The organism is Gorillibacterium sp. sgz306347 (assembly GCF_059735245.1).
Map to the genome: position 1 here is coordinate 1 of NZ_JCAPET010000029.1, position 57671 is coordinate 57671.

At 50.6% G+C, this 57671-nt stretch carries 54 protein-coding genes and 1 pseudogene (1 of these 55 running past the window's edge); 12 read left to right on the top strand and 43 right to left on the bottom strand.

Going from position 1 to position 57671, the window contains the following annotated elements; genetic code table 11:
* On the bottom strand, nucleotides 1-2277 hold a 2277-nt coding region (locus AC6I6H_RS15455; RefSeq protein WP_497954831.1), incomplete at its 3' end, for a X2-like carbohydrate binding domain-containing protein.
* A gap of 188 nt (nucleotides 2278-2465) precedes the next feature.
* On the opposite strand from AC6I6H_RS15455, the gene AC6I6H_RS15460 reads away from it, so the two are divergent.
* The 3 genes from AC6I6H_RS15460 (at nucleotide 2466) to AC6I6H_RS15470 (ending at nucleotide 6861) form a co-directional block, all read left to right on the top strand.
* Nucleotides 2466-3074, top strand: a complete 609-nt coding sequence (locus AC6I6H_RS15460) for a TetR/AcrR family transcriptional regulator (RefSeq protein WP_497954833.1) — start codon at nucleotides 2466-2468, stop codon at nucleotides 3072-3074.
* 28 nt (nucleotides 3075-3102) lie between these two features.
* On the top strand, nucleotides 3103-5562 hold the full coding sequence (locus tag AC6I6H_RS15465; protein ID WP_497954834.1) for an MMPL family transporter: 2460 nt from the start codon (nucleotides 3103-3105) through the stop codon (nucleotides 5560-5562).
* 240 nt (nucleotides 5563-5802) lie between these two features.
* Nucleotides 5803-6861 carry a copper amine oxidase N-terminal domain-containing protein gene (locus tag AC6I6H_RS15470; RefSeq protein ID WP_497954835.1) on the top strand — a complete coding sequence of 353 codons (1059 nt, stop codon included), beginning with the start codon at nucleotides 5803-5805 and terminating at the stop codon, nucleotides 6859-6861.
* A 104-nt stretch (nucleotides 6862-6965) separates the two neighbouring features.
* On the opposite strand, the gene AC6I6H_RS15475 is transcribed toward AC6I6H_RS15470, so the two are convergent.
* Complete coding sequence (locus AC6I6H_RS15475; RefSeq protein ID WP_497954836.1) at nucleotides 6966-8648, bottom strand: M3 family oligoendopeptidase; 1683 nt, start codon at nucleotides 8646-8648, stop codon at nucleotides 6966-6968.
* Nucleotides 8649-9044: 396 nt separating this feature from the next.
* Nucleotides 9045-10631, bottom strand: a complete 1587-nt coding sequence (locus AC6I6H_RS15480) for an RNA polymerase sigma factor (RefSeq protein WP_497954838.1) — start codon at nucleotides 10629-10631, stop codon at nucleotides 9045-9047.
* Nucleotides 10632-10899: 268 nt separating this feature from the next.
* Between AC6I6H_RS15480 and AC6I6H_RS15485 the strand changes: the two genes are divergently transcribed.
* From AC6I6H_RS15485 to AC6I6H_RS15495, 3 genes are all read left to right on the top strand, one after another.
* On the top strand, nucleotides 10900-11223 hold the full coding sequence (locus tag AC6I6H_RS15485; RefSeq protein WP_497954839.1) for a hypothetical protein: 324 nt from the start codon (nucleotides 10900-10902) through the stop codon (nucleotides 11221-11223).
* A 9-nt stretch (nucleotides 11224-11232) separates the two neighbouring features.
* Nucleotides 11233-12117 carry a C39 family peptidase gene (locus AC6I6H_RS15490; protein WP_497954841.1) on the top strand — a complete coding sequence of 295 codons (885 nt, stop codon included), beginning with the start codon at nucleotides 11233-11235 and terminating at the stop codon, nucleotides 12115-12117.
* 131 nt (nucleotides 12118-12248) lie between these two features.
* Nucleotides 12249-12665 carry a hypothetical protein gene (locus AC6I6H_RS15495; RefSeq protein WP_497954842.1) on the top strand — a complete coding sequence of 139 codons (417 nt, stop codon included), beginning with the start codon at nucleotides 12249-12251 and terminating at the stop codon, nucleotides 12663-12665.
* A gap of 116 nt (nucleotides 12666-12781) precedes the next feature.
* On the opposite strand, the gene AC6I6H_RS15500 is transcribed toward AC6I6H_RS15495, so the two are convergent.
* The 3 genes from AC6I6H_RS15500 to AC6I6H_RS15510 all read right to left on the bottom strand — a co-directional run bounded on the left by AC6I6H_RS15500 (nucleotide 12782) and on the right by AC6I6H_RS15510 (nucleotide 16411).
* Nucleotides 12782-14338 carry a tetratricopeptide repeat protein gene (locus AC6I6H_RS15500; protein ID WP_497954843.1) on the bottom strand — a complete coding sequence of 519 codons (1557 nt, stop codon included), beginning with the start codon at nucleotides 14336-14338 and terminating at the stop codon, nucleotides 12782-12784.
* Between the two features lie 232 nt (nucleotides 14339-14570).
* Nucleotides 14571-15860, bottom strand: coding sequence for an NCS2 family permease (locus tag AC6I6H_RS15505; RefSeq protein ID WP_497954845.1), 1290 nt, complete (start codon nucleotides 15858-15860; stop codon nucleotides 14571-14573).
* A gap of 251 nt (nucleotides 15861-16111) precedes the next feature.
* On the bottom strand, nucleotides 16112-16411 hold the full coding sequence (locus tag AC6I6H_RS15510) for a hypothetical protein (protein WP_497954846.1): 300 nt from the start codon (nucleotides 16409-16411) through the stop codon (nucleotides 16112-16114).
* A gap of 299 nt (nucleotides 16412-16710) precedes the next feature.
* Between AC6I6H_RS15510 and AC6I6H_RS15515 the strand changes: the two genes are divergently transcribed.
* Nucleotides 16711-17082 (top strand): helix-turn-helix domain-containing protein, encoded by a 372-nt coding sequence (locus AC6I6H_RS15515; protein ID WP_497954847.1) that lies wholly within the window; start codon nucleotides 16711-16713, stop codon nucleotides 17080-17082.
* A gap of 215 nt (nucleotides 17083-17297) precedes the next feature.
* Here AC6I6H_RS15515 and AC6I6H_RS15520 read toward each other — a convergent pair whose 3' ends face one another.
* The 21 genes and pseudogenes from AC6I6H_RS15520 to AC6I6H_RS15620 form a co-directional block, all read right to left on the bottom strand.
* Nucleotides 17298-18896 carry a hypothetical protein gene (locus AC6I6H_RS15520; RefSeq protein WP_497954848.1) on the bottom strand — a complete coding sequence of 533 codons (1599 nt, stop codon included), beginning with the start codon at nucleotides 18894-18896 and terminating at the stop codon, nucleotides 17298-17300.
* 343 nt (nucleotides 18897-19239) lie between these two features.
* On the bottom strand, nucleotides 19240-21120 hold the full coding sequence (locus tag AC6I6H_RS15525; RefSeq protein ID WP_497954849.1) for a DNA/RNA helicase domain-containing protein: 1881 nt from the start codon (nucleotides 21118-21120) through the stop codon (nucleotides 19240-19242).
* Between the two features lie 11 nt (nucleotides 21121-21131).
* Nucleotides 21132-21464 carry a nucleotide pyrophosphohydrolase gene (locus AC6I6H_RS15530; protein ID WP_497954850.1) on the bottom strand — a complete coding sequence of 111 codons (333 nt, stop codon included), beginning with the start codon at nucleotides 21462-21464 and terminating at the stop codon, nucleotides 21132-21134.
* Nucleotides 21465-21777: 313 nt separating this feature from the next.
* On the bottom strand, nucleotides 21778-22401 hold the full coding sequence (locus tag AC6I6H_RS15535) for a hypothetical protein (protein WP_497954851.1): 624 nt from the start codon (nucleotides 22399-22401) through the stop codon (nucleotides 21778-21780).
* A gap of 343 nt (nucleotides 22402-22744) precedes the next feature.
* Entirely contained in the window at nucleotides 22745-23572 is an 828-nt protein-coding gene (locus AC6I6H_RS15540; RefSeq protein ID WP_497954853.1) for a nitroreductase family protein, read from the bottom strand.
* Between the two features lie 139 nt (nucleotides 23573-23711).
* Nucleotides 23712-23930: a hypothetical protein gene (locus AC6I6H_RS15545; protein ID WP_497954855.1), complete on the bottom strand. Its 219-nt coding sequence runs from the start codon at nucleotides 23928-23930 to the stop codon at nucleotides 23712-23714.
* 123 nt (nucleotides 23931-24053) lie between these two features.
* Nucleotides 24054-25544: a TIR domain-containing protein gene (locus AC6I6H_RS15550; RefSeq protein ID WP_497954857.1), complete on the bottom strand. Its 1491-nt coding sequence runs from the start codon at nucleotides 25542-25544 to the stop codon at nucleotides 24054-24056.
* A 531-nt stretch (nucleotides 25545-26075) separates the two neighbouring features.
* Nucleotides 26076-26603 (bottom strand): alpha/beta hydrolase-fold protein, encoded by a 528-nt coding sequence (locus AC6I6H_RS15555; RefSeq protein WP_497954898.1) that lies wholly within the window; start codon nucleotides 26601-26603, stop codon nucleotides 26076-26078.
* Between the two features lie 253 nt (nucleotides 26604-26856).
* Nucleotides 26857-27099, bottom strand: a complete 243-nt coding sequence (locus tag AC6I6H_RS15560) for a helix-turn-helix domain-containing protein (protein ID WP_497954859.1) — start codon at nucleotides 27097-27099, stop codon at nucleotides 26857-26859.
* An 812-nt stretch (nucleotides 27100-27911) separates the two neighbouring features.
* On the bottom strand, nucleotides 27912-28301 hold the full coding sequence (locus AC6I6H_RS15565; RefSeq protein ID WP_497954860.1) for a nuclear transport factor 2 family protein: 390 nt from the start codon (nucleotides 28299-28301) through the stop codon (nucleotides 27912-27914).
* A gap of 24 nt (nucleotides 28302-28325) precedes the next feature.
* Nucleotides 28326-29129: an SDR family oxidoreductase gene (locus tag AC6I6H_RS15570; RefSeq protein ID WP_497954862.1), complete on the bottom strand. Its 804-nt coding sequence runs from the start codon at nucleotides 29127-29129 to the stop codon at nucleotides 28326-28328.
* Nucleotides 29130-29205: 76 nt separating this feature from the next.
* Nucleotides 29206-30129, bottom strand: a complete 924-nt coding sequence (locus AC6I6H_RS15575) for a helix-turn-helix transcriptional regulator (protein WP_497954863.1) — start codon at nucleotides 30127-30129, stop codon at nucleotides 29206-29208.
* 303 nt (nucleotides 30130-30432) lie between these two features.
* Nucleotides 30433-32373, bottom strand: coding sequence for an FtsX-like permease family protein (locus AC6I6H_RS15580; RefSeq protein ID WP_497954864.1), 1941 nt, complete (start codon nucleotides 32371-32373; stop codon nucleotides 30433-30435).
* The gene (locus AC6I6H_RS15585) at nucleotides 32348-33118 is read right to left on the bottom strand and encodes an ABC transporter ATP-binding protein (RefSeq protein ID WP_497954867.1); all 771 of its coding nucleotides are present in this window, start codon (nucleotides 33116-33118) and stop codon (nucleotides 32348-32350) included. Before AC6I6H_RS15585 ends, AC6I6H_RS15580 begins: the two co-directional genes overlap by 26 nt.
* 207 nt (nucleotides 33119-33325) lie before the next feature.
* Nucleotides 33326-34333: a sensor histidine kinase gene (locus AC6I6H_RS15590; RefSeq protein ID WP_497954868.1), complete on the bottom strand. Its 1008-nt coding sequence runs from the start codon at nucleotides 34331-34333 to the stop codon at nucleotides 33326-33328.
* Complete coding sequence (locus tag AC6I6H_RS15595; protein WP_497954870.1) at nucleotides 34330-35034, bottom strand: response regulator transcription factor; 705 nt, start codon at nucleotides 35032-35034, stop codon at nucleotides 34330-34332. Before AC6I6H_RS15595 ends, AC6I6H_RS15590 begins: the two co-directional genes overlap by 4 nt.
* 622 nt (nucleotides 35035-35656) lie before the next feature.
* On the bottom strand, nucleotides 35657-35896 hold the full coding sequence (locus AC6I6H_RS15600; RefSeq protein ID WP_497954871.1) for a hypothetical protein: 240 nt from the start codon (nucleotides 35894-35896) through the stop codon (nucleotides 35657-35659).
* 122 nt (nucleotides 35897-36018) lie between these two features.
* On the bottom strand, nucleotides 36019-36441 hold the full coding sequence (locus AC6I6H_RS15605) for a VOC family protein (RefSeq protein ID WP_497954872.1): 423 nt from the start codon (nucleotides 36439-36441) through the stop codon (nucleotides 36019-36021).
* A gap of 134 nt (nucleotides 36442-36575) precedes the next feature.
* The gene (locus AC6I6H_RS15610) at nucleotides 36576-37001 is read right to left on the bottom strand and encodes an SRPBCC family protein (protein WP_497954873.1); all 426 of its coding nucleotides are present in this window, start codon (nucleotides 36999-37001) and stop codon (nucleotides 36576-36578) included.
* A 72-nt stretch (nucleotides 37002-37073) separates the two neighbouring features.
* Nucleotides 37074-38039, bottom strand: a pseudogene (locus tag AC6I6H_RS15615) (sigma-70 family RNA polymerase sigma factor); the annotation flags it as partial.
* Between the two features lie 62 nt (nucleotides 38040-38101).
* The gene (locus tag AC6I6H_RS15620) at nucleotides 38102-38992 is read right to left on the bottom strand and encodes a LysR family transcriptional regulator (RefSeq protein WP_497954874.1); all 891 of its coding nucleotides are present in this window, start codon (nucleotides 38990-38992) and stop codon (nucleotides 38102-38104) included.
* Nucleotides 38993-39118: 126 nt separating this feature from the next.
* Here AC6I6H_RS15620 and AC6I6H_RS15625 point away from each other — a divergent pair, with 126 nt between their 5' ends.
* A complete protein-coding gene (locus AC6I6H_RS15625; RefSeq protein WP_497954876.1) occupies nucleotides 39119-39859 on the top strand; it encodes an SDR family NAD(P)-dependent oxidoreductase in 741 nt (246 codons plus the stop codon).
* Between the two features lies 1 nt (nucleotide 39860).
* On the opposite strand, the gene AC6I6H_RS15630 is transcribed toward AC6I6H_RS15625, so the two are convergent.
* The gene (locus AC6I6H_RS15630; protein ID WP_497954878.1) at nucleotides 39861-40355 is read right to left on the bottom strand and encodes a GNAT family N-acetyltransferase; all 495 of its coding nucleotides are present in this window, start codon (nucleotides 40353-40355) and stop codon (nucleotides 39861-39863) included.
* Between the two features lie 195 nt (nucleotides 40356-40550).
* Between AC6I6H_RS15630 and AC6I6H_RS15635 the strand changes: the two genes are divergently transcribed.
* The gene (locus AC6I6H_RS15635; RefSeq protein ID WP_497954879.1) at nucleotides 40551-41999 is read left to right on the top strand and encodes a serine hydrolase domain-containing protein; all 1449 of its coding nucleotides are present in this window, start codon (nucleotides 40551-40553) and stop codon (nucleotides 41997-41999) included.
* Nucleotides 42000-42183: 184 nt separating this feature from the next.
* Here the strand turns inward: AC6I6H_RS15635 and AC6I6H_RS15640 are convergent, their stop codons facing one another.
* Together AC6I6H_RS15640 and AC6I6H_RS15645 are read right to left on the bottom strand one after the other, a co-directional pair.
* Complete coding sequence (locus AC6I6H_RS15640) at nucleotides 42184-43692, bottom strand: alpha-L-arabinofuranosidase C-terminal domain-containing protein (protein ID WP_497954881.1); 1509 nt, start codon at nucleotides 43690-43692, stop codon at nucleotides 42184-42186.
* Nucleotides 43693-43970: 278 nt separating this feature from the next.
* On the bottom strand, nucleotides 43971-44387 hold the full coding sequence (locus AC6I6H_RS15645; protein ID WP_497954882.1) for a GNAT family N-acetyltransferase: 417 nt from the start codon (nucleotides 44385-44387) through the stop codon (nucleotides 43971-43973).
* Nucleotides 44388-44501: 114 nt separating this feature from the next.
* On the opposite strand from AC6I6H_RS15645, the gene AC6I6H_RS15650 reads away from it, so the two are divergent.
* Nucleotides 44502-45881, top strand: a complete 1380-nt coding sequence (locus AC6I6H_RS15650) for an aminotransferase-like domain-containing protein (protein WP_497954883.1) — start codon at nucleotides 44502-44504, stop codon at nucleotides 45879-45881.
* Nucleotides 45882-45987: 106 nt separating this feature from the next.
* Here AC6I6H_RS15650 and AC6I6H_RS15655 read toward each other — a convergent pair whose 3' ends face one another.
* Nucleotides 45988-46401, bottom strand: a complete 414-nt coding sequence (locus tag AC6I6H_RS15655) for a collagen-like protein (protein ID WP_497954884.1) — start codon at nucleotides 46399-46401, stop codon at nucleotides 45988-45990.
* A gap of 214 nt (nucleotides 46402-46615) precedes the next feature.
* Between AC6I6H_RS15655 and AC6I6H_RS15660 the strand changes: the two genes are divergently transcribed.
* On the top strand, nucleotides 46616-47419 hold the full coding sequence (locus AC6I6H_RS15660; protein ID WP_497954885.1) for an AAC(3) family N-acetyltransferase: 804 nt from the start codon (nucleotides 46616-46618) through the stop codon (nucleotides 47417-47419).
* Nucleotides 47420-47605: 186 nt separating this feature from the next.
* Here the strand turns inward: AC6I6H_RS15660 and AC6I6H_RS15665 are convergent, their stop codons facing one another.
* The 11 genes from AC6I6H_RS15665 to AC6I6H_RS15715 all read right to left on the bottom strand — a co-directional run bounded on the left by AC6I6H_RS15665 (nucleotide 47606) and on the right by AC6I6H_RS15715 (nucleotide 55902).
* Nucleotides 47606-48319, bottom strand: a complete 714-nt coding sequence (locus AC6I6H_RS15665; protein ID WP_497954886.1) for an ABC transporter permease — start codon at nucleotides 48317-48319, stop codon at nucleotides 47606-47608.
* The gene (locus AC6I6H_RS15670) at nucleotides 48316-49161 is read right to left on the bottom strand and encodes an ABC transporter ATP-binding protein (protein ID WP_497954899.1); all 846 of its coding nucleotides are present in this window, start codon (nucleotides 49159-49161) and stop codon (nucleotides 48316-48318) included. Before AC6I6H_RS15670 ends, AC6I6H_RS15665 begins: the two co-directional genes overlap by 4 nt.
* 138 nt (nucleotides 49162-49299) lie before the next feature.
* Nucleotides 49300-50235 carry a LytTR family DNA-binding domain-containing protein gene (locus AC6I6H_RS15675; RefSeq protein ID WP_497954887.1) on the bottom strand — a complete coding sequence of 312 codons (936 nt, stop codon included), beginning with the start codon at nucleotides 50233-50235 and terminating at the stop codon, nucleotides 49300-49302.
* 152 nt (nucleotides 50236-50387) lie between these two features.
* The gene (locus AC6I6H_RS15680) at nucleotides 50388-50747 is read right to left on the bottom strand and encodes a hypothetical protein (protein ID WP_497954888.1); all 360 of its coding nucleotides are present in this window, start codon (nucleotides 50745-50747) and stop codon (nucleotides 50388-50390) included.
* 101 nt (nucleotides 50748-50848) lie between these two features.
* Complete coding sequence (locus tag AC6I6H_RS15685) at nucleotides 50849-51928, bottom strand: ankyrin repeat domain-containing protein (RefSeq protein WP_497954889.1); 1080 nt, start codon at nucleotides 51926-51928, stop codon at nucleotides 50849-50851.
* 35 nt (nucleotides 51929-51963) lie between these two features.
* Nucleotides 51964-52539 (bottom strand): dihydrofolate reductase family protein, encoded by a 576-nt coding sequence (locus AC6I6H_RS15690; RefSeq protein WP_497954890.1) that lies wholly within the window; start codon nucleotides 52537-52539, stop codon nucleotides 51964-51966.
* Between the two features lie 30 nt (nucleotides 52540-52569).
* Nucleotides 52570-53352 carry a formylglycine-generating enzyme family protein gene (locus AC6I6H_RS15695; protein WP_497954891.1) on the bottom strand — a complete coding sequence of 261 codons (783 nt, stop codon included), beginning with the start codon at nucleotides 53350-53352 and terminating at the stop codon, nucleotides 52570-52572.
* 122 nt (nucleotides 53353-53474) lie between these two features.
* Nucleotides 53475-53840 carry a GntR family transcriptional regulator gene (locus AC6I6H_RS15700; protein WP_497954892.1) on the bottom strand — a complete coding sequence of 122 codons (366 nt, stop codon included), beginning with the start codon at nucleotides 53838-53840 and terminating at the stop codon, nucleotides 53475-53477.
* Complete coding sequence (locus AC6I6H_RS15705) at nucleotides 53840-54493, bottom strand: ABC-2 transporter permease (RefSeq protein ID WP_497954893.1); 654 nt, start codon at nucleotides 54491-54493, stop codon at nucleotides 53840-53842. The genes AC6I6H_RS15700 and AC6I6H_RS15705 overlap by 1 nt, the downstream gene beginning before the upstream one ends.
* Nucleotides 54486-55340 carry an ABC transporter ATP-binding protein gene (locus AC6I6H_RS15710; protein WP_497954894.1) on the bottom strand — a complete coding sequence of 285 codons (855 nt, stop codon included), beginning with the start codon at nucleotides 55338-55340 and terminating at the stop codon, nucleotides 54486-54488. Before AC6I6H_RS15710 ends, AC6I6H_RS15705 begins: the two co-directional genes overlap by 8 nt.
* A gap of 112 nt (nucleotides 55341-55452) precedes the next feature.
* Nucleotides 55453-55902: a MerR family transcriptional regulator gene (locus tag AC6I6H_RS15715; RefSeq protein ID WP_497954895.1), complete on the bottom strand. Its 450-nt coding sequence runs from the start codon at nucleotides 55900-55902 to the stop codon at nucleotides 55453-55455.
* A gap of 168 nt (nucleotides 55903-56070) precedes the next feature.
* On the opposite strand from AC6I6H_RS15715, the gene AC6I6H_RS15720 reads away from it, so the two are divergent.
* Nucleotides 56071-56922 (top strand): aldo/keto reductase, encoded by an 852-nt coding sequence (locus AC6I6H_RS15720; RefSeq protein WP_497954896.1) that lies wholly within the window; start codon nucleotides 56071-56073, stop codon nucleotides 56920-56922.
* Nucleotides 56923-57025: 103 nt separating this feature from the next.
* Here AC6I6H_RS15720 and AC6I6H_RS15725 read toward each other — a convergent pair whose 3' ends face one another.
* On the bottom strand, nucleotides 57026-57671 hold the 3' portion of the coding sequence (locus AC6I6H_RS15725; protein WP_497954897.1) for a carboxylesterase family protein. It continues 11 nt past the right edge of the window; 646 of the gene's 657 nt are visible here — the last part of the coding sequence; the start codon falls outside the window, past its right edge — the gene reads right to left on this strand; the stop codon is at nucleotides 57026-57028.

A 57671-nucleotide genomic window follows, 5' to 3' on the forward strand; every position in this document is an offset into this window, starting at 1 on the left:
CGGATTGCCGGGCGTGTAGGCCGTCCAATTTACGCCGCCGTCCGTCGAATACTCCATCGTCGCATCCGCGCCCGTGATCGTATTTGACTCATCATCCGCCGTTACATTTGGCGCAGCGGGGATCGGCTCGGCCGACAGGACAGCTATCGTCGCCCCAAAGCGCGCCACCTTGCCGTCCGCATCCACTTCCGCGACTCCGATTTTGTCGCCGTTTGCGGCCGGGATCAGGCCGTCGCTCGGCAGCTCCGTATAGCCCGTCACCGTAGCGCCTACAAACGGTACAACCACGTCGCCATTCTCAAAATTGTAATAGACCAGCTTCTTGCCTTCTTGCAGCGTCTCCTCTAAGACAATCTTTGTCTTTCCGTCATTGCTTGCGCCGCTCGGATCGCTCGCCGTCACCGTTAACCCCGAGGCCGGCGTTGTGTCGCTGACCGCAATCGTCAGCGTCTGCGGCAAGCCCGCGCTGAAGTTGAACGTCAGCGTCGTTGTACCGGCTGGCTGCGCAGCCAGGTACTCCTTCTTGATCGTCACGGTCGAACCGCTCACCGTGTAGTCGATCTCTAAACGAAGCGGCGCCGCACCATTGACAATGCTGCCGAGCGCATTGCCTTTCAGCGTCAACGTCGTGGTGACATCCTGGTAATGCCCGGCCGACGTGTTGCCCGGGTTCTTATCAAACGTTGCCGTCGTCGGGTCGATCGTGCTGTTCTCCGGCGCGGTAACCGTAATCGTTGCCGTGCCCGTTTTCGTATCGTCAACCGTAGAAGTAGCCGTGATCGTGTAAGCGCCCGTCGCCGCGTCTGCCGCAACCGTTACGTTCCCGGTGCCGTCAACCGCCACTTTATTGCTCCCGTCGCTGCTGGACCATGTCACCGTCTGGGCGGCTCCGCCCGTGACGCTGACCGTTGCCGTCAACTGCCGGCTGCCGCCCTGCATGATGCTTGCCGTGCTGGGGCTTACGCTCACGCCGGTTACCGCCGGAACGGGTGCGTTACCCGTAACGGCTTGTACGGGAGAGTAGATCGCCTTATTTCCGTTCTCATCTTTCACCAATACGGCAAAATAATAAGACGTGCCGGCTGTTAACCCTGTTACCGTGCGGCTGGTTAAATTCGCAGTCCACTCTTGGCTCACGGTCCCGTTTGTTTCTGCATCCGCAATGGTGGCGATGTTGTTGCCCGCGGAATAAACGACTTTATATTTCAAATCGGAGGGTTGAGTAAAATAATCGGAAGCGGCTGTCCAGCTTAAATCCACCGTCGTTTCCGTAATGGTTCCTTTGGTAAGGAGTCCTTCTCCGCCTGCGCTCGGAGCCGTTTTGTCGACTTGATGGATCCCTCTTACCGGGGACGCGGACGCATAAATTTTTGTCGGAGCCCCTGTCGTCAAATCCACCCGGTAAATGGACGGATTGCCCGTATGAAGATCTGTCACAAATGCCGTATTACTCTCCAGATCCACTACGACACCGCTTGGCTGGTAAATCTGATTGCTATCAAAAATCGTCGTGATTCCCGAACCGTCATAATTAATGCTTTTTAGACTGTCTCCTGTCCCTGGCTCGCCTGCGGCACCCGTTGTAAAATAGATTTTTTGATTGATTTTCTCCAAATAAAGCCCTTGCACCGCTGCATTAGGAGACGACGAAAAAATCTTTGTTGGCGTTCCTGTAGCTAAGTCGACCTTGAAAATTCCTGATTTGGTTGTAAAAATGTCGGAAACAAATGCAACGTTATGCTTCAAATCAATGGCTACATTATCGGGCTGAGTAATCTGATTACCATCTAGAATCGTCGTTAGTCCTGTCCCGTCGTAATTCATGCTTTTCAGGCTATCTCCTGCCACTGCCTCGCCTGTAACACCCGTTGTAAAATAAATTTTTTTATGGACGCCATCCACATAGATCCCTTGAACGGTCACATTAGGTGACGCCAGGATCTTGGTTGGTGCTCCTGTAGCCAAATCGACCCGGTAAATTCCTGATGCTGTAGTAAAAAGATCCGTAACGAAGGCACTGTTGCTCTCCAGATCAACGGCCACACTGTCAGGCTGAATAATCTGGTTGTTGTCCAAAATTGTCGCTATATCGGAACCTTCATAATTCAGGCTCCGCAGACTGTCTCCGGGTCCCGGTGCACCTGGAGAAGTCGTTGTAAAATACAGCCCGTTCAGTGAAGCCCCGAACCCTTTTGCAGGCAGGGTAAACCCCGAGGCTAAACTGAACAGCAATAAAAAAGTAAGGGAGATGCCTGCGAACCGCTTTTTGCTCTTCAACGAAATCCCTCCGGTTCCTGTTACGTTTTCCCAAGTATACCAAGCGCCACTGAACAAATTCTGAACAAGCCCAATATGGCAGGAGCCTCAACATTGCCCAACGGGAATTATTGCACATTGGGCAACGAAGTGCTAGAATCAATTCTGCCGGCACCCGGTTTCAAACGGGAAAAGGAAGGAGGAGAAGAATGAAGCAAAGCTTGCGGGCCATGAAAAAAGAAGCGACGGCGCACGCTTTGTCGGAAGCGGCTTTTGAGCTGGCGCTCGAGCGGGGGTTGGACGGCTTTGTTGTCGACGATATCGTGCAGCGGGCCGGCTACTCCCGAAGAACGTTTGCGAATCATTTTTCCTGCAAGGAGGAAGCCGTGGCGATGGCGGCTCGTCCGCAGAGTACCGACGAAGCGGAATCGCTGCTGGATGCCCTGCCGGAAAGCTCCACTCCGCTCGACGTGCTGTACCTTCTTATGAAGGCTCAGTTTACGGCGGAGATGTTTCGAAGAATGCGCAGGCTGCTCTCGCTGGCCGAGCGTCATCCGACGCTCGAGCCGTATATTCTGAGCCTGTTCCGCCGCCTCCAGACGGAAGGCTCCCAGGTCCTCCGGCAGCTGTTTCCGGACCGTTACCCGGAGGGCTACCGCTACCTGCTGATCGGAGCCGTGTACGGAGCGGTCATGCCGGTTATCGACGGCAGCCTCCAGGTTCTGCTGCCCGGCGATTCCGCCGGCGACACGCCCGGCGCCGCAACCTTCGACCAGTATCTGGATATGACGTTCGGCTACTTGCGGAACGGTTTTTAACCCTATAGACAAAGGAGAACCCTACTGTATGTCTACCTTTTTGTACAAATTGGGCAAACGCGCCTACTCCCGCCCCTGGCTTTTCATTGCCGGCTGGGTGGTTATTCTTGCGGCTGTCCTTGCGCTGCTTGGCATCAATGGAGTAAAGGTCAGCTCCGAAATGAAAATAGAGGGCACCGAATCGCAAAAGGTGCTCGACAAGCTGGAGCAAGAGCTTCCCGAAGCTTCCGGCGGGCAAGGCAGCATTGTCTTCACCGTCCCCGAGGGAGAGCGGCTGGATACGCCCGAGCGGATCGCCGGAATGACCGAAGCGATCAACAAGGTTTACCAGTTTGATTACGTCATCAACCCGGCCGAACTGGCTGCCGCCGCAGGCGCGGGAGGAGCCGCTCCCGGGGGCCAGGCTGCCCCGGATAGCCAGGCGGGCCAGCCGAGTGCGGAAGCCGCACCGGGGGCCCAGGCTGCCCCGGATAGCCAGGCAGGCCAGCCGAGTGCGGGAGACGGCCCGGCAAGCGCCGCAGGCGATCCGGCGGCGCAAGCGGCCGGCGCGCAAGCCGCGCAGGCGGGAATGCCTTCGTATATGCCGCTCATGGTGAACGGAATGCCCGTTCCGGGCGTGCTGATCTCCCAGGACGCCAACGTGGCGCTGTTCCAGTTCCAGTTCACCGTGCAGCAAACCTCGCTGCCCGACGGGGCGCTGGATTCGCTCATCGAAACGGTGAAGGAAGCGGAGAACGGAACCGGCATCACCGTGCTGCCGAGCGACTCTTTGAAAACGCCGGACATTCCGGTCGGCACCAATGAAATTTTTGGCCTTGTGATCGCGGCGCTCGTGCTGATTCTGACGCTTGGCTCGCTGATCGCGGCCGGTCTGCCGATTCTCGTCGCGCTGTTCGGCGTCGGCATCGGTGTCGGCGGCGCCTTCGTGCTGTCCAACACGGTCGTCATGACGTCCATTACGCCCGTCCTGGCCCTGATGGTCGGCCTGGCCGTAGGCATCGATTATGCGCTCTTTATCGTAAACCGCCAGCGCCGCCTCATGATCGACCAGGGGCTGAGCGCCAAGGAAGCCGCCAGCCGGGCGGTCGGCACGGCGGGCAGCGCCGTCTTCTTTGCCGGGCTGACCGTCATCATCGCTTTGTGCGGGCTGCTCGTCATCGGAATTTCGCTCCTGAGCATGATGGCGCTAGTCGCCTCGTTCACCGTGCTGCTGAGCGTGCTTGTGGCCCTTACCCTGCTTCCGGCTCTCCTCGGGCTCGTGGGCGAACGCATCGTCTCCGCCAAAGCGCGCGCCAAAGGCCGCGCCGCCTCCGCCGAGCAGCGGCGCGGGTTTGCGGACCGCTGGGCGAAAGGGGTCGTGAAGCTTCGCTGGCCCGTGATCGTCCTGGTTGTCGCCCTGCTGGGCGCAGCCGCCCTACCCGTCGCAGAAATGGAGCTGGGCATGCCCTCCGGCGCTTCCGCGAATCTGGACACGGCGCAGCGGCAGAGCTATGATGCCATTTCCAAAGGCTTCGGGGAAGGGTTTAACGGCCCGCTTGTCCTCGTGGCCGAGCCAAATACCCCGGGGGACAAAATCACGCCGGAAACGCTGGCCGGTCTGCTCCAAGATATCCAGAAGACGGAGAATGTCTCCGTTGTGTCTCCTCTCGGCATAAACGAAAGCGGGGATATCGCCATCCTGAGCCTGATCCCCCTAACGGGACCGACGGACACAGAAACCCGCGATCTGGTACACGAGCTTCGCGCGGCCGATTCGGCTCCGGCTCGAAATCATAACGTTACGCTCGGCGTGACCGGGTTCACCGCCGTCAACATTGACATTTCGGCAAAGCTGGCGGACGTATTCCCGATCTACATCGGCATCATCGTGCTTCTTTCGCTGATTATTCTTCTTCTCGTCTTCCGGTCCATTCTGGTCCCGATCAAGGCAACGCTCGGCTTCCTGCTCAGCGTCCTTGCGACCTTCGGCTTGACCACCGCCGTCTTCCAATGGGGCTGGTTCAACGAGCTGTTCGGCTTCGACACCGGAGGCCCGCTGTTGAGCTTCATTCCCATCATGGTCACCGGCATCCTGTACGGCTTGGCGATGGACTACCAGATGTTCCTCGTCTCCTCCATGCGCGAATCCTACGTGCACGGGCATCACGGCAAGGACAGCGTAATCCACGGCTACGGCCAGGCCAGCCGCGTCGTTGTCGCCGCCGCCATCATCATGGTTTCGGTGTTTGCGGGCTTCATTTTCACGCATGACATCATGATCAAGCAAATCGGCTTCGCCCTTGCGTTCGGCATCCTGATCGACGCCTTCTTCATCCGCATGACCTTTGTTCCGGCCGTCATGGCCCTGTTCGGCGACAAAGCCTGGTGGCTGCCGAAGGGGCTGGACCGCCTCCTGCCGAATCTCGACGTGGAAGGCGACAAGCTGATCGCAGAGCTGAAAGCCCCCGCAGGCACCGCAGGCAAGGCCAACGCCACGCAATCGCATTAACAAGAAAAGAGCGCCGGCCTCCCCCGTCCACCAAGGGGAGCGTCAGCGCTCTATCTTTATCCGTTCTCGAATCCATCCTGCGCGTCTGCGCAGGATTTTTTGCGCCCGCCGGAATGTCACGTCTTGAAGCCTTTCACCCCATCCGATCGGAAAAGGGAAACCGGCTGCAACCTTTTAACGAAACCCTGCGTTTAGAAATAGGAACACCCACTTCATTCCATCAGGAGGTAAGATCACATCATGAAACCATTTAAAGTCATCGGGGCGGCCCTCACCGGCACGCTCTTGGCGGCGAACGTCATGGCCGCTGCACCGAATCAGGCGGCACCTGTCAAAACGTCGGCCGCCGTCTCGGTTCCCCAGGATTCCAACGAGGGATTGAAGCATGTTCTTGTCATTGACGGCAACGGCTTCTCGCCGGCAGAGGTTCCGCTGTACGCAGACGCAAGCAAAGAAGTTATGGTGCCTCTCCGTGTTGCGGCCGACGCTCTTGGCTATACATTGACGTGGAACCACAGCACGAAAACCGTCGCGCTCGTGAAGGATGCGCAATCGCTGTCCCTTCAAATCGGCAAAAAGGCGTATCAGCTGAACACAACGCCCGTTTCGCTTGATGCGGCCCCCGAGCTAAAGAACGGAAATACTTACGTTCCCCTGTCTTTCTTTGAAAAGGTAATGAAGCTTGAAGTCACGGCAGGCCCTACGGGAACGATTTCGATCGACTCCAAAAAAGAAGGCAGCGGTGAAGCCTCTGTGGACACCATCAAGCAAGGTTCCATCACCAGAATTTCCACCAGTGGAAAATACCCCGAAATCGGAATCAACGGGTTCGGTCATGGCCTTCGCCTGACCATTTCCGACGAAACCGAAATCGTCTCCTCGGACAACCAAAAGCTGACTTTGGCTGACCTGCAGCTGGGCATGTCCATTGAGGTGGAGCACAGCAAAATCATGACAATGAGCCTGCCGCCGATGACGGCTGCGATCAAAATTGTGGTAAAAGAACAAGCCCCCCATGAGGAAACTCTGGGAACGGCCGGGTTGATCGAAGAGGTTACGCCAACCGCCAACGGCACGACCCGCGTTGTGATCAAAGGAGAGAAGCTGAACGATGCCTCCTTTGATACCATTATTCTGAACGTTTCCAGCACGACGCCGATTCTGGGCACGAAGGACAACCAGCCCATCGCCGCCGGCGAGCTGAAAAAAGGCGACACGGTATTCGGCTTCTACGGCCCGATGCTGACCAGAAGCCTGCCGCCGATCGGACAAGCAACCAAAATCGTCGTAGAAAACTAATCTTCCTCTAAAAGCTGCCAAAGAAGCCGCTCAAATGGACCGTCATACCCGGCGAATGACCGGGGGTCAGGTTGAGCGACTTCAGGCAGGACCCTTTTTTCCTCTTAGTATGATGCCCCTTCCAGCGCGGAAGAGAAGCCCTCCACTTCCTTTTCAATCAAGGACAATGCTTCACTCCAGAAAGAGGGGGCATTCACATCAAGGTCCATGAATTTAGCCAGGTCCACGATGTTATTTTTACTGGTTGCGGCCAGGAAAGAACGATACCGGCCTGCAAAGTCTTCTCCCCGCTTCTTATACTGCGCAAACAGGCCCTTCGAGAACAAAAGACCAAAGGAATAAGGAAAATTCAGAAACTCATTGCCCGCTACAAAATAACCGACTTTGCTCATCCACAGGTAGGGATGGAAGGTCGCCGGATCAATGCTATCCCCGTACGCCTCCTTCATGCAGGGGAGCATCAGTTCATTCAGTTCCTCCACAGGAAGCGCACCCGAAGCTCTTCGGGCATATAACCGGCACTCAAAAAGATACCTCGCGTAGAAATCTACAAGGTAGTAAGCGGCATCGGCAAGGCTTTTTTCCAAAATGGATACTCGTTCGGAAGCCGGGGAAATCGTTAACAGGTAATGGTTAATCAAGGTCTCGCAAAAGATCGAAGCCGTCTCCGCGATCGGAATCGGGTAATCCGTATTGAGTATGGTCTCATTTGCCAGGCAGGAGCTGTGATACGCATGTCCGATTTCATGCGCCAGAATGCCGATATCCAAATAGCTTCCAGTAAAATGGACCATAATTCGGCTCTCCCGAATGGGAAGGATATCGACACACAAGCCGTAATTTCCTTTTTCGGGCCTTGGTTCGGCATCGATCCAGCGCTGGTCGAAGACTTTTAAGGCAAAGTCGCCGAGCTCCGGGCTGAACGTATGGAAGCCTGCGATAATGATCTCTTTTGCCTCTTCATACGATACCTTTGCGTCTCCCCCTCCTAACGGCGCAAATGCATCATAAAAAGGCAAGCTTGAGGCGTGACCCAGAGCTTTCGCCTTCATGCGGAAATACCGATGGAACAGCGGCAATTGGACCCGAATGGATTCCATCATGGCGTCCAGCGTGCTGCGCTCCATTCTCGAAGCCGCCAAAACCTTGTCCAGCGGGGAAGAATATCCTTTCAGACGATATACCGTAAGAGCCTCTCCGCTAATCCCATTGAGGCAGGCAGCGCTTTGCTCCGCGATGCTTTTGTACGCTTGCCGCTCTCCCTCATAGGCCGCTTTCCGAACAGAGCCGCTCCGGTCGTAAGCCATCTGGCGCAGCTCGCCAATGGACAGACGCTGACGGTCATCCTCCAAAATGAAATCTCCGCCTAAGGTTGAAATGCTTTTCCGATACAAGCGTTCCCAAGCCTTGGAGCCGGTCGTTTGCATTTTGGAAATGACCGCTTCCAGCTCTTCCTGCAAACTATGTTTCATTTGGGCCTGAAGCTGCTGCAAAAAGAACGCATGCTCCTTCAGGTACTCCGAGGCGCCGATAAAGCTCTCCAGGCCGTCTATTGTCATGAGCCACTGATTGAACTTTATGACAGCCTTTGTAGCGGTTGCGTCCTTCTCTTCGATTTCGTCCAGAAGGGCCATCGCTTCCCTATGATCGCCGTCAGCGGCCAGAACCAATTCGGCATAGCTGGAAAGGCAAGCATACGGAGCCTTATACTCGTTATACCGCTGCAAGAATGACTCCATTGCCTGCACGACCGGTTCTTCCGGTCCCGGCACTGACCATTCATCCAAGCGCTCCCGTTTATATTGAAGAAGTTCCAGGTCTCTTTTGAATTTAGCGGAGGAAAAGGAAGGATAAATACTTTCAAGGTTCCACGTCAAGTCCACCGAATGTCATCTCCTTTAGTTGTTCAAATGATCGGAAGGAAAATCAGCGTCCTTTACATCCTTTCACCTCATTAATCCGAATTGGAAAGTTATTGATTTCACAGCTTATTTCTGAACTATACCATTCTGGGGGGCATTATTCTGGGATTTTTTTAATAAAACCAATAAATCTCTTCGAGGTGAACCGACCGGCGGCAAAAACCGACCATAAAAAGGCCGCCCCATCGTTGGGGCAGCCTTGGTGATCGTTCTCTTGCTTGCTTCCGGGATGAACGGGGGGCAGGTTGACGGCTTATTGCTCTAGCCGAGCAGCAGATACATGGCAATCGTGCTTTTCTGCGGTTCCTCCGGCAGCTGGATGTGCCCTTGTTCCAGGGCGTACCGCTGACTCATCATGCGCAGGCCGTACAGGAACTCGCCGGATACAAACTTGAGCTGCTCGGTCAGCCGGGCCGGCACATCGCGCCCGATCACCGCATAAACCGCCTGGTACAAGGCGTCCATCGCCTCTTTCAACTGGATGTAAAGCGGGTGGTTCTCAAGGTGGCGAACCTCGGGGAACCGTTCTTTTCGGAACACGGGAAAGCTCGGCACAAAAGCATCCCCCTGTAGCTCGACAAAGCCGCGAGCCGCAAGCTGGCGCATCACGTCCTGCTCGACGGGGCCAAGCTCGGACCGCTTCCGGTTCGCCCGAATCACGGATGCGAGAACATCGACCTGGTAGGCCGACAGTTCACCGGCCCGCTCCCACAGGTCATGCATGCCGATCTTGTAGAAGTACATCACGTCCCGTTCGTTCCCTGTTCCGTTGCATCCTTGCAGGATGCTGTACGGGGCGTCATATGCTTCATAGCCGACAAGGTCCCACCGGCCGTCGTGCGGCCGCTTCGTATACGCGTCCGGCACGCCGTTTGCGCGCATGACTGCCCGCGCCAAAGCATCCACCGCCATCGGGATAAGCGTCCAGAGCAGAAAGCTGCGGTCCCACTTCCTCCCCAGCCCCTTTTCCAGCTCCAGCAGCGCGGCGTCCAGCAGGTTCATCAACAGCGGGGCGAAGCTCGCGGCGGTCTCTTCCGCCCGATGGAAAATCTCCCCCTGCATTTGCCGGTCCACAATAATAAAATCCGTTTCGAAACGGCCCTTCTTCACTTCCTTTAGCAGCGTCCCGTCCGTGAGCAGCTTGACCTCGTCCTCCATGTACGGCATCGAAATGCCGAGCTCCAGGCAAAGCTCCTCCAAGCTCAGCGGATTCCGGTAGGCGGCCAGCAGAATATTTTTCGGAATGAGCCGCTCAATAAGCTTCCAAGGCGATCCGTCCTTTCCGTCCGAACCGCTTTTGCCAAAACTGACGTTCTCCGCCTTAAAGCTTCGTGTCCCGACTTCCCTTGCCATTTCGAGTCCCTCCCGTATGTTCTTCCGGCATTCGTGAAGCTTGCGCTTGACCGTTCCTTCCGGCAGGCCCAGCCTCGCTGCAATGTCCGAAAGACGTTCCCCTTCAAAGTAATAAGGCACGATGATGTCACGGTAGCCGGAGGCCAAAAGCGATAACTCGCGCCGCAGCAAGACAAGGTTCTCGCGGAGCAAAAGCTGCTCTTCCGCAGTCGCCTGCCCGTCCGGCAAAACGGCCATCGCCGCATCGCCGAAGACCGTCCCGCTGCGGCGCTTCTTCGCTTTCGCCCAATGCGCATAGCGGTTTCGGGCAATCGTCCAGATCCACCGGCCCAGGTCGTCCGGGCGGCTTCCGTTCGCGAGGCTGAGCAGCGCCTGCGAGGCAATGTCCTGCGCCAAATCCTCCGCTTCGTGCTTGCTGCCCGTCTTTTTCAGCGCATAATAGTAGAGCTTCTCCAAGTAGTCCCGTTGAATGGTCATCGCCAACATGTCCAGCATCCGTGCTTCACCTGCCTTTCTTCTTCATAGTGTCGATTACGGGGGGATGGTTCAGGGAGGGGGGGATTTTTTTGTTGTTTCTTGATTACTTGAAAAACTATCCGCCACCAAAAAGATAGATAATATGGAAATGATTTAAAATAATGTGATTAACATTACAGCTTAAGTAAAAACAAGGGATATAAAGTATTATTTGTAAGATTTGTAATAATGGGGATGCAATAATTGCTATTTTTTGTTTAACATAATAAAAAGGAAGAAGGATACTATGTTTAAAAAAGCAATGTCTATAGTTTTTAGCTTTATTATTTTTATTACTCTTTTACCACCACTTGCTCATGCTGAGAATAATTTAGTCACTCCTGAACTAGCTCAGAAAGCTGCTTTGTATCACATTTTAATGGACATGAAGTACGACGAAGATTCAAAATGGAGAGGTAGCAGGGTAAAGGTCGATAACGCAATTGAAACCTTTAATATGGATGGCTCTTTGAAAAGTTACGTTGTTAACTTAAGTATAGGTAGTCTAAAGAAAGGTTTTGTTGAAGTTTCTGCAAATAAATCTGAGATGCCTATACTAAGTTATGGCTAGGAGAAGTCGGTGCTTGACGACACAACAATAAAAAAGCTGAAAGAAAGTGTGGAAGATAAGTCTTTGCAAAAGGCTTCCCTGAAAATCATAAAACTTTCCCCCTTGCACTTTGGCTTACTTGTTGAAGAAGATAAGAGTCAGGTCAAAATACTTAACACTATGGGAGAAATCATCCAGTTAAATAAAAGTGAAATTACTCAATCTGTTACAGAAAATAATATAAAATCGGTGATTGAGGATTGGAATAAAATTATTACGTTTGATATTGGTTCACCAAGCGATGGTGTTACAGATGACTTGAGTTTTGAAACAGGTACGGCAAGTACTGGTTATATAAGTGGTGTTGATTATGAAGTCCAGCATACTAGTAATCTATGGTCAGGTGCTTCAGGCTGCTCGCCAACCGCTGCATCATCCATTGTAGTTTATTGGGCTAACATAAAAAGATATGACAGTTTAATAAAGAGCGCTACGGGGAGCACATTATCGAGGGATCAGATAATACTTGAATTAAGGCAGGCCATGGGAACAACGAATGTTGGGGGGCAAGGTTCAACCCCTAGTGTTAATGTGGGCCCTGGATTAATTACTCATGCCAAATACCATGGGTATAATAGCCCCCAAGTAAACTACAGACTGACTTCAACATACACCGCATTAAAAGAGGACATGATGAATATTGGTCCGGTGGAACTATTAATTCAAGATCAAACAAGGTATGGAGATCATGCCGTAGTTGGCGTAGGCTACAAAGAATTTAAACAGAGCAATGGATCTTCCTTAGGCCATCAGTACTTGATAATTCATGATAACTGGGATAATAATTCCGATGTTTACCTTTCTTACGGGAGCAATTATTCAAGGATGAGTCATGTGACATTTAAACCACAATAAATTGAAGTGAGATAGATAGAGAAACGTTCTCTATCTATCTTTTACATAAGGAGTCTTTAAAGCATTTTCCGTTTTTCTCTTAAACAAATAGTCCAATCTTATTACTTTTTATAATATGGAGGACCCACGAGTTGAAAAAACGACCTTTATTCATTCTGATCGCCTGCCTTGTCCTGCTCACAAGCGGAATAACCGTTTACCAGCGGTTCAACCGCACACTCCCTCCTCTTTCCCAGCTATACCCGGGCGCCATTAACCAAATCGACCGAATTGAAATTCGAAACAGGTTGGATTTGCGCGTCACAAAAGACCCGAAAAAAATTGAAGAATGGCTGAGCAAGGTGAAGGATAGACCGTTTCATCTGCAATTCTCCCAAATAGAAAGAAACGGGGGAGACAAGTACATGATTTATCTCTATGAAGGAAACGAGATGAAGTTCACATTTTCCGATTACTCCATCCAAGGGAAGTACTATAAGATAGACTCCGCAATGAAAAACGCCATCGAATCCTTATTTAAAGCCTCTTCAACACTACCTAACCCGTGAACGTTCCATAGAAGAGTAAACGCCAGCCTGAAGGGGAGCAACTTTTGTTTTAGGCGCCTCTTTGCCGGGGGATAGTGGCATGTCCGCCCCCAACATCCCCCTGCCTTTTCAATCCCCTACACCGACTCAAACCTTTGCAGCAGCGCCAAGGCTTCCTCATGATCCGGTTCCAGCTTCAGCAATTCCCGCATGTAGTGCAGCGCCTCCGCCTCCAAATCCAGCTCGAAGCAGCAAATGGCCAAACAATAATATACGGTGGAGACAATCTCCTCCTGGTCCTCCTCCACCGACCGTTCCAGAAACCGTTTGGACTCCTCGTACAGGTCCATCTCAAACAGGATCAAGCCGGCGTCAAGCGCGAGGTCATACCGCTGCTCCATGACGTAGTACGACGACCACATCAGCTGAATCCCATGCAAAATATCGTTCCGTTCCTCATCCGTGGCCTCCGGCAACAGATTGGAGATCCGCTTCGCGCTCTGAATGAAAAATTCCGCGTCATAGCCGCCCAACCGCCAAAAGCTCAAGATTTGCTGGAGCTCCATGCTGTCCAGATTGCGGTCCACCCATTCCTTCAAGCTGAAAAACTCGTCCGGGCCAAAGCGCCCCACAAACCGGCGGTAAGCCAATCGGGTTTGGGTGCAGGCCATCGGCGCATTTGTGTGGAGGATACACCCCACATTGATATTTTTGTAATGATGCGGAGGAAATAACGCGAGCGCCCCCCTCTGCTGCAAAACGTGCTGAATCGCATGGTAGTTCGTCGTTACCGAAAAGCTCCCGTGCAGGATCAGCTCCGGCGGCTCCGCGAACTTGAAGTCCTCCAGCAAGTGATCGCCTTTGTCCGCGGTCAGCAAGAGAAGGCCCGCCCCGGAAAGCCGGTTCAACCGGTCCAAACAGCTTAACGCGGCGGCGGGAAACAAAATGTGCGAGTCTTCCAAATGCTCCTGATAAACGGCGATGACATCCCGGTAAGGATACGTTTCCTGCTCGTACTCCGGCGCCCGCCGATGCTCATAGTGCAAAGTAAGTTGACCCAGCAGCTCGGAGGGCTTCAGCGAGTCCCGGCGCTCCGGGTAGTCCACGAACACATCGGTCTCATATATTTGGCCTTCTCCCACATAGAGAAGCTCTTGCGGAATGCTGTCAAAGAAGTAGTTCCCCACAACGACCAAAGGCTGCTTCAACTCTCCTTCCCCAATGGCCGCTCCGGACACCGTCAACTGCAAAACCGTGTCCTCCACCGCATCAAACCGCGCAAAATCAAGCATTCCCTTCGCCACAAAAGGCTGAAGGGCCGGATGCTCCCGCCAAGCCAACACATTGGTCATCGCCAGATCGGTCATGATATAGCGAAACGGAGGCAGCGCGAGCCCCGCATATTCGATCAACTGACTCAACTCGTGCAGCACATGAAAAGCAAAACGGCCCGCCCCCGCGCCTAACTCTACAATTTGAACGGGCTCTGAAACCTCCCCCTGATTCGCCCGATCCTGAAGAAACCCGAAGATCATCTCCGCATAGGCCGCCGCAATCATGGGATTGCTCGTGATGTATTGCGGAACCTGGTCGTTGTTCCACGCCTTCAAGCCCTCTTCTTCATAATACCTCCGCTGAAGCTCCCAAATAGGGGCTTCACTGTAACGGTAACGCTGCTTGTTCGTCGCTTTCATCTCTACTTTTCCCGCTCTCTGTGAATGATTCGGTCCCATTCCTTTAGTTTGCCTAACCTGTCTCTATCATAACCTTTCCGGGGCTCCCAAACCGCTCCAACTTTTCGAAAAAGGAACCGTACGCTCCTCCAGTGGAACCAAAAGCAGATTTAACCCGGGGAGGGAGCGCCCAAAAAAGCAAAACCCGCCCGAACCTCGACGGTCCCGGGCGGGCTTGGCTAACGTTCGCGGCTTACAGCGCCTGCAGCGCAAAATACGCGACAAACAGCAGCGTGATGAAGTAGAACAGCGGCTTCACCTCGCGGCCTTTGCCCATCGCCAGATGGAACAGCGCGTAGCTGATAAAGCCGACGGCGATGCCGTCCACGATGCTGTTCAGCAGCGGGATGAAGGCAAGGACGAAAAAGGCCGGCAGCCCTTCCTCCAGCCGCTCAAAGGAAATGTGCCGGACGGCCGGCATCATCAAGCCGCCGATAAAAATCAGGATCGGCGCGACCGCCTGATCCGGCACAAGCGAAATGACCGGCATCGCCACAAGCGACAGGAGGAACAGCGCTCCGGTAAAGATCGACGTAAGCCCGGTCCGGCCTCCCGCCGAAATGCCGGCGGCTGCCTCCACGGTGGACACCGTGGGGCTCGTCCCGAAAATCCCGCTCAGCAGCACCGTGAACGAGGTCGCCTGAACGGAACGCCGGAAGCGCTCCGGCCGCCCGCTCATGTTCAACTGGGCGTTGATCAGCCCGACGCTCTCGAACACAAGGACGAGGGTCAGCGAAAAAACCGCAACCGCCATCGTTGTCACCGGTACCCCGGCGAACGTGAAGTGTCCGAACACCTCGCCATAAGCCGCCCAGGAGGAGCCTTCTCCTCCGATGTTCGCCGCGCCGGAAGGCGCAACGCCGAACAGGTAAGCAATCGCCGTCCCGCCGAGGATCGCCAGCAGCAGGTTGCCCGGCACCTTGCGCAGGTACAGGATGCACGTGAGCGCCAAGGTGGCGAGCGTCGCCAGCACGCCCGGATCGGCAAACGACTGCACGGCGATGACCGACGCTTCGTTCGGCGCGATCACGCCGCCTTTGTGCAAGCCGATCAGCACCAGCATGAGCCCGATGCCGACCGAAATGGCTTCCTGCAAGGAAACGGGAATGGCCGCGCGCAGCTTTTCGATGAACGTGGTGAGGCTCAGGGCAAAAAAACACCCCCCGGCCAAAACCACCACAGCCAGCGCCTGTTGCCAGGTCATGCCCATGCCCTGCACGAGCGAATACGCGAACATGGCGTTGATGCCCATCCCCGGCGCGAGAATCAGGGGCGCTTTGCCCCACAGCCCCATCACGAAGCAGCCTGCCGCCGACGCGAGCACCGTCGCCACGATCCCGGCGCTCTGGGGAATCCCGGCATCCGCCAGGATCGCCGAGTTCACAATGATAATATAAACAATCGCAAAAAAGGAAACCGTCCCCGCCAACAGCTCCCCCCGCCACCCCTTGACGGCAAGACCCGCTGCCTCTTTAGGCGGCATGTTGTCCTTTGCTTGCGTCGGTATCGTTTTTTTCCGGTGGACCAATCGAATACCCGCTTTTCATATAGCCCCTCACCCAACCCTTTGCATAAAAGATAGACGGCCGCAGCCGTCCAGAGGGTATTGTAACATAACGGGCCGGGAAAGCCTAATCGGCCAGGAGGAACGCGGTGGCATCAGGAAAACGCGACAGCCCAACACACTTCAGAAGGCGGAAGCCTCTAACCTTTCTCGATTAATGAGTTGACGGCTTAACACAACGTCGTCTCTTCGTCGGCCTCGCCCGCTTCCGCCGAAGGACGGTCTTCCTTCTTCATCCGCTCCGCCAGCACCCCCTTCTCCAACCGCAGGTGCAGCAGCTCCGTCCGCAGGTCCTGCTCAATCAGATGGACGTTCGACAGAATCTCTTCCCCGATGGCCTTCCCCATCTCCGCATGCTGACTGACATACGCCAAAACCGCCCACTGACAGCCTTCGCAGAACTTGATCTTCCCCAACAACTCCTCTTCCTCATCGACCAGCTTTTCGTACACGTCCCAGGTGCGCGTCATGGGTTTCCTCCTTGTGATTCAGGGTTTTGTTGAAGCTTTCGTTTTGTATACGTCTTCTCGGTGAGGTTCATAATAGTGCCATTCGCCAAGCAATTTTTGAAGCTGAGAGCTCATGTCACTCTAAAGAATTGCTGTCCCATTTACGGCCTTTCATCACCCACCCTGGCATTCCGTATCTACTAATACATAAATAAATGATAAATCGTATTTATAAATACTATTATAACGCTTAAATCGTATTCTTGGTAGTTGGAACTGGCAGATAATTCTCTTTTACGCTTAGCATGAGGTGAGAACTCGTGGTGCACAAAGCAAAGAGCGATCAAGAAGCTGCAAAAGCGTTCATTAAAATAGTGGGAGAAACCATCCGGGTGCTTCGCACGGAAAAGGGATTGTCTCAGGAGAAATTAGGCGAGTCGGCCAACCTGAATTCCAATTACATCGGCCAAATCGAACGAGGCGAAAAAAGTATATCCGTTTATACTCTCAAGAAAATTGCGGAGGGTTTGTCCATCTCATTAGAGGAGTTGTTTCGGCAGATCGACCCTGCCGAGCGGACCGACGCTTTAGGGGAGATCGTGGACTTGTTATTAGCCAGACCCACAGAGGAGCATAGCAAGGCGCTGTCTGTTTTGAAGGCTGCGTTGGAATGGAATACACGTAATAAATAAATTAAGGGTAATATTCCTCATTAATACACAATAAAAAGGCACCGATTTGGTGCCTTTTCACAAGATTACATTCGTACGTGATTTATTTCTGCTTTAGGTAACTGTAGGCCTTACTCTTGTCAACTTTCGATATATACTGTTATGGGGTGTATCCGGTCAGCATTAGTTTCTCCTAACTACGTAATAGGTGAACGAGACTACATAAAGTAAAAACCTTAGACGCCTTTTTTAACTTTCTCTTTATGAAACACCTTTTCCGCATAGATAAGGCTCGCTTTACGCAATTGTTCAGCCCCATCACTAGCCCAGAAAGAGATCATATTAAGTCCTCTACGTTTCCGGTCGCCAGTATATTGACTTAGATCAAGCATATAAGCAATATACAGTCTACCGGCCCTATCCCGTACAGTAACTCTCGGGTTTATTCGATGAATTAGGCGTAAGTCCACTAATTCCTCAATGTCCTTTGCCTCATCCTCGCTCCAATCCCTTTCCACCAAAAAGCAATTTGAACGTGATGTAAAACAAAAATCTCTTACTGCTTCAAACAGCTTTTCTAACCGCTCTCTTTCTTCATTTGTATCTCTCTTTAGCTCTTCTCTTTTGGATGAGTCATGCTCTCCAGCAGCTCGATTTACATCTTCAGCCCCAATCTTAGGTCCACGGGGGCCCCCATTTCTTTCACGAGCAACTTCAACAGATCTTCTAAAGATAGTTAAGAAATCACGCGCAACTCCCCCGCTCGCAAGAACTAGACGATCCATAGCAGTATCAGCCATAATTTTCCGAGGGTCCTGAGTTTCTGCCTCTTCCGCAATTCCCCTAAGTACATTAGATAAGAAGGTTCTCGCCATTGAAAACTTTTCCAATGTTAAATCTAAGTCAATTTCTTCAGCGTCATCACCCAACTTTAACCCCTTTGGAGGGTCGCTATGAAGATACCAATCGGTCCGATGTCGAATTGTCCCAACCTTTAGCCAGACTTGATTACCTTTTGTGACTCGATGAAAATAATCCAGAACGTTCGCTTGATCTGCCTTTCTTATATGATACATGTCATCAAGCATCAAAAAAGCATCTGTACCGGCTAACTCAGCTATTTCCTTAAAGAGAGAGCGAAAGTCTATCATATGTCTGTGGAGATAATCTACTTTCGATCTTTTTGAAGCTTCAGTAATTTCCATGCTACTACTATCTTTTAAAACATTAGATGAATTCATGCCGACTTTTACGTTCTTCAGATCTATTCCGGCATTTTCACCTTCGGACATTTCCTGAGCATGCCCTGTAGACCATTTATAATTGAGACTAGCTTGATCTTCGGCATGCAAATTTGAATTTAACTTTTCAATATGACTGTCTAGCTTTTCAATTAGTTGGTTACTTTTTACTTTGTTGAGAGGTGAACGTTCAGGCTGGGCTCCAAAGACCCTTTTCCACCAACTAACTTTACTACCCGAGCTCAAACCCACTTCCTCTACCCAGCTTCTAAATGATTGAAGTGTTGCTATTAAGACACTAATTAGGACATCAGGGTAGCTGTGACTTTTGAACTGTTCCATATCCACAAAGGCTACAGGCGTCCTTTTTAAAGAAAGGTCTCTTTTGGCCTTAAGTAAAAGACTTGTTTTTCCAGAACCTCTTCGACCAAATATAATATGGTTTCTTCTAGACATTGCTCTACTCAACGTTCCTGCGGCTGGTTCTATAAACCTTGTAGTATTCATAGCAGTCGCTCTTGTAGCTTCTTCGACGGCTCGTACTAAAATATCAACATCCGGCGTATTGAGAATATTTTCACTTTTTTTCGCCATCAATATCACCCAATCGTTGAATTATAAGTATATTGTACCAATAGCCAGAAGGTTCGACAAACAGAATTATATTTTTTGACCTATATAGAACCTAATTATGAAACACTATTATTACTCAAATCGTTGAGAAGATACATGGACGATAATTTGTTCTTTAATGAACTAATATGGAAACGAGCAGCGAGCAATTAACTAAGCATGAAACTAAACAACTAAAGGTGTCTGGAGGCCGGGAAATAGAAACCTGCAACTTCTTTATCCACTTAAAAAGCGCTGGGCCTTCAAACCATAAAAGTTAGGAGATTAATACTTCCCACTTAGAACGCATCTGTTCACCTCACGGCTACTTCATCCCAATTGCCTCGCATAATATAACCCTCCCCAACTGCCCAATAATATAGTTCCGCAACTCCGTATTGCGGCAATAGAGGAAGCACCCCTTCATCCCTCTAGAGATCAGCACTTTGTAGATGTTTTTGATGAGCTTGGTCAGTTGTTCATTATCGTTCCTAAGCCCCTTTTTCCCTTGCTTGTCCTTGTACTCCTCAAAGTCAGAGTAAACGCGCATCGATTGTGGATCATATTTCAGGTCGTTCCCGATGATGACCCCGACATAATCGAACTCCAACCCTTGCGAGGTGTGGACGCAGCCAATTTGTTCAATCCCTCTATCGTCGATTGCCCAAGTGGAGAGCGCACGTCCGTTCCAGGGCATTTTAAAGTTATGTTCGGGAATCTCGACATCCTCGATTTCTCCATTTGGATTGCCGTCTTTGGCATCCGTCCATTTCCAGGCGTACCCTGCCAGCATTCGGGCTTTGTAGCCCTCTTCGACTTTCTCTTTAATCTTTTCATAAACATCGTTAGGGCTGTCCAGCAGTAGAAACTGAAAGGTATCTTGATCCCATCCGTCAAAATTGCCGGTCTCTCGAATTTGAAGGATATGATCGATCCAATTCAGAAATCCTTCAGCTCCCGAACACCTGAATTGGGCGGATAAGGTGTACTCAAAAACCTCGGAATGATTCAACTCCGCGATCCGCTTGATTTCTTCAACGGTCCCAATGTCATCGGGGCGAATCCGCTGGTTATCATCAATAAAGAAAACATTCACTTTGGAGGATTTGATAATGTCCTCGATTTGATTCACTCCTTGGTACATGTACGCGCCCTTCCCTTTGAGCCGATGGGCTTCATCAACGATCAAGACGTCAAAAAAATCGGGCGGCGAATTGTAAAATTGGCCCGAACCAGCGAATAATCCTCTCGCTCTTGACTTGTTCTTGGCCTGTTTGACCAACGTCTCCACCATTGCTACCCGGAATTGAGCGTTGGGGGCGACAAACTTTACGTTCAGCTTTTGCTTTAAAAGACCACCTAGTGCATTCATCGAGATGACAGACTTTCCGGTTCCCGGACCGCCTTTGACGATTATGGTCTTTTTCTTCGTGATCTCCTTTGCTTCGCTTAGAATCGATTCGTAGGCAATTTTCTGTTCATCAAGCAGGATGAAGTCGGAATTACCCTTAAAAAGACCGTCAATATGCTCGATCAGCTTTTTGGAAGGGCGAATTTTCCCGTTCTCGATTAAATAGAGCAGGTTGATTCCCTTTCCTTTTCCGGTATGCTGGTGGATAAATTCTTGAAGCTTGATTGTGTCTTCCGACAGAAACAAAGGTGCTTTTTGGATAATGGGTTGATACTGCCGGCTCTGGAGCGGATCTGGCCGTGGAGTCCTATAATTGTGGAGGTAGGCGCAAGAATAACTGCGAAGGTTATGATTCTGGATGGCTTCGTTCATGTCCTCCAAGTGCTGCCGATAAGACCATGCCTGATAGGAGGGGTGGGTCATTTCTCTTTCTCTTCCGCCCACACAAGCAAGCACCACATCCTCACGGTCTGTGGCTTTGGCGGAATCCCACTGTTTAAGCTCTACAATAATGAAATTATTATGGCCAGCCTCATCTTGGCCGGTTACGATAAAATCCACTCGCTTACTCGTTGCCGGAATGTTGTATTCAATCATAATGCCGCAATCATCTGCTATTCTCGAATTGCGGATGACGCGCTCCATAAACTGCATGGAATTGTTCCATGCCCGAATTTCGCCACGGCTCGGACGCATGCCCATCTTTTTGATGAAGGCCTCTTCGATCGATAGCGTCAGCAGATTCGTATCCACTTTCTCTCGAAACTCAAGCGCGCTGCTGCTGTATATAATCACAGGTTGCACCTCTACAAGTCAGTGTACTTGTCCTTTTTCCCAAATGCCTTTTCTATCGGATATTTGGCTTCGTTCTTTTGCAGCTTGTTTTGGATCAGTTCTTCCAGGCTCAAGCCCAGACTTTCCGCCAAATAGATCGAATAAATCAATACATCCGCCAGTTCGTCTGCAATCTCATCTTTTTTCAATTGCAAGGCTTCGTCTGACGTTTTCCATTGAAAATTCTCCAGGAGCTCCGACGCCTCTAGGCTTAACGAGATAGCCAAATCCTTTGGGTTATGGAACTGCTCCCAATTCCGTTGTTGCCGAAAGGCAAGAACCTTCTTTACGATCTCCTCATTCATCGTTCAAGCCCCCTAACAAGAATATTTTAACAGGAATTTGTTGTAATAACGTAGAAAATATTTTTATTTAAAGGAATTGTCTTATTAATGGAAATATTTAAGAGGAGACTACAAAAGAAGCCCCTGAAGGACAGGAGCCGTTTCGAAATCTTATATTTATTCCTTACTCCAACGCATCATTCGCGGGCGTCTTCGGATTCTGAAAGAGCCGCTGACGGTTGATTCCACAATCAACAGGCGTTAACGCTTCTATGCTCGGCGCGCTATACTGGTCGGAGGGATATGGATGATGGAGTCTCTCTCCATCTATCCTTTATTCCGGGATATTTTGTTGTTGAAGCCGTAAAAATTCAACTTCAAAATCTCGGTAAAAGGAAAGGAGGGAACGGTTAAAATCCTCAGCAGAGTTTGAAATTTTACTGTTTTCTTCTTTCATGAAGGTTAAATTAACTAAGCAGCCTTTTGAAGCAAACAGAAGGCTTTTTTGCATGGGTCTCCCGATACTTTGATAGGTTTCTTGAATATTTTCCTTGTCCGATTCGGATATAGAATTGATCCATATGAATTTCGTTTCCTTCATGGCAGGTTCATAAATAAGAGTGACCTGAACGATTATTCCCTCATCTTTGTTATAATAGTATATTTCCGAGTTTGTAGGGCTCTCAATGCTTCCATCCATGGTGTCGATTTTGCGGTTATCAAAAGCATTTATGGGCAGCGATTTCGTGACAACAACGTCATAATCCGGTGAAATCTTGACAAAATTCTTTGATGTAAAGCTCATCCTAAACTCTTTATGCAAGGCAGTAAATTGATCATAACTGATAATATTTGTTGAGGACTTATCTGTTGCTGTATTGCAGCCTACACAAACCATAAGGCACAAAAGAACCACGAATAGTCGGTTCGTGCGATGGAAATGCACATGAGAAAACATTTATACACTCCTTCTATGGGAAATGAGGAAAAAGGCTGCACGTATGCAACCTTTTCTTCTATGTTACTTCTTAATCAGCCGAACAAACCAGCCAGCTAAAAAACCAACCCCAAAATATACCTGTATGCAATCCACATTTTAACATGATTTGATTTTTTTTCAAACCCCTTAGCTGTTTTTATTGGAAAGCCTACCAAACGAAAGGATTGCCGGGTCTAGAAATGGATCGTTCTCCGGGATAACCGACGAAGCTTACAGCAAAAAGCCTCCTTCCGCGTATAGTTACGGAGGAGGCTTTGCTATTTCGAAAATCAGGAACATCCGATATTCTTATATCTTTTCTTCATTCCACCCCATCATTCCTCATAAAATTCTGCTTCTCCAAGTAATTCAGCACGGTTTGCGAGTAGTCGAGGTGCGATTCCTTCGTATATTTGGCAATCGTATAGATTTGAGCCAGATTTTTTAAGCCCAATTGTTCGGTCATTTCTTTCAGCCGGGGGACGTCCATGTAGCGTTTCCAGCCCTTCTCGTTCCGTTCTTTGTAGATGTCTTGAATGGCTTCGTCGGAATAATCGCGGTACTGCTCGTAATGGACAAGTCCCTGCTTCAGCAGCCGGTCGCGCGGGGCGGGGTTTTCTGCGGGATAGCCCAAGGAATACCCGACAATGGGAACGACATTGGGCGGCAGGTTCAGCAGCTCGCCGATCTGATCGCAGTTGGCCAGCGTGGAGCCCATGTAACAAATGCCCAGCCCCGCATTCTCTGCGGCCAGCGCGCAGTTCTGTGCGGCCAAAGTGGCATCAATGGCTCCGATCATGAAGCTCATGAAATTATCAAAATGCACGGGTGCGTCGTGGAGCGCCAGCCATTTTCTCATTCGATTGAAGTCCGCGCAAAAGGTTAACAAAATGGGCGCATCCACCACCATCGACTGCTCCATGTGGGCGGTGTAGAGCTTTTTTCGAAGCTCTTTGTCTTTTGTGACAATGATGGAGTAGGCCTGCATGTTGCCGCTTGAAGAGGCGCGAATCCCGGCATCCAGGATTTGCTCCAACACTTCTTGCGGGACTTCCCTATCTTCATACTCCCGTATGGATCGATGCCCGTGTATGACTTCGTTGAATTCCAAAGCGCTCACTCCTCTTAAATGATGTCCCTGCTGCTTCACATGGGTTTGGGTGCATAAAAGTCGCAAGATGTGGTTGGTTTTATGGTAAGGGACTCCCCGATAGGGCCATTACGTAGTTATTTTCTCCCGCCCCCTACCTAAAGTCCAAGACAGAAGCAGAACGAAACTTGACCCCTGTTTACTTCTTATGTATAGCCTTACAATTAAATAGAATGCTATCAATTTTCCTTGGTATCTCATTAATTTTGACTTGCTGCATTTTATTGAAGCCGTTGTAATCCTTAACTATTAAATCTAAAACATTCGAAACTCCACTAATTTCCACTTTAATTTCTTCTGTACTTGTACCATTAACTACAAGAAGTTGATCATTTTCTATTGATAATATTGTCGACATCAATAAATCCCCCTTATAGATAACAGCGTTTATTACCTAACCTACTTTACAAAAATTCACCTCTATTTGAGATAGTGTTCATGTCTTATGTAAGAAGGCTGCCTTTATGGCAGCCCCTAACTACTACTCTTCAGATCTTTCCTCAGCTATCTTTTTGACTAATGATTTGATAATTTCATTGATTTGTTGATTAAAATTACCAGATCTATAGAAATGAAACCCACCTACTTTTGTAGTATCATCGAAGAGACCTGTTGGGGCAGTATCAAACCAGACGGGTATCACACTAGCGTCTCCAAATCTATCTCTAAACTGTTCTGACTCAAACCGTGTCCAAATTCTTTTGGGGTAGTCGGGACCTAATAGAACTACAACAAACTGCGCTTCACTTCGATAAATTGGACTAAGATACTCTTCGACGTTTTCAGCAAGTATTCTGTGCTGTTCATTTTTATCATAAAATACAGACACCTCTTCTTCTTCGAGTTTTTCGAAAAGAGCCTCTGCCACATCTCGGTCACTACCAGCAAATGAAAGTGCATAATCGTAGCTGGATTTAAAATTAATAGATTTATACCCTACTTGTAAAACAAACTTTTTCCATTGAACATTCCGTATATAATAAACAAACTTAGGATCCTCGACGCTTATTACATGAGTGTTCGGTTCATAATGTATACATTCTGCGAAAAGTTCAGCGTGTTCACCATTTAGGAATCCCTCTAAATAGCCTTTTTCCATTACGGTATTGACACTGCTTCTATGTTTAGGGAACTTTCTTACCGCCTCATTTAAATCAAGGGCCCATTCATTACTTGTTCCGAGCCAGTACAATATATGCAAGTAAGGGGCTCTTCCATCCTTTCTTAACTTAGGACCTGTCGCAAAAGCTCTTGCCGTCTCATAAAAAGCTCGACCCAAATCATCAAATACTTTTTCTTTTATTACTTCGAGACTTGTTGTCACGACGGTTAATTCTTCTTTTGCTTCAAGTACATCTGCATGAATACAAATTTCTTTCGAGAGCATTTGAGCAATATGAAAACTTCCCTGCGCTTCTTTTGCAATGTCATCCTTTGTATTTATGGTAATATTAAGAGCTCTTTCTCCATTTTCAATAAGTTCGAGAACCTTTTCTTCCGGATTAGATTCAAACCTAATCGTGTCAATCCGATTATTTAAATCACGAGCAAATTTTACAAGTGAATCCCCGGCTTTATTTATTCCTATAATTACAATTTTTGTCTCGTTTGATTCCTCATCAGCTAGAGTTTTCATGTAATCAGCAATTAAATTCTTTGTTTCAGCATCCAAACGATGAAAATCATCAATTATAATAACACCCTTGGATTCAGTTGTAGGTATGGCTCGGATTTCCTCAATATCCTTTACTTTTCGAGCAGAAAGCTTACTAACTTTCATATCTATTCCGGACTCTTCAAGTGCTTTTGAAATACTTGATGTTTTCCCAATTCCAGACGGCCCCTCTATAACCAAGCCCTTCCCTAATGTGCGTAAAGAAACGAGGAGCTTTTTATATTCTGATGGTTTAACAAATGTAAAAGTTGGGACTCCTGAATCTTTGAATACTTCCTGTAAGTAAGGTAATGGCATGACTTCACTCCATGCATTATAGTTTTTGTAATTATATCACATTTCACCCGCAAGTGTCCTACCCCTTAAAAGCCCGCATACGGTTATCAGCCCTCGAAAAAGAGGGATCCCCATGAATCATTGTAGATGACTCAGGCCCCCCCCTTTTTTTATTTTGAAATCTCCCGGAACAGGTCGGCAACTCTCACTTCCTATAGCCCACATGGATAGAATCCGTAAGGGCCCTTAATTAGACTAAGACTCTGCCCCCGCATAGAAGAGCAAGTAGTTCTCGGCTTGGCTGCTCCAATAAGCGTCGTCATGGCGACCGCCCTGGTTGACCTGATAAGTAAAGGATTTCGTTTTGACTCCTTTTAGAATCTCACTCTGCTTTTGGGTCGCACCCTTGAAATCGTTCTGGTCCCCCATGTCGAGGTAAACATGCAGCTTATTCAGCTTCCGGGTTGCCGCCATAGAAAAAGGGGATCATTTTGTTTTCGGGCTTCTGGCGTTGGAAAAAACATTTTCTCTAAGTCGTCCCACGTGGGGCCATCAAAGAGTGCCGGAGCATGGCCGCCCACTTTGCTGTACAGCTAGGGATGGCGAAAGCCGACGTGGAGCGCCGCGAACCTTCATGGAGGTTCCGCCAATATAGCGGCCGCTGCGGGACGGAAGCGTGTTGAAATAAATGGGCATCCACGTAAGAAACAACGTCTTTGGTTTTATATAATCCTCGTACAGCCAGGTGTGCAAAACGCCTTCGTCTCCTGGATTCCCGCTTCCCTCCGTATCTCCCGGTTTCTTGGAGGAATGCATGCCAAAGCTGTTATCGATCTCCGGAGCCACGATAATCAGCGGCTCCAGACTGCCGTTCGCGATCAAGGCATCTGCCGTCTTGGTGATGCCCAGGGCGTCAAACCAATGATTTTCATTAAGTTTGTAGGAATGCAGCACGTACAAGACGGGGCATCGGTCCTGATGATCGTAATTCAGCGGCAAGTAGACATTCAAATTCCTGTTTTTCTGCAAGGCTTCGCTGCAAAAGTTGCTTTCAGGGTGGAGGAGTACGGATGGCTGCACGCGGAGCGGCCGAAGCAAAGCTCTGCCCCAGCAGGCAGAAGAGTAAAACCACGCCTAACACCTTCGTAAACTTCATTTCCAGATCGTCTTCCTTCTTTATTGGTGGTTGCTTCCTTCTTTCGCTCTCATCCTACAGCTCCCCTCCACGCGGGGGCAGAGCGTTTCAACAGCGATTCCCTGCTTTTTCACAACTTTCCCTCCTGGGCCTGTCAAACAAAAAAGCGCCCCTCGAAAGGGGCACGGCAGACATCCGTTATTCTGACATGGTACTGTATTTCGCTCGGTAAGTAGCCGGAGAAAAGCCGGCGTACTTCCGAAATTGCCGGATAAAATGCGCGTCATCCTGAACCCCTACCTTCCCCAATATTTCCGAGGTGTGCAGCTTGATGTTCCGCAGCATCATCTCGGCTGTTTGCAGCCGCAGCCGGCCCAAATAGACCATCACCATAAGACCGGTTGCTTGATGAAACCTTTCGTTTAAAGTAGTCCGGTTCACCAGAAAGCGGAGGTAAGGTTCTCTACTTTAATCTTTTGCCCATAATGCATATGTAAGTATTCGATGATCGGCCGGATCGGGTCCCGTTCGGCTTGAGGAATTGCCGCGGCGTCGAGCTGCTATTCTGCTGCAGCAGACGGATGCGAAACAACAGCTCCATGAGATACGAGTGGCTGCGGCAGGGCCAGTGGGCGTCGGGCTGAAGCGTCAGGGTTTTTGTCGATCTCCTCCAAAATGCTTTCCATATACTTTGCCGCCGCATGATCCAGAAGCAGACAGCCGTAAGCCCCCCGGACCGGTCCGTAAAAGGCTGCAGCATCCACTAATCCTGTGAATAGGTCCCCTCGGCCTCCCCGCTTTCCCGCTGGCCCTCTACCCAACCGGTCAATCCGTCGTTGATCACGTTTGCCCGGAACGAACGATTTTACCTTCAGGGAAGTGTCCGTTTTGAACCGGATTTTATCGGTTGCGTTCACACAATAGAGGATCGGGGCCACGACGGGATAGAGGACCTCCTTCACCTGCACCAAACCGGTTCCTTCTACCAGCCAAAGCGATGCGGCAAGCGGAGGGGGCCTCGTCTCTTCCGGATGGTAGGCCATGCTTAGCCGAAGGCCCGTATAATACTTCTTTCCTTCCGTCCAGAGAGGTTCCGAAAACAGGCCCGCCTCCAACCTTTATGAATCACTGCACCCCCATTTTATTTCCAATTTTCGTTTAGGCAATGACGTTCAGCAGGATCGCGGAGTACGGGCGGTTAAATAGGCTATGACTGCTCCTTTGAATTGGACTGCGGCTTACTTGGTTGGCCCTTACATTCCCTTACCTGATCCGTGTTTTGCTTGTTCCGGTCCTTCGGACAGCTGTATCGCAAGCCGCTTGATCTTATCGTTACGGATCTGAAAATAGAAATCCAGATAGAGCGGGTCCGGCAGGCCGGTTTTGTCGAAGTCGCCGTCAATCTTGAAAACCACTAGGGTTCCCGCCTCATGCTGTTTATGCTGTTTGAGTTCAAGCGTTATGTTCGCACCAAAATGGTGTTCGTCACTCCATTTTTTAATAGCGGCTTTGCCTGCCCATTCTTTGCCTTCATCGAGGACAAGAGCATCTTCCGAAAAGCAGTCGACGTAAGCCTCCGGATCGGGTTTATTGGCGGCGGCGATAAAATCTTGTATCACTTGCGGAAGCAGACGAGGCTCCATAAGATCATCTCCTTTGTAATTTCGTTAGACGGTGCGGATGGTTCCGCCGTCAATGACATACTCACAGCCCGTAATATAAGAGGCTCGGCTTGAAGCGAGGAAGGCGGCAAGCTCGGCGACCTCCTCCGGTTTGGCCGGCCGGCCGAGAGGAATGCCGCCAAGCTCATCCATTAGCCGCTTGCGAGCAGCCAGATAGTCCGTTCCGGCTTGTTCAGCCATTCTCTCGATTAACCGTTCTGCGGCTTCCGTTTCGGTGAAGCCCGGCGCCAATGCGTTGATTCTTATCCCCATAGGGCCGAATTGGGTCGCCAGGTTTTTACTATAGTTAACGAGCGCAGCTTTGGCAGCCGAATAAGGCATGGTCATGTTGCCCGGCAATTTACTCTGAATAGAGGATATATGGAGAATCACTCCGTTTTGCTGTTCAACCATGTGAGGCACAAACCCACGGTCGAGACGGACGGATGAGAACAGGTTTGCGTGAAACGTCGTCTGCCAATCCTCATCTGTTAGAGCTAACGCCCCTGCCGTGCTGGTCGAGGAGCCGCCCGCATTGTTAATCAAAATATCCAGGCCGCCGAACATTCGAATCGTTTCCTGAATCAGGTGGTCCACACCCTCCGGGAGGCTGACATCGGCCTGAATGAACCCTACCCCCTCCGGGAATGCTTCTTCGGGCAGTGATCTTGCCGCAGCGATCACTTCAGCTCCTCCTGCATGCAAACGCTGGACGATCGCCCTGCCGATTCCTCGGGTTCCGCCGGTCACCAGGGCTCGTTTGCCTGCAAATTCTTTGCTCCTATCCGATAAGTACGGGCTGTTTTCCATCGTTCTGCTGAATCCTCCTTCGTATGTGGGGTACAAGGATAGTTTAGTCAACAGAACCTGACAGCATCGTGTCCAGTTATCTCAAGTATTTTTCAACCATTTTGGTGGTGCGATTTTTCATCTCCAGCCTGACGGACGCCGGCTCAATAACTTCCAGCAGATCTCCGTATGAAAGAAGATAGTGATAAAGCCATTCTCCGGAAGGCATTTCTGAAGTAATCCGGAAAGACCCGTCTTCCTGTTTCATAATGTCCTCATTCTTGAACTCATCCACGATGCGATAGGCCCCCGCCGGTTCTATTTTTAATACCAGAGGGACTCTCTGAGGTTTATCGACGGGAACTTCTGTCCCCGAAGGCTCCGCCATGCCCTGCTGAAGCTTTTGAAGCTCCATCCCCGCTCCGTCTGAAAATTGAACATTCGACATCCTGGTAATCTTAAAGGTTCTGAAAGCATTTTGTTCAAAGCTATAGGCCTCCACGTACCAGGCCCTATCCTTAAAAAGCAGTTTCACTGGAGCGCCTCTCCGGCTTTTTTGTTCTCCGGCCGCGCTCAAGTAGGTAAACGAAATCACTTTATGCTCCAGTATGGCCTGTTTCAGCAGGGCATAGAGCTCTTTTTGTTTTTGCCCGCTGCCCCATGAGGAGAAATCCACCTCAATCCAGTTGGTGCTGTTCTTTCGGAACAAGCGGCTCAGCTTCGAGAAAACCTCGTCGGTATCAGGAAATCGGGCCGCGGACAAACTTTGCAAGGCAAAAAGTATCTCATCCTGCTCCTTGTCCGACAGCAAAGATTTGTTCAGGACAAACCTGTCGGAAAGGGAAATGCCGCCTCCTTTTCCTTGGCTGGTATAGATCGGAATTCCGGCCTGGCTTAAAGCCTCCACGTCTCTATAAATCGTTCTGACCGACACCTCGAACCGCTCTGCCAGCTCTGCCGCCGTAACGGTCCCCTTTTCCAACAAAATATAAACCACTTGGAATAATCGGCTGATTTGCATCCGCTCACCTCCAGGTTTTAGTATATCCGTTAAAACTGGACAACAAGATGTCAGGTTAAGGCTTGGAGAACATGCGCGCAGAAGGAAAGTCGTCTGTCACGGTTCACCGCAACAACGATAGAACAAAATGAAGGACGCCCCGATTGGGCGTCCTTCACAAAGCCAACCTTCTCTATTGCTCCATCCTCGCATTACTGCTGAATCCCCGGCAGAGCAACCCCCCGGAACACAGGTCCAAGAACGAAATGCGCTCCTTGTTGGCGGCAGGCTGGTCCCCCCGCTTTTCCCTTTTGCAAAAAGTATTTACACCATCATCTTCTTTACCGTGTTGATATAACGGGCCCGGACGATAAGAAAATACACCAGCTGGGCGGCGAGGAAGGCCGCCGAAGCGGTCAGCACCGGGACGTATACGGGGCTTTGCGCCTCCAGCTGCTCCAAGACCGGGCCGAGCACGACCAGGGATTGAAGCGCCGCCACCGCAATCGGGACAAAGAACAGCACGGCAATCTGGATGGTGGCCGAGATGTTCATCTCCCGGCTGCTGAGCCCGATTTTAGAGAGAGAGCGATACATCACCGCGTCGGCGGCCAGCTCCGTGTGCAGCTTGAAATAGAGAAAGCTCGCCGAGGAGACCGAAAAGATCAGCGCGACAAAAACCCCGATAAAGCTAATGAGGGAGGCGCCTTGCTTCATTTCATAGTAATTTTCCGCCCGGGCTTGCACAAACCCTTCCGGGTTTTCCTGGCTTCGGCTCCACTCGGTCAGTTCATGGCCCAGCTTCGTTTCGGGATCTCCCCTGCCCGGGAGCCTGCCGGATTCGGGCGTAAGAAAAACCGTGTATTGATAAAGGGCACGCCCCCCGGCTTCGTATTCCTGCTTCAACCGTTCAAACGCCTCATCCTGTACGACCAGCAGCTTCCCCGAGTAAGACAGAGCCGCGATCTTGTCCGTGCGGGACACATAGGGAAACGGATGCACCGTTTCGCTAATTCGCACCTCCAGAGTGTCTTGCGGAGGGAACTTTCCTTCCTTATCCGGCGTTTGCACCAGCACCGACTCCGTTTGGCCGGGCATTTCAACCGGATCGGTCTTCACCTCCGCCGCCAAAGCGTTAAACTGCGTTTGCGAGATCAGCAAAAGAGAGCGCTCCTGTCCCTCCTTGTCCCAGATGTCCGCGACCATCATATCCGCCTTTGCGGTGCGATAAACCAAACCTCCTGTACGGAGAGATTTCTCAATGTAGGCCAAATCAGCCTCGGTTTTCACTTTGTCCCCGTCGCTGTAAGTCTCGTATTGAAAAGCGAAAGGGTTTCCCCGATACACGTCCCGGGCCTCCTGCTGGAAAGCCAATACAAATCCGGTGCTCATGCAGGCCAAGGCGACAACGACCGACACCAGAAAAAGCATGCGCGCGTTATCCTTCAATTTGTAGCTCATCTCGGAGATCCACAGCAGATTGGTGCCTTTCCAGGCGGTTCCGCGTCTGCGCTGCAGTCTTTTGACCACCCGGACGGATACCTGGGAATAGAAGAAATAGGTGCCGGCAATCCCGGTCAGGGCCGCAAGCAAGAGTCTGGAATTGTTAAGCTCCTTCCCATGGAGAGCCATATAGCTGGCCGCGAGCAGGGCCACGCCGAACAGGGAAATCACAAGGTTGGCCTTCGGCTCCTTTTTCGGCTTGCTGTTCCCCGTGAGGAGCTCCAGCACTTGCCGTTTCCGAATAAACACCAAGGTAAACATAGAAATAAACAGAAACAGCAGCAGGAAGGCGCCCGCTGTCAGGAGGATCGCTTTTCCGGGCCAGTAAAAGGGCAAGTCCTCCATATCGATCACCCGGGTGCTGACGAGCAAAAACACTTTGGACATCGCCAAACCGGCCGCGATACCCGTCACGATGGCGGCGGCGCCGATCAGGAGATTTTCCATAAAGATCAGCAGGTTGATCTGCCGCGATTCCGCCCCCAGGATCGTGAGGATGCCGAACTCGCGATTCCGCGATTTCAGGAACACGCTGATGGAATAAAGGACGAAAAAGAACGCGAACACATAAACGACAGCGGTGGCGATGCTCATGCCGGTCCGGGTCATGCTGCCCATTTCGGAAACCTCGATGTCCGGGTGATACATAAAAACGGCATACGTGAAAAAAATCATGACCATAAACGAGCTGCTGAGCCAGTAGGCCAGGTATGCGCGCGCATTGCGGCGGACGTTGTTAAACGCGAATTGAGGAAAGTTCACCCGCATTCCCTCCCCAGAACGACAGCGTATCGATGATTTTTTGGAAAAAGGCCTGGCGGTCCTTGCCCCGGTGAATTTCCGCCGCCAGTTTTCCGTCCTTGATAAAAACAATCCGGTTGCAGTAGCTCGCGGCTACCGGGTCGTGGGTCACGAGCATCAGCGTCGTCCCGTCCTTCTCGTTAATCTCCGCCAGCGATTCCATCACCGCCCGCGAGGAATGGGAATCCAGCGCCCCGGTCGGTTCGTCCGCCAGAAGCAGCAGAGGCGACCCGGCAATGGCCCGGGCAATCGCCGTGCGCTGGCGCTGGCCGCCCGAAATTTCGTAGACGCGTTTGGTCAGAATCCCGTCGATGTCAAGCTTGACGGCCGTTTGCGCAAGCAAGCCCTCTACCTCTTTTAACGGGCGTTTGTCCAGCGTGAGCGGCAGGACGATATTTTCCGCTACCGTGAGCGTATCCAGCAGATTGAAATCCTGAAAAACAAAGCCCAGCTGCTTGCGGCGAAAAAGCGCCAATTCTCTCTTTTTCATCCGGTACGGGTTCCGCCCCCCGATTTTGACTTCGCCCGAGGTGGGACGGTCGATGGTGGAGACCATGTTTAACAGCGTTGTCTTCCCGCTGCCCGACGGCCCCATGATGCCGACAAACTCTCCTTTTCGGATGGTCAGATGAATATCGGTCAGGGCTTGGGTCGCCACTTTGCCGCTGTACACTTTATTTAACGATTTGACTTCAAGAATATCCAAAGCGATAGAAGCTCCTTTCTGTACCGTTTCCGATTGATACCCTAACTTTACGACACGGTCCCCTGGACCGCCATCGGTTTACGTGAACCGAGCCTTACACCGGCGATAAGCTTCTGTTCGCCCCTTTGTTCGCTTGGCCGCATAAGAAAAGACACCCCCTCTTCAGGGAAGCCACTGAAAGACCTTCTGGTTCTCAATGGCCTCTCTTCAGGAGGCGTCTTCTTTGGAAAGGGCTTTGCGCAGGGTCAAGCTGACCGTTGTGCCTTCACCCGGCGCCGATTCCAGCCCGATCTCATGGTCCAGCTTCATGGCGATTTCCTTCACGAGGTAAAGGCCCATGCCGGTCGATTCGCGGTACTGCCTCCCCCGTTCCCCTGTAAAATACGGATGAAACACCCGGTCGAGGTCCTCGGGGGCGATCCCGATGCCTTCATCGCGAATCCGGAGCTTGATGTGCTCCCCGGCGTCTTCCGCGGTCAAATGGACGACTTTGCCGGGGCCGCCCGAATAGTTCACCGCGTTCGTCAAAAGCTGGCTCAGCAGGAAGCGAAACCATTTGTCATCCGTAAGCACGCGCACCTCTTGATCGATGGCGAAGCTCGGCGTGATTTCTTTCCGAATGAACAGCGTGCGGTTCTCTACCACGGCCTCCCTGACCATCGCGTACAAGCCGACCGCTTTCACGGCAAAATCGTGCTCGAAATGCTCCAGACGGGCGGTATAGAGAACCATATCCAAGCCTTTGCGAAGGCGGTCCAGCTCCTCGCGAATGTCCTCCGCCGGCTTGTTCTCCACCTCGGACAGTGCCAGCTGAATGACGGAAAGCGGAGTTTTCATCTGATGAACCCACCGGTTTATGAAGGTCAAATGCTGCTCGGTGCGGCTTTGATGCCGATCCAGCTGCTCCCGGTGCAGCTGCCCGTAACAGGCGATCCGCTCGTGAAAAGCTTCCGGGAGCGCGGCGTCTCCGAGCGGCGGATTAAACAGCTCCTCCTCCGAAGGCTCCTCTGCGGAAAGCGTCCGGTACATCGCCCGGTGCGTGAGGTACCGGTACCCGAGGTAGGCCGCCAGCACCGCACCGCTTAAGAAAACGCCGTACAGCATAATCCGCAGCGGGCGTCCTTCGCCGGTTAGGCCGTAAACGAAAGGAACCAGAAGCATTTGGAACGCAAAAAACAGAATCAGCGGGAACTGGTCTTTCCAGAACAGCTTCATGCCGACGGCTCCTTGTCCGAAATGATCCGGTAGCCGGCGCCCCGGATCGTCTCAATCCCCGCTTCCGCCCCCAGCTCTTTCAGCTTCCGTCGTACTCGCGTAATATAGACATTCAACGTATTGTCATCGATAAAATGCTGATCCTCCCACATCATGTTCAGCAGGCGTTCCCGGCTGACGACCCGCCCTCCTTTTTCCATCAGCATCGCCAGCAAATCGGCCTCCTTTTGGGTAAAGTCGGCCGTGTTGCCCAGACAGGACGCCTTATAACGCTCCGGGTAGAGCACAATCCCTGCGTATTCGATGGTCCGCTCCTGCTCCCGCCCGGCTGCGTAGGCACCCACGGCGCGGCGAAGCTGACTGCGGATTTTGGCCATTGCAATTTCCATGTCGAACGGCTTCGTTATGTAATCGTCCGCCCCGTTTTCCAGGGCCATAACCTGATCCATCTGGCCGCCCCGCGCGGAAATAAAAAGGATCGGGCAAAGCGAATTCGCCCGGATTTGCCGGCACCAATAGAAGCCGTCGAATTTCGGCAGGTTCACGTCGAGCAGCACCAAATCGGGCTTTGTTTCCAGGAACGTATCCAGCACCCGGCTGAAATCCTCGACAAGCCGCGCGTCGAAATCATATTTCATTAAGGAGGAACGCAGCTGCTCGGCTATCTTGCTATCGTCTTCCACAATGAGGATCGTATACACTTCCATCCGCCTCCTTTCGGCAAAACTTAAAGGCACCCGAGCAGGTGCCTTCGTTCGTGGCCAAGCCGGCGACTATATAAAATTATATGACAAGGTCGCCCAAAAATAAATTTATAGATTTGAAGAGGCCCTCGGATGAAGGAGGGCGGAACCTTCCAACAAGCCAGAGGGCTTCTCGCTTGCAGAGTGGGAACAGGAAGTGCAAAAAAGCAACTAATTGGGCTTTTTTTCTCATTTTTGGCCATATAGCTGCAAAAAGGCAACTATTTCTTCCGTTTTCCCCGAATATCTCCTGTTTCGTCGAAAATAATTGCGTGTAGGGAACTATTTCGCGATAGGAACGCCAAACCTGCGGAAATAAGTGTCGCCGTGCACCTATTTGCTCCTCTTTTCCCTGGTCATCGTCGGAGCATGCCCGTCACTTGCAACTTTCAGCCAAGAAAGCAGAGACAAATGGTAGGGGGAGCGAGGCAAACGGGGGAGCGCTCAAGGACGGATGCTTCCGGGCCCGGCGTATACGTTTTGTGCGATGATGCCTGCCGAAAGGAATGCCCGCTTTGCCAAACCCGGGTATAGTTACCTGAACCGCATCGCCCGCATCACAGAAGCGTTCGGTGATCCCCTAGGGCAAAGTCAACCGCCGCCTCCGCGTGAAGCCTTGTTGTATCGTAGAGCGGGACCTCGCAGTTCTCTTGCGAAACTCGGTGCACCCCAAAATAACAACCTCCGCTCCCTGCCGGCTCAGCTTATCAAAGATCCTGAGATAAGACTGCCGGGACTCATCCTTAATGATTCCAAGGCACAGCTCCTGATAAATGATGTCGTGAACGATCCTGCGATCGGCTTCGCCGGGGACCACCACATCGAGCCCGAACTTATCCGTCAGCCTGCCTGGACAAGGCTTATGGCGACAAGTCGAAGGTTCTGGAGAACCATCTATAAAAAAGAGCCGCCCTGTCCCAGGACGGCCCTTTTGGCAATAAGCTAGCTTTCAAGCTCCGTATAAATTTGAAAGGTGATCCCGAACTTGTCCGTTACATCGCCAAAGCCGGGGCTAAACGCCTCTTCCTGGAACGGCAGATTGATTTGACCGTCTTCCCGCAGGGCCTCGAAGATTCGTCTTGATTGTTCCACGTCGTTCGTGGTAATGCAAATGGTGACCCGCTTTCCGCTTCCCAGAGGCGAGCCGAACGGATCATCGGAAAACATAAGCTCCGCTTCCCCTACCTGCACCTTGGCATTCGCCACCAGGCTCTTTAAATCCTCTTGAAACGTATTGGACATTTCCGGCATATCTCCATAAGTGACGAGCGAAACTACCTTTGCGCCGATGGCCTGCTCATAAAACCGAATGGCTTCCCTTGTTTTTCCCTCCAAAGTAATGTAAGGGGTGAGTTTTACCGCCATACCCTTCTACCTCCCGGATGTTGGATTCTTTCATTCAAAAGGATAGACGGTTGGGCCGCTCTAAAATCATCGGTGTGCCGCGAAAACATTTCAAAAAAAACAAAAGCGCCCAAGGGGCGCTAGAGGGTTATTGCTTAGGATTCTTCCGTGTATTTTTTAAAGTTGTCCAGAATCGCCTGCCAGCCGGCTTGCTGGAGCTCGACCGGATTCATGCTTTCCGCGTCAAACGTTTCCACGACCTTCGTTTCGCCGCCCTGGTCCACAAACGTGATTTCGACTTTTCTCCCGTCCTCCAAGGTATAGGAAATCCGCTCGGGCGCTTTTACTTCGTCATATACGCCAACAAAATCAAACCCCATGCTGCCATCCTTCGCTTCCATTCGGGTCAGAAACCTGCCGCCGGCCCGCAAATCGTTCTCCGCCCTTGGCGCATGCCAATCCTCGGAGGCTTGATTCCACTTCATAATGTGTCCGGGCTCCGTCCAACGGCTCCAAACCTTTTCAACAGGCGCTTGAATGACTGCCTCAACCGTTACTTTTTCCGGATTGCTTGTCTCCATTTTAAAGACACCTCGCTCGATGTTGTCGTATTTTTGGTTCTCCTTCTTATAGACGTCCTTCGAGTGCGAAATTCATCGGTCGATTTGCTCCGGCAGCCCGAATTTTGAAAACAAGGGGGTGTTGATAAAATTTTGAACGTGGAGGATTTTCCCGTCTTTGCTTTCCAACACGTGAATTCCCCAGGGGACGAGGACGGATGTTCCCGGACTCGGCACATACTGCGCAAAAGCGGGATAGCCGCCGTTCACCGTGACCGGCAAAAAGCGGGAGCCCACGCAATGCCAGCGGGTCAGGGTGAAAAACCGGAACAAATCGTCCTTGCCGCGCACCCACATGGCAAACGGCGGCATGGACATGCAGCCTTCCTCATGGAATAACGCGACCAGCGCATCCAGGTCAAATTTCTCAAAGGCCTCTACATACCGGGCCAGCAGCTCCCGATCCGGCTCGGCATCCATCCGGCTGAGCTCGTCGGAACGGAGGCGGGTCCGGTTCATCGTCTCCCGGGCTCTTTGCAAGGCGCTGTTCACGGCCGCCGGCGACATTGCCAACGTGTCTGCGATCTGTTTGGAGGGCCAGTCGAACACGTCCTTCAAAACAAGAACGGCCCGTTGGCGGGGAGGCAAGGTTTGCAGAAGTGCGATGAAGCAGAGCTGCAGCGTATCTTTGCGCAGGAGAGCCTCTTCCGGATTTTCCCCGAAGTCAGGCGCGGGCCATATCCACGAGAAATCGGGCAGCGTTTCCCGGGGCTGGCTGATGGAGGCCGCCGGATCGGAAAGATCAACGGGCAGCGTACGGCGTTTGGCCTGCCTCAGCTTGTCCAGACACAGGTTGGAGGCGATCCGGTAGATCCATGTTTTGTGCGAGGATTCCTGCCGGAAGGAATGCCAGCTTTGCCAAACCCGGATATAGGTTTCCTGAACCGCATCGTCCGCATCCTCAATGGAGCCTAACATTCGGTAACAAAACGAGGTCAGCCCCGGCTTTAACCTCTCCAGTAACTGCAGGTCCAATGCCGTCTCGCTCATAGCGGCCTCCTTTGGGCGGGTGGGGTTGGATTGTGCGTTTTGTCATAGTTTATCACAGGGACGTTCCGCGATCATCCTTCTCTTTGTTTCCCCAATTCCTGTTTTAGATAGTGATAGAGCTTTTGCCCCGCCAGCTGGAACGGATAGGCGGATTCCTTGCACAAAAGTCCGAAGGTCATATGGATCAGGCTCCCGCTGATCCTTTTGGTTATTGTCTCTTTTGCGGGCTCCACCATAATTTTAGGGACAAGCGCGATCCCCAACCCGTTCTCCACGTAAAATTTCAACGCCGTCATGCTCCCGATCTCCATGGTGTCGAGAGTCACATTCCCTTTTTCCTGCATAACCATTTCCAGCTTCCTGCGATAGGGACAGGTCGACGACGTGATGAGCAGCCGATGCCCCCGAAAATCTTCCGGTTCGATCACATCCTTCTGCGCAAGGGGATGATCCACGGGCATTAAGGCCACAAACTCTTCCTGAAACAAAGGTTCAAAATAAAATTCGTGGCCTACGCCGGGGGCCGTACAAAGGGAAAAATCGATTTCGCCTTTGAGGACTCGCTCGCTGAGCGCCGGGGTGTTCGAGATTTCCACGGATATACGGATATTCGGATAAAGGGACATAAACTTCTTCAAGATACCGGGCAGGCGGTAGCTGGCCGTCGGCTCCGTTGCGCCGATGCGGATATGCCCCGCTTCCCCCGATTTCAAATCCGATAAGCTAGACTGGAGGTTCTCCATATTCTTTACGATCTGCAGGCTCTGTTCATAGAACAGCCGGCCGGCTTCCGTCAGGCCGATTTCTTTGCCCCGCTCCAGCAGTTGAACGCCCATTTCGGACTCCAGCTTCTGGATTTGCACGGTGACGGTGGATTGCACATAGTTCATTTCTTGTGCCGCGCGTATAAAGCTTCCGTGCTTCACGATTGCTTGAAAGGTTTTTAACGTTTTGAGATCCACGGTCCATCCCCCATGACGATTCAATAAAATTGAAGAGACGCTTCAATTCCTTCAATTATACAAATAGCAAAGAACCTCTTACAATGAAAGCATCAAAAGACAGCGGAGAAGGAGCGTGGAGTTCGGATGGAAGTAAAAAACAAAGTAGCTCTTGTTACCGGGGGCGGGACGGGGATTGGCAGGGCAACCAGCTTCGCATTGGCGAAACGGGGAGCAATCGTTATCGTGAATTACTCCCGTTCTCAAGCCGATGCGGAAGAGACGGTGCGTGCGATCAACCAGGAGGGCGGACGGGCTGCAGCCGTGCAAGCCGATGTCTCGCAGGATAAAGAAGTCCGGGGAATGATCGAAACCATTGTTGAGGAGTTCGGGACGGTGGATTTGCTCGTTAATAATGCCAGCATCACCAGCCATATTCCGATGGAGGATTTGGAGGCGGCGACGGAGGACGTCTGGGACGCGTTGTTTGCGGTGAATGTAAAAGGCATGTTCAACTGCGCACGGGCGGTCGCCCCTTTCATGAAGAAAAATCAAGAGGGCGCGATCGTCAATCTTGGCAGCATAGCCGGGCAAACCGGATTAGGCTCCTCGCTGCCTTATGCCGTATCGAAAGCCGCCGTTCACGGGCTGACCAAATCGTTGGCACGCGCATTGGCTCCCGATATTCGGGTCAACTGCATCGTGCCGGGAGCCGTCGCGACAAGGTGGTGGGCTGGCAGGGAAGACCAAATGAACCGGCTTGCCCCGAAGCTTTTATTGCAGCGGATTGCGGCACCCGAGGAGGTTGCATCCATGGTCTGCGCCGCCTTGGAACAGGAAGCGATGACCGGCCAGATCATCACGGTAGACAGCGGACAATCCTTGTAAGTCAGGTGTTTTCCAAAGAATACACATAATCGAGGTGCTCCCGGACAAAGTCGGCGGTATTGGGGTTCTTCCTCTTCCGATAGAGGGTGAACCCGACACTCTCATACATTCGTTGGGCCGCGACCAGGGCATCATCCGTGGAGACAATGATTTTTCCTACCTCGTTTCGAGAGATTCTTTTGACGGCTTCTTGCAGCTGCCGTTTGCCATACCCTTTCCCTTTGTGCTTGGAAACCATGCAATTATGGCCTATTTCCGCATACTCGGGCATGTTTCGCGGGTCCCAAAAAACAAATCCGATGGCTTCCTCGTTCAATGTGGTGACAAACCCGTATTTATCTGCAATCTCCAGGTTGTCAAAGAAGAAGCTTTCAAACGCTTGCCACTCCGAATAGCGGTTTTGTTTGTAGCGGGCGTCAAACGAATACGCGTCTGTCAATAATTCGACGAGTATTCCCCGCTTGAAGCCGCTCGGTTTTTTGAAGGCAATTCGCATGTTTCCTTAGCCCCCGTTTACTATTAAACCCACGTCTAAATCATATCCATCATTTTAGCACTGTTAGCAATGTAATTTTTTGTATCGTATGATTCTTCACATACAATATGATTTTGCAATTATAAGCTTCATAATATATATCTTATTTCACTTTTTCTATTTTCCGTAAGGGCGTTTTTTCGGAATGGGGAGACTATGAAAAAAATTATTGTCTTTATGATCGCATTGCTTATACTGTTTACCGGATTCGCAACACCAAGTTATGCATTATCAGATTCGCAATCTGATTCAATCCAAACATTGTTGGATGATGCAAGCCGTATATCAGGTGTACCGGGAATGTCAATTTCAATACTTGCGAACAATGAAGTGCTCTACTTTTCTTCCGGGTACGCAGATCGTGAAAAGGGACTGTCGGCAAGTGAAAATACTCTATATGAGCTAGCTTCGGTAAGTAAAGCTTTTACCGGCATGGGTATTCTGCTGATGGAAGAACAAGGACTGCTGTCAATGTCAGACTCTATCCAGAACTATTTGCCTTGGTTTACGTTAAAGTATCAGGGGAAACACGTTGATATGCAAAGTATTACACTCAATAACTTTTTACACCATACTAGCGGCTTAACAAATGGCCGCCACAGTCAAAACATTCCACAAGGCAATACGCCGGATATGTTGCAAAAAACCGTAGAAATGCTCGTAAATTCTGAATTGTCGTTCTATCCCGGTGAGCAGTATAATTACGGAACTGTTAATTATGACGTGTTAGGTCTGGTTATTGAGACGGTGTCGGGACAAAGCTATGAAGACTTTATGAGGGAACAGGTATTTCAGCCGTTGGGTCTTCACCAGACGTATGTTTATAAAGAAGATGCTCAAGCCACCGGACAGTTGGCACAGGGCTACCGTTCTTCTTTTTTTATGACAACTCCATATAACGCGCCGGATTATTCCGGGAACAAACCCGCAGGCTACATCATTTCTTGTACAAAAGATATGGCGCGTTGGATGGGCATACAGATGGGTATGGTGCAGGACATACCCGAAATATTCCATAAGGTTATTGAAAAATCACATCAGGGTGATAAGTCTGTTCCCGCTGTCAACGAAATGTATTATGCGGCGGGCTGGTCGGTAAACGCCAACCAAACGATTATCGAGCACCCAAGGGGCAATCCCAATTTCGGAACCGAAGTGATCCTACTGCCAAATGAACAAACAGCCATCTGCTTGCTGACCAACGGCGCAAATATCAATAGAAGCATGGTGCTAAACGTGAAAGATATATTAGACGGCAATTTAACGCAGTCATATGGAATAAGCGGCACACAGCTTTTGGACATCATTTTGTCGTCTATCACAATGATTTCTTGTCTATTGGCTGTTCTGTTCTTTCTCTTAGGATTACGCAGAAGGAAAACGAATGAGCGGCAGCCAATGACAAAAAAGCGAAAAATCGCAACAGCTATTTTGCTGATTGCTGCGATTGTCCAGTGTATCTTGTGCTGGGCATTAGATTGGCCAACGATACTTATTTGGCAAACCTATAGTGTTCTTACAGCTTTGATTTCATCGGCATTACTAACAGCAAGCATTACATGGTTCGTATACACCCACCGATATAATGCCTCGCTCCGAAAATAAGCATTTCATTCTTTCGCCTTATTGAGGCACCCCCTATTTTTCGCCGTCACTTATGATACGGTTCACCGTAACGGGTTTAACGGCGAAAAAAACGGCGGCCCTGCGGCCGCCGAACTTCATCGTTCCGATAACGATTTTCCCGTATGCAAAAATGCCGATGCAGTTCCACCAGCATGTTTACAACTTAGTGTGACGAATCCTCTATGAAGTAGCGATGTTTTAGCAAGGTGATCGAATGAGGAGGAAATACATACCTGCCTTCCGAGTCGTACCGGGCATTTGGATTTTCGATGCGCGCCACTTGATCCCCGTTTGCAAAGCCGTTGACCGTCTCCCAGGATGGGCAATTTAATTCAATCGCCTCGAAAATCTCCAGCCTTTCCGGTCCGTCAAATGATACGGCCGCAGTCACAGCCTGTTCAGGGTGGCGGTTGACAACAGCGACGATGACCTCGCGTTTCTCCTCGTGATAGGATGCCGATACATCGAGACAAGCACTCGCCGTTTCTTGGCCCTCGCCGTCCACTAACATCATTGATTCCGCTTCGCAAGACAGCCTCCGGTTCCCGCTGTGTTCCCGGTACAGCTGCAGCGGATGATAGATCGTTTGACAGAACGAACCCTTCTCGTTCGTGAAAATCGGCGCCAAAATGTTGACCATCTGCGCGAAAGTCGCCAGCGTTACCGTTTGACTCTGACGCTGCATTACATTCAGCATACTGGCAATAAGCAGCGCTTCCTTCCAATTGAAGACCGCTTCCAGATCCGCTACATAATCGTCCGAGCTCTGATGCTGCCAGATGCCCCATTCGTCAAGCGCAATCTGGATCTCCCGCTGTCTTGGCGGAAAGCGATACCAGCGATCAAAGGACTCAACCTTTGCGGGATAACGATCCAAAAGCTTTTTTGTATCGGTGATCATGTCCTCCATTCGGACCGCATGATCGAACAAGTTGGCATAGTCATCGTTTTCCGAGCGTGCATAATAATGAAGCGAAAGGTAATCGCATATCGGATGGAGCTCGTCCAGAACCGCCTTGTTCCACTCCGGTTTCTCCCCTACCATTACGAGCTTGATCGAACGGTCGGCCAACTTCATCTGCTTGGCGAATTCCCAAGAGGCTTTAATGTATTCCTGCGGATCATGAAGAAAACCGATATCAGGGACCGCAGCCTCCTCGTTTCCAAGTCCCCAATACTTGACGTTATGCGGCTCCTCGAAGCCATGGCTTCTGCGCAAATTGGCATAATAAGTGTCTTCCGTTCCGTTGCAGTATTCCACCCAATTCGCTGCTTCTTCGGCTGTTCCTGTCGTCATGTTGACGATGAGGAACGGTTCGGCTCCGATCTCCCGGCAATATTGAATGAACTCGTTTGTGCCGAAGGCATGATCGATAACCCCGCCCCAGATCCGATTGCTCTGACGCTTGCGCTCCTCCCTTGCCCCGATCCCGTCCATCCAATGGTACAATTTCACCATGGTGCCGCCGGGAAATCGGAGAAGCGGAGGCTGAAGCCCTTTTGCTTTCTCCAGCACGTCTTGACGAAATCCGTTTTTATCGGATAGCGGGGACCCGGGGTGAAAGATCCCTTGATCAATGCACCTGCCAAGAAATTCAATAAACTGACCGTACATAAAATGATGAATAAAATTCTGCTTCTTCGTAACGTTTACGCTGATTCGAGCTTGCATACAACAACCACGCTCCTATTGGTCTAAGCACAATTTAATTCCGCGATTTGACTGTTGCTCTTCTTCCAACCCCAGTTTCAACTGTAAACGTTCTCATGTCAAGAACCAAAAAGGTCGCAGCACGGTCCGATCATCTTTCTGGAAGCGAGCAGCGATCTGCACAGCCTGAACGTCGCGGAACTCCCAAAAAACATGCCGTTCCCTACGGTGAGATTCACGCGGTGTCCATATCGGCATGTTTCAGGGCCATCCTATGCGGGATGGCCCTTTCTTCACGGTTATGGAGCTGCGCGGCGGACCATCATTTCCTTGGATACGAAACCGTACTTCTCATAGAGTCCATGCGCGTCTCGTGTCCCGAGGTAAATATTCGTATGGCGAATGCGCGGATGGTCGACTACAACAGCCATCATCCATTTGCCGAGTCCTTTTCCGCGATGCCCGGGGTCAACGATCACGTCGCACAGCCAGGAAAAGGTGGCTCCATCCGTTACAACCCGCAGGAAACCGGCTTGAAGCCCGTCCGCGCTGTAAACGCCGAGGCAAAGCGATTCCTCCCAGCTGTTCCGGATGGTTTCTTCCGACCGCTCCGCCGCCCAATAGCTGTTCTTCAATAAGGCTATGATCACATCCGGCTGCAATTCCTCTATCCTGTCACTGATTCTGTAAGGCAAGCAATCATGAATCCACTCCATCTGTATCCCTCCAGTAGTTCACGATACGGAATGCGTTTAGTATAATGGTGACAATCGGAAGAGGAAACGGAATTATTTCACGACTATACCCATACAGATCGGGATGGAGAGAGCATGAAATACGAGAACGTGAAGGACGACCTGAAGCAACGGATTAACAGCGGGTCGATCAAGCCGGGCGGTAAATTGCCGTCCATCCGAGAGCTCAGTATGCAATGGGCGTGCAGCAAAAACACCGTAATCCGGGCCATCGCTGAATTGGAAAAGGAACACCTGATATACTCGGTACCGAAGAGCGGCCATTACGTGCTCGTTCGTGATGGCAAGTCTGAGGATCGGCCGGAAGGGCGGATTGATTTCGCCGCGGCTGCACCGGAACCCGGTTTGATCCCCAATGATGAAATTCAGCACGGGTTGAATCAGGCGATACACCAATACGGAGATCGCCTTTTTGCATACGGCGATCCGCTCGGATTCCCTTCTTTGCGCGAGGCTGTATCCCGGCATCTGGCGGTTTCTCAAGTTTTTGCCGGACCCGACCGAATCGGTATCGTCTCCGGGGCCCAACAAGCGCTTCACTTGTTTGCCGCCATGCCGTTCCCGAATGGGAAATCGGCGATCCTGGTCGAACAGCCCTGCTATGCCGGAATGCTGAAGTTATTGAACCTCCTCGGGATCACTGCAATCGGAATTGCCCGCACAGAAGCAGGCCTTGACCTTGAGGAACTGGAACGGCATTTTCGGAACAATTCCATTAAGTTTTTTTATACGGTTCCCCGGTACCACAACCCGCTCGGAATGAGCTTGTCCCGGCGGGAAAAAGAAGCCATCGCAGCAATGGCGGAAAAATATGATGTGTATGTCGTAGAGGATGACTATCTCGCAGACTTGGAAACGGACAGCAAATCCGATCCCATTTTCAGCTATGATCGTTCAGGCCGCGTCCTCTACATCCGAAGCTTTTCCAAAATTATGCTGCCCGGCCTGCGGCTCGGTGCCGTCGTGCTTCCCGAAGCCTTCCTCCCTTTGTTCCGCATGTACAAATCGTCAAGCGATTTAAGTACAGCCGTCCTTTCGCAAGCCGCCTTGGAGATTCACCTCGGCAGCGGATTGTTTCAACGCCACGCCGCCATGATGAGGGAACGTTATGGCATTCGAATGAGGGCTCTGCAGGAGGCTTGCAGCCGGCATTTGAACGAGGGGTTCCGGCTAAGCCAATCAACAGGCGGTATTTTTGCCCAGCTTGAGCTGCCCCATCATCTGGCTTCAGAGGAGCTGGCCGCGGCCCTTCGGCAGAAGGACGTGTATGTTTTTCCTATGACGCCCTGCTACCTTCCCAGTATGGAAAGCCCGAACAGCTGCCGCCTAAGCATTATCCGCACGGATGAAAAAAAGCTTGAAGACGGCATCCGGATCATCCGCCGGACGGCCGACGAGCTAATGAGTCAAAGAAGGACGACCAAATCCAGCCGATCCGTCATTACCTGGATTTAGTGGCGGCCCCGCAACCTGAACCCCGGACTCTTAATGGCAGTGCAAACAGAAGAAACCGCACAACGAAAGAGAACAGCCCGCAGGCTGTTCTCTTTCGCTGTCCGCCTTAGAAGCAGGTGAACGAGCGAATCTGTCTCAAATCAATGCCGAAATACGCCCAGAAGAAACCGAACCATCGGAACCCGGCAACCGAATTACGCCCGACGAATACCGGGAAAAACCAGAACTGTTCGCCATTGTTCAGCCAAATGTATGTGTTGCGGAACAAGCAGCGTCTGATCCCGCCGGGGTCGATGGCAAACGTGGTGGTCGCCGGCATTTGCGGTACGAATTGCGGCGGGGGAGCCGTCGGCGCTTGAAAGCCTCCGGGTGCACCTCCCGGTGCGCCCCCCGGAAATCCCGGGAATCCCGGAGTCCCCGGAAAGCCTCCGGGAAATCCGCCCGGCCCTCCCGGTCCGCCCGGTCCCCCCGGAAACCCTGGAAACCCTCCGCCGGGTCCCGGCGTTGGAAAAAATCCCATATGTGATCGCTCCTTTCAGTGAGTAGGCATAATCATCCTATGCATTCGCGGAAAGGGCGCTTGGGCGAATGCCAATAAAAAATCCCGCCCGGTGGCAGGCATTGTTGCAAAGAGGCATCGCCGGTATAATATAGAATAAATACAAGGAACTGCCGACCCGTACTAGAGACAAGATCACCGTTATACGGCTTATTTAAAAAAGGAGGACTTCCACATGACCGAGCGGCAAGAACCAAGAACGATTTTAACAAAAGAAGACCTGCTCCTTGCGTTTAGAGAATGCGGCGTAAAAGAGGGACAGCACATCTTCGTCCATACTTCTTTAAGTAAACTGGGGTTTGTAGTAGGCGGAGCCGAAACCTTGATTCAAGCGCTTCTTGAAATTGTCGGGGAAGGAGGCACTTTGATGATGCCTTCCCAGACGTGGAAGAACCTTGACCCTTCTACCGGAGTGCACGGCGAGGTGCCCGCGGAATGGTGGCCGGTCATTCGGGACCACTGGCCGCCCTACGACAAGGAAATAACCCCTGCGATCGGGATGGGCGTGGTGGCGGAAGTATTTCGCAAATGGCCGGGCGCCAAACGATCGGATCACCCGGCCCGTTCCGTCGCCGCAGTAGGCAAGTACGCCGACTATTTGACGCAGGACCATGATTTAAGCAACATCTTCGGGAAGAGCTCCCCGTTGGATAAATTGTACCAGCTCCATGGGTACGTACTCCTGATAGGCGTCGGCTATAATAAAAACACATCCCTGCACCTGGCCGAAACGATCGCTGCTTTCCCCTCCAAGAAGTTTGTCCAGGAAAGCAGCGCCATTCTGGAGAATGGAACGCGCAAATGGGTAACCTACGAAACCCAGGCTGTGGATGATGAAGATTTTGTTCGGCTTGGAGAAGAATATGACCAAGAAATGAACATCAAGATTCATCAAGTCGGAAACGCCGAAGTCCGTTTACTCGACCAACGGCAGTTGGTAGACTGGGCTGCCGCCTGGATGGAGAAACACAGGGTTTAGAGCACCCGACAAGGAATGAGCCTCCCGCCCATGTGGCGGGGGCTTTTGCTTTCCACAAGCAAAAGACTTGCCCCGGATAGCGAATCGATATGTATGCCGGAAAATCCTTCAGCTGAAGCCGGTTATCGCGGTCCTTGAATTCCCGCATCCGCTTGACAGCAAAATTCATCGGATCCCCCCTCCTCCCTACTCATCCTTTAACCGTCGTTGATACAAAACAACAGATACAATCGTTAATACAACCGTCCATGCCAAAATAAGGAGGAGGGGTTTTAATACAGCTCCCGCCGTAAAGCCCGAATGGCTTATATCCAACAAATGCGCAAGTTGAATGTTTGGCGCGTACTCCAGCACTTCCAGGATTGGATAATCATCCGCCAACATCATTCCGCCATAAGGTACTAAATAGAATAAGATTAACACAGGAATTATCGATAATGATGCATCAAGCAACGTCTTGGAGTATAAACCGCATATCGTCCCGATCGCAATGTATAGAAGAATCGAAAGAAGGAGTGCCGCCACAAACGCCCCTATACTGGCTGGCTCATAGCCAAAAACAAACGTAGCGATAGCCAGAACAACAGCAGACATGACAAAGCCCAAAGTGCTTTTACCGATTAAAACATCCATGGTCGTGGCCGGGGTCATCATTAGGGATCGTAACGTGTTCCGCTCTTTTTCTTCCGCAATCAAGCACGCTTGTACAAAACACGGCAGGATCACAAACGAAGTGTTCAGAACAAAACCGAAAGCCCCAGGCAAAGACGAGCTTACACCTCGAAGCACAAGCGCAAACGTAATTGGAAAAATCAACATAATGGAAATCGCATAATTGCGTGAAAACTCTTTGTAATCCTTCACAAATATCGCTCGTGCACGTTTTAATGAGATACTCATAGTAACTCACTTCCCGTCATTTTAATAAAAATATCACCCAGACTCGGTTCTTTTGTCTCCAGCCGATCAATGACCCCTCGTTTCATCCAATCGGCGATTTGCTCGGCCGTCCCCTCATCGAACGGGAGCTCGTAGGTCTCCCCATGGAGTAACTCGACCCGAATTACGTTTTCCCGATGCTGTTTTTTAAGTTCCTTAGGTGAGCCGATGGTTTGAATTTGTCCCTGATACAAAATTGCTACACGGTTACAGATCAATTCCGCCTCCGTCATATCATGCGTCGTTAAAAAAATCGTTGTCCCGTTCTCATTTAAGTAGCGTAAGCCTTTATATATATGTGCCGAGTTTACCGGGTCCAGCGCCGATGTAGGCTCATCCAAAAATAACAATTCCGGCTCATGGATCACCGCGCATGCCAACAAGACGCGCTGGCGCATCCCTTTTGACAAGCGATTGACTCTCTTTTTGCGCTCCCCGCTTAAGTTCACAAATTGCAGCACCTTATCGATCGATGATCTGGGAAGGTCATATAACTTCCGGTACAGCTCCAGATTTTCCTCAATCGTTAATCTCTCATACAGACCGCTGTTATCCGTTAAAATGCCAAAGCGCATCTTCTGGGCAGACTGCTGCATCCTCTCCGCCGGCTCGTTAAATACGTTTGCCTGTCCGTTTGTCGGATTTAATTGCGCTGTTAAAATTTTTATCAGTGTCGTTTTTCCCGAACCGCTCGGGCCCAGGAAACCGAAAATTTCCCCTTTCGGAATGGAAAAGGACACGTCCACTAACGCATCCTTGTTTCCAAATCTCTTTCGAATATGTTCTACCTGGATCACATCCATGAACGCCACTTCCTTATCGTTGATGCCGTAAGCATATAAAGCTGGAATGCTTCCCGCCATCAAAACCCGCCGAAATGTAGCGGTGACCGCATGAATGGTACCCTAGACTGCTGGATCGGTTCGATATTGCCCCGGAAATTAAATGTTAAGAAGGACTTTTAGTTCCTGCAATTTTGAACGGGATAGCGGAACCACGGCATCTTTCCCCGTGTTTAACCGCAAGCTGTAGCTATTCTTCGTCCATGTAATAATCTCTCTTACTTTTTGCAGATTAACGATGTAGGATCGATGGCACCTGAAAAATCCGAAGTTCAACAGTCTCTGCTCAAGCTCGGTCAGCGTCAATGCACTGACATAATTTTCACCGCTTACCTGTACAAGGACCAGACCATTCATACTTTCTATGTAATCGATTTCAGGCGGATCAAACAAAATGACTTTGTCATTTCTTTTCGTATAAATCTTCTGTAAGGTGATATTGGCCCGATCCTGTTCCTGCACTTCCAGCTTATTCTCTTCCGAGTCCTGAATATCCAATGGCCGGAAGCCGAGCTCGTTCAATCGATAAATGGCATCACAGGAAATCATGGCATCCTCTAAGTTCGACGTTAAAATCATGATCTGCTTTTCTTTCGAAAGGTCATCCAAAATCCGTTTAAAATGACGGCGATCCTCTTCTTCCAAGTAAAAAAAAGGTTCCTCCAACACAATGGTAGGCTGATGCGCAAAAAAAACGCGCAGCAGTGTTACATACATCCTTTTCGATGAGCTCAAGTCCTTTATCTTTACCTTCCGTTCACCTTTTAAAGCAAAATAATCCATTAACAACTCGACAGGTTCATTCCGTTCGGAAACTTTGATAAGGAAAGTAATCAGTTCTTCCACTTTTAATCGCATGTACTCGTTTTGTTGAACGCGAAATAAATAATATTGGGTATGATCCGCCAATTGATTCATGAAAAGCTGCTTTCGCTTCAAGTCCGTGATAATGCCAATCGGCTGGTTCGCTGTCAGATGTATTTCGATCTCCGGTAGAAGTAATTTCCCGTCATCATAGATTGGTTGAAATTGCATGACGTCCTCCTAGTCAATGCAGCTGCAGGATATATGTACCAATTATATAACTGGGCTGCTTTCTTGTCAGTTTAATGATACGTTTCACCGCGTTGTCTGTAACAGTAAGTGAAAAGGCCACCCTTCGCAGGATGGCCTTTTTGTTCACTCAATCATTCCTTTACATAAAAGAGGACGTTCCCGAAATGCTCGTTGAATCTTCTGTAATCGGCCTTTCCTTTCAAGGCAATGATAGTTGGATAGGCGTTTACTTTTCTATGCTTTAACGAAGCAAGCAGCTCTTGTTGTACGGTGCAGTAGAACTTCCCCGCCTCATATTGAACCAGAAGCGGTGATTGGTCGGGTACGGACTCCTCTTCGATCCCTGCAAGAATGTCTCCCTCTCCGCATCCGGTGCGTTCAATGAGACGCAGAGGGAACCTCACGATCCCGAAGAAGTGAGTCCCTCCCGTCAAAAAGTGGTGGAAGTCCGAAGTGTCTTTACGGGTAAATAAAAATAACACTGAATCCATTCCTCAAACAGCCCGAGATTCGCATACTGAACCGCTGAAGCTACGGTTGGAAAATAGGTCAACGTGCCCGAGGTTTTTTTCGAATAGATAATCTTCTGCATTTACAACTCTCCCTCAAGAAACTTCATGAGGGGCAAGTCAGGCTGCGCGAGGAACTCGGTAAAGCTGCATAAATCCGCATATGCCTGATGCTCCACGTCATAACAGCCTATCCGGCCTTTGTCTTTCGGGTTCCAAACCAACTGCAACTCCGAGTAATTGTCGATGTCGGCGGAAAGACGCAGCAGCTTTTGCCGGCCGACTTTCATTTCAATCGTATCGGTCAATGCAAAAAAATCGATATACCCGATTTTATAATCATTTGGTGCCAGCTCAAGCCGCAGCTTGTCTCCGGTAAGAAAGCGGACCAGTTCATCGGGTAATTTATATTTTTTAAGCTCGTGTTTCTTATTTTCCGCATGATGAAAATCAGCCGGTTCCAGCGATTTCAAATAATCCGCCATAACCGTATGCTTATTGCCGACCGCGATCGTATAGGCCCGCTCGCCGTCTTTTTCCGCTAGCGTAATGTCCGCACCATGTTCAATCAAAAATTTCACCATGCCCATATTCCCCATGCGAGCAGCCACCGTTAACGGAGTCGCTTGATAAGGATAGACCCTATCCGGTTGATTGTAATTGATGTCGACCCCCTGATCGAGCAAATACTTGAGTGTCTTCAGGTCATGGTCCGATACGGCTTGACGCATGACGGCACCGCCATGCAGCTTGATATCCAATCCCAGTTCGTGAATAAGCGGAATGTTTTTTTTGTTGCCATAGTAAGCCTGTGAATATGCGCCCGACCCCGTTTGATTGAGCTGGTCCATCTCGGCTCCCTTTGCCGCGATGTAACGGACAATGTCCTCCCCGCAATAACGAACCGCTCGCAAAAAAGCCGGATTTTGATGAACATTCAGGTTGACGCCATGGTCTACCAGCAGCTTTATAACCTCCATCCGCTGCGTTACGAGCGCCAGATCTAACGGACGAAGTGTCGTATGCTTGCTAAGTACGATCTCCTCCTCAATGTCCCAGCCTGCCGCGATTGCAGTTTCCAAAGCCGGAACATTTCCTTTGTAAATATGCATTGCGACCTCCGGCAGCTCCTGGAACCTCCCGATATCTTTCAGAACGATCAATCCTACCCCTCCTTATTCCAAATGACCGCGCATCGTTAGCCTGCGCGCTCGTAGTTCACAACTATAACGCCATTCGGAGTAACTTCGCTTTCCGTCACCTTGAATGCCGCCGGGATCGTGCCGCCGGCAAACAATCGCTTTCCGCTGCCCAAAGTTATCGGGTAAATCATGAGCCAGAACACATCGATCAAATCATGCTTCATAAGCGTCTGAATGAGGTCACTGCTTCCCCATACATGCAAATCCGGCCCCTGCTGTTGCTTGACCTGGATGATTTTTCCCACAATATCGCCACTTAATAGCACGGACGGCTGCCATTCACCAGATGTCATGGTATTGGAGGTTACGTACTTGGTCGCCTTGTTAACCCCTGGCCAAACGTCCGCATGCTCGGGCCAGTACGGTGCCCAAATTTCATAAGTTTTGCGCCCTAACAACAAGTCGAAGGGCAAATTCATCTGCCTCTTCAGGAGTGTTCCGAGGATCTCGTCAGAATATGGCGCTACCCACCCGCCATACGCGAAGCCGCCACTGTTATCTTCGGCTGTCCCGCCCGGTGCTTGTATGACACCATCAAGGGAGACGTGTTCTAACACGACAATTTTTCTCATGACTGAACACCTCCAACAGCAGGAACTATTTTAAACTCCAATGGTTTTTCTTTCGCATGCTATTCTAAAGCCAAGGTCGTCTATCTTGAATTTCGGCATACTCTTTCTTCTGATCGTAGAACCACAGTTGTTTTCAACTTCAGCCCAGCTTCCCCCACGAAAGATTCTGTAATCCCCATATCGTTCTGTATCATATAGATCCCAGCACCATTCCCACACATTCCCTACCATATCATAAAGTCCCCATGGATTCGGGAGCAGGGTTCCGACTGGTTGGGCGGATCCATTGGAGTTTTCTTGGTACCACGCAATCTTATCAATCCTTTCGTACCGATACCCCTTTGTCCCCGCTTTGCACACATACTGCCACTCCGCGTCTGTTAGCAATCGAAAGCCGTTCGCTGTTTTGTTATATACCGTATTCTCGCTTTGGTTTTTGAGGGTGTAGCATTCCTCCCTACCAAGTATTCTGGACAATTTATTACAAAAGACTAGCGAATCTAGCCAAGAAACTTCCGTAATGGGCAGGTTATCCGCATTCGTTTCTAGAACTTCCTCGTTCATGACAAAATGATACAACTGCTGTGTGACCGGATACTTCATGACATAGAAAGGTTCTATCGTTTCCGTCCATGTCATAACCTTCCTATCCGTTCCTCTTCCAGGGTCTGATAAAGTGTAATCAGAACTAAGCCATTTATTCGGGTTAATATAATCGCGCAATTCAACAGTTCCACCTTCTATGGGTACCATCAAATTCATTACATCTTTTTGAAAATACTCTCGGTTGGCTCCGTATTTCCCCACAATCATAGCAGCCTCCTGTCTATTTCAACATTCAACTCCACTCTTCGCTTTACCATGACTTGTGATACGGCTCTCCGCATCATGCATATGGCAAAAAAACGGAGGGAGCTTCGCGTCAGCTCCCCCGCCTAATATACCTTCTTCAACATCTCCATCACGTCATCCAGGGCAAGACCGAAGGATTTGTAGTAGGAGATGTCGAGAAGCATTTGCTTAAGGACCATTTCATTGCGAATTTCCAGCTTTCGCTCGGAGGACAGCTCGGCGACAAAGCAGCCTTTTCCCGTTATGGTATGAATCAGCCCGCGTCTCTCCAGTTCTTCCCAAGCCTTTTTGACGGTAATCACGCTGATGCTAAGCTCCTGGGCCGCTTGTCGGATCGGTGGAAGACAATAGCCGTTTTCCAGCTCTCCTTTCAGAATCTGGGCGCTGATTTGCTCAAAAAGCTGCTGGTAAATCGGTTTGTCCGAGGTGTTCGAGATCGCGATGTTCATTAGAGTTCCACTTGGAGGAATCGTTTGACCCCGAGCCGATAGGCAATGACGGAGAGCGCCGCGAAAATCACGACTCCAGCGATCAGGATCAAGGCTTGGAGCGTCACTTGTTGCGTACCGGTGCCATAGAAAATATCGTTCACAACCGGACTTTGAATGCCGAGCCATTGGGCAATTCCGGCGAAAAGCATGGCGGCCGCAACGGAGGCGAGCAGCGCCCAGCCGAATTTATAAGCCGTCTTATAAAACATCGGGATAAAGATGAGGTTAAAAATCGCAAACATGACCAGGTTCAACCCCCAGAACCCCATATTCGGCGGGAAGAAAAAATAGGTTACGTTCGGATACAAGATCATCGAAATGGAACCAAAGATAGCGGCGAACACGAGATGCAGCAGCTCCAAGCCGACAATAACCGCTACCCTTCCTTTTACCGTATCCCGTTTGGAGACGGGCATCACCGACGTAAACATCAGATCATTTTGGGCTTTAAACTGGTTGAACAAATTCGGAACCGTGATCCAGCAGAAATACAGCAGGACAACAAAGTAAATCCAACCGGGAATGAGCATTAAAGCACCAAGCAAGAAAGGCAACAAGAAAAAAAAGGGGGGCACGGCCAATTTTACATCCTTCATCACCAGGTTATACATCCTCATCCTCCTTCTTCGCGAAATAGACCATGATTTCCTCAAGGCTCGGCGTGGCGGCTTTCATGTTCCAGGAGGGATCGAAGTCCCTCGCGAGAATCAATCCCGTAAACCCGAATGAATTCAGCTTATAGGAGATCAAGCTGTCCTTCACTTGGTTCAGTTGACTGGCAGCCCCGTTTAGAAGAAGATAGGATTCTTTGAACGCTTCCTTCTCCCCGCTGCGGACAATTCGCCCATTTTCAATGAAGGTTATATAATCCGCGCACTTCTCCAAATCGGAAGTAATATGCGTCGAGAACAAAATGCTGATTTCCCCGTCGGCAACGAGTCCCTGGAAAATGTCCAGCAGTTCGTCCCTTGCAACCGGGTCAAGCCCGCTTGTCGGTTCGTCAAGAATAAGCAGCTTGGCCCCATGGGACAGGGCAATGGCAATATTGTATTTCACCTTCATTCCCGTCGATAACTCGGCGATCCGTTTGTTTTCATCCAGCTTGAATTTCCGAAGGTATTGGCGGTAGGTTTCCTCGTCCCACTTGGCATAGAACCTCTTGATCACGTCGGTCAAGGTCTTCACTTTGCATCGGGTGTAGAACTCTACCCCGCCCATGGCGTACCCGATTTCCTGCTTCAGCTCGAGTTCGTACTCGGCCATCTTTTTCCCGAATACGTGAATTTCCCCGCTATCTGTGCGGGTCATATTCAAAATTGATTTGATCGTCGTGGTTTTCCCTGCGCCGTTCGCACCGATAAAACCCATAATATAGCCTTTCTCCAATTGGAACGATACATTTTCAAGTTGAAAATTGGGGTAGCTCTTATTTACGTTTCGAATGTCCAACGCAAGCACTTCATCATCCCTCCCCATCATATTGTGCATATCGTATATGCACAATATATCTCGCATAAGGTGATCTTGTCAATACCTGCCACGAGAATTTTATTGGAACGCTGCCACGATCTCACGCCTGACGAGCGGAGCGCGAGTAAAACACGTCCCCATGCATATGCTGAATTCGATCCCAATTGGCGGGATTGGTTGTGTCCAGGATGCGGTTCTCCAGGATGGCTTGGTACAGGATGGTTTTCTCCTCCAAGTGTGCAACGTGCCGTTTGGCCTCTTCGAGCTTGGCAAACGCAGCCTCTTTATGCTTCATCATGAGTGCGTAGCGTTGCGGAATGGTGGAATCCCCCTCGAGGCATAAATCAATATACGTTTTAATGACATCGATCGGCATTCCGGATTGCTTGAGGCATTTGATGCCATGCAGCCAGTTGATCGATTCTTCGTTGAACAATCGAATGTTGTTCTCATTGCGCTGTAAGCTTGGCACCAGCCCTTTATCCGTATAAAAGCGCACGGCATGCTCGGTGAGCCCCGTGATCTGAGCGGCTTCTTTGACCGTATACATGCGGATTCCCCCTTGAAAAAAAAGAATAACAGCCTCTTGCCTTCGTGTAACACGAAGGGATTAAGCTTATTGTAAGGCAACGGTGCCGTAAGCGGAGCCCCGCTCCCGTCCCCGATTTCCGGGATACGCCGGTTGCCGGTATCCATTTGAACAAGAGGAGGAATCGAAATGCAAACGGTAACCTTGAACAACGGTGTAAAAATGCCGATCCTGGGCTTCGGCGTCTACCAGATTCCCGATGCTGAAGAGTGCGAGAACGCGGTGTACGAGGCGCTGTCGGCCGGTTACCGCTTGATCGACACCGCCGCCGGTTACCTGAACGAGGAAGCGGTCGGACGCGCGATCAAGCGCAGCGGTGTGCCGCGTGAGGAGCTGTTCATCACCACCAAGATCTGGGTTCAGGATGCCGGCTACGAGAGTGCCAAGCTGGCGTTTGCCAAATCCCTGAAGAAGCTGCAGCTCGACTATCTCGATCTGTACCTGATTCACCAGCCGTTCGGCGATTATTACGGCACTTGGCGCGCGATGGAAGAGCTGTACCGGGAAGGCAAAATCAAGGCCATCGGGGTCAGCAACTTCATGCCGGACCGCCTGATGGATCTCATGGTGCATAACGAAATCGCGCCCGCCGTTAACCAGATTGAAACGCACCCGTTCTACCAGCAGACCGAGAGCGCTGCGTTCTTGAAGGAGCAGGGCGTGCAGCACCAGTCGTGGGCGCCGTTCGCGGAAGGACGAAACCAGATGTTTGGCAACGAAATACTGACCTCGATCGCGGAAAAACACAACAAATCCGTCGCCCAGGTCGTGTTGCGCTGGCTTGTTCAACGCGAAATTGTCGTCATTCCAAAGTCGGTACGCAAAGAGCGGATCGTCGAAAACTTCGACATTTTCGATTTTGCGTTGAGCGCGGACGATATGGAGCAAATCTCCACTCTCGATACGCGGGAGAGTCTGTTCTTATCGTACCGCGATCCGGGAGTCGCCAAGATGATGGGCAACTGGCGAGTCGAACTGTAACCCTGGAGTCCATAAAGAAAGGACAGGGCGGGCGCCTCTGTCCTTTCTTGGTGTATGTATAAGGCTGCTGTGTAACAACAAGTTTTTTGCCAATCTCATGCGGTCACAAACTGTTTTTAAGAAACCATTCGTATAAACCAGGATTTTGATAGGTTTCCATCCAAGCATCATGTGTTCCTTCAGGGTAGACCGTCAGTTGGGCATTTCCTCCAACGCTTTGTAAAGCATCGACTAATTCTCTGGCTTCTTCAAGGGGAACAACATCATCTTTTGCACCGTGGAACGCCCAAACAGGAACATTTTTCAACGTTTTTACTCTTTCTTTAGAACCGGCGCCACATACTGGCGCTATAGCTGCAAACTTCTCTGGGTACTCCATTGCCAAATCCCAAGTTGCGAATCCCCCCATACTTAGGCCCGTAAGATAGATTCTCTTTTCATCAACCGGATATTTTGAAATCAGTTCGTCAACAATGGCAATAATTCCATCAAATACGAACGGCCAGATATAGTAGCTGGGGCATTGAGGTGCGATTACGATAAACGGAAAATCTTTACCACCCTCTATAATTTGAGGAAGAGCTCTAATCTTTAGAAGTTCCGTATCTTCCCCTCGCTGGTCTCGTCCGTGCAGAAAAAGGATGACGGGCCATTTTTCGTTGGATGAAAGGTAGTCATTAGGTAAGTAAAGAAGGTACTTCAGATCAACTCTTTTGTTGATCAATATGTCTTTATTATATCGAAGTGGG

Bases quoted from the DNA above. Each gene is read 5' to 3' on its own strand.
- AC6I6H_RS15460 (WP_497954833.1), top strand. From the start codon at position 2,466: ATGAAGCAAAGCTTGCGGGCCATGAAAAAAGAAGCGACGGCGCACGCT.
- AC6I6H_RS15465 (WP_497954834.1), top strand. From the start codon at position 3,103: ATGTCTACCTTTTTGTACAAATTGGGCAAACGCGCCTACTCCCGCCCC.
- AC6I6H_RS15470 (WP_497954835.1), top strand. From the start codon at position 5,803: ATGAAACCATTTAAAGTCATCGGGGCGGCCCTCACCGGCACGCTCTTG.
- AC6I6H_RS15480 (WP_497954838.1), bottom strand. From the start codon at position 10,631: ATGCTGGACATGTTGGCGATGACCATTCAACGGGACTACTTGGAGAAG.
- AC6I6H_RS15485 (WP_497954839.1), top strand. From the start codon at position 10,900: ATGTTTAAAAAAGCAATGTCTATAGTTTTTAGCTTTATTATTTTTATT.
- AC6I6H_RS15500 (WP_497954843.1), bottom strand. From the start codon at position 14,338: ATGAAAGCGACGAACAAGCAGCGTTACCGTTACAGTGAAGCCCCTATT.
- AC6I6H_RS15505 (WP_497954845.1), bottom strand. From the start codon at position 15,860: ATGCCGCCTAAAGAGGCAGCGGGTCTTGCCGTCAAGGGGTGGCGGGGG.
- AC6I6H_RS15510 (WP_497954846.1), bottom strand. From the start codon at position 16,411: ATGACGCGCACCTGGGACGTGTACGAAAAGCTGGTCGATGAGGAAGAG.
- AC6I6H_RS15520 (WP_497954848.1), bottom strand. From the start codon at position 18,896: ATGGCGAAAAAAAGTGAAAATATTCTCAATACGCCGGATGTTGATATT.
- AC6I6H_RS15530 (WP_497954850.1), bottom strand. From the start codon at position 21,464: ATGAATGAGGAGATCGTAAAGAAGGTTCTTGCCTTTCGGCAACAACGG.
- AC6I6H_RS15535 (WP_497954851.1), bottom strand. From the start codon at position 22,401: ATGTTTTCTCATGTGCATTTCCATCGCACGAACCGACTATTCGTGGTT.
- AC6I6H_RS15545 (WP_497954855.1), bottom strand. From the start codon at position 23,930: ATGTCGACAATATTATCAATAGAAAATGATCAACTTCTTGTAGTTAAT.
- AC6I6H_RS15550 (WP_497954857.1), bottom strand. From the start codon at position 25,544: ATGCCATTACCTTACTTACAGGAAGTATTCAAAGATTCAGGAGTCCCA.
- AC6I6H_RS15565 (WP_497954860.1), bottom strand. From the start codon at position 28,301: ATGGAGCCTCGTCTGCTTCCGCAAGTGATACAAGATTTTATCGCCGCC.
- AC6I6H_RS15570 (WP_497954862.1), bottom strand. From the start codon at position 29,129: ATGGAAAACAGCCCGTACTTATCGGATAGGAGCAAAGAATTTGCAGGC.
- AC6I6H_RS15575 (WP_497954863.1), bottom strand. From the start codon at position 30,129: ATGCAAATCAGCCGATTATTCCAAGTGGTTTATATTTTGTTGGAAAAG.
- AC6I6H_RS15590 (WP_497954868.1), bottom strand. From the start codon at position 34,333: ATGAAGCTGTTCTGGAAAGACCAGTTCCCGCTGATTCTGTTTTTTGCG.
- AC6I6H_RS15605 (WP_497954872.1), bottom strand. From the start codon at position 36,441: ATGGCGGTAAAACTCACCCCTTACATTACTTTGGAGGGAAAAACAAGG.
- AC6I6H_RS15610 (WP_497954873.1), bottom strand. From the start codon at position 37,001: ATGGAGACAAGCAATCCGGAAAAAGTAACGGTTGAGGCAGTCATTCAA.
- AC6I6H_RS15625 (WP_497954876.1), top strand. From the start codon at position 39,119: ATGGAAGTAAAAAACAAAGTAGCTCTTGTTACCGGGGGCGGGACGGGG.
- AC6I6H_RS15630 (WP_497954878.1), bottom strand. From the start codon at position 40,355: ATGCGAATTGCCTTCAAAAAACCGAGCGGCTTCAAGCGGGGAATACTC.
- AC6I6H_RS15635 (WP_497954879.1), top strand. From the start codon at position 40,551: ATGAAAAAAATTATTGTCTTTATGATCGCATTGCTTATACTGTTTACC.
- AC6I6H_RS15640 (WP_497954881.1), bottom strand. From the start codon at position 43,692: ATGCAAGCTCGAATCAGCGTAAACGTTACGAAGAAGCAGAATTTTATT.
- AC6I6H_RS15645 (WP_497954882.1), bottom strand. From the start codon at position 44,387: ATGGAGTGGATTCATGATTGCTTGCCTTACAGAATCAGTGACAGGATA.
- AC6I6H_RS15650 (WP_497954883.1), top strand. From the start codon at position 44,502: ATGAAATACGAGAACGTGAAGGACGACCTGAAGCAACGGATTAACAGC.
- AC6I6H_RS15655 (WP_497954884.1), bottom strand. From the start codon at position 46,401: ATGGGATTTTTTCCAACGCCGGGACCCGGCGGAGGGTTTCCAGGGTTT.
- AC6I6H_RS15660 (WP_497954885.1), top strand. From the start codon at position 46,616: ATGACCGAGCGGCAAGAACCAAGAACGATTTTAACAAAAGAAGACCTG.
- AC6I6H_RS15665 (WP_497954886.1), bottom strand. From the start codon at position 48,319: ATGAGTATCTCATTAAAACGTGCACGAGCGATATTTGTGAAGGATTAC.
- AC6I6H_RS15670 (WP_497954899.1), bottom strand. From the start codon at position 49,161: ATGGATGTGATCCAGGTAGAACATATTCGAAAGAGATTTGGAAACAAG.
- AC6I6H_RS15675 (WP_497954887.1), bottom strand. From the start codon at position 50,235: ATGCAATTTCAACCAATCTATGATGACGGGAAATTACTTCTACCGGAG.
- AC6I6H_RS15680 (WP_497954888.1), bottom strand. From the start codon at position 50,747: ATGGATTCAGTGTTATTTTTATTTACCCGTAAAGACACTTCGGACTTC.
- AC6I6H_RS15690 (WP_497954890.1), bottom strand. From the start codon at position 52,539: ATGAGAAAAATTGTCGTGTTAGAACACGTCTCCCTTGATGGTGTCATA.
- AC6I6H_RS15695 (WP_497954891.1), bottom strand. From the start codon at position 53,352: ATGATTGTGGGGAAATACGGAGCCAACCGAGAGTATTTTCAAAAAGAT.
- AC6I6H_RS15700 (WP_497954892.1), bottom strand. From the start codon at position 53,840: ATGAACATCGCGATCTCGAACACCTCGGACAAACCGATTTACCAGCAG.
- AC6I6H_RS15705 (WP_497954893.1), bottom strand. From the start codon at position 54,493: ATGTATAACCTGGTGATGAAGGATGTAAAATTGGCCGTGCCCCCCTTT.
- AC6I6H_RS15715 (WP_497954895.1), bottom strand. From the start codon at position 55,902: ATGTATACGGTCAAAGAAGCCGCTCAGATCACGGGGCTCACCGAGCAT.
- AC6I6H_RS15720 (WP_497954896.1), top strand. From the start codon at position 56,071: ATGCAAACGGTAACCTTGAACAACGGTGTAAAAATGCCGATCCTGGGC.